The organism is Bradyrhizobium sp. (genome assembly GCF_035935975.1).
Taxonomy (GTDB): domain Bacteria; phylum Pseudomonadota; class Alphaproteobacteria; order Rhizobiales; family Xanthobacteraceae; genus Bradyrhizobium.
The window spans coordinates 53777-109853 of sequence record NZ_DASYWN010000040.1 but is presented as its reverse complement, the minus strand read 5'-3'; the positions used below and the strand labels follow the sequence as shown (position 1 = coordinate 109853).

Annotated in this window: 52 protein-coding genes and 2 pseudogenes (2 of these 54 cut by a window edge); 31 read left to right on the top strand and 23 right to left on the bottom strand. The window is 65.2% G+C overall.

The window, feature by feature from the left end; all coding sequences use genetic code 11:
- Together VGR99_RS22735 and VGR99_RS22730 are read left to right on the top strand one after the other, a co-directional pair.
- Positions 1-448 carry the 3' portion of a MipA/OmpV family protein gene (locus VGR99_RS22735; protein WP_326901526.1) on the top strand. It extends 440 nt beyond the left edge of the window, so only the last 448 of its 888 coding nucleotides appear in the window; its start codon lies off the left edge, out of view; its stop codon occupies positions 446-448.
- Between the two features lie 6 nt (positions 449-454).
- Positions 455-1189: a hypothetical protein gene (locus VGR99_RS22730; protein ID WP_326901524.1), complete on the top strand. Its 735-nt coding sequence runs from the start codon at positions 455-457 to the stop codon at positions 1187-1189.
- Between the two features lie 12 nt (positions 1190-1201).
- On the opposite strand, the gene garD is transcribed toward VGR99_RS22730, so the two are convergent.
- The 8 genes from garD to VGR99_RS22690 form a co-directional block, all read right to left on the bottom strand.
- Positions 1202-2743 (bottom strand): galactarate dehydratase, encoded by a 1542-nt coding sequence (gene garD, locus VGR99_RS22725; RefSeq protein ID WP_326901522.1) that lies wholly within the window; start codon positions 2741-2743, stop codon positions 1202-1204.
- Between the two features lie 148 nt (positions 2744-2891).
- A complete protein-coding gene (locus VGR99_RS22720; RefSeq protein ID WP_326901520.1) occupies positions 2892-4340 on the bottom strand; it encodes an aldehyde dehydrogenase family protein in 1449 nt (482 codons plus the stop codon).
- An 18-nt stretch (positions 4341-4358) separates the two neighbouring features.
- On the bottom strand, positions 4359-5702 hold the full coding sequence (gudD, locus tag VGR99_RS22715) for a glucarate dehydratase (protein WP_326901518.1): 1344 nt from the start codon (positions 5700-5702) through the stop codon (positions 4359-4361).
- Positions 5703-5733: 31 nt separating this feature from the next.
- Entirely contained in the window at positions 5734-6678 is a 945-nt protein-coding gene (gene kdgD, locus VGR99_RS22710; protein ID WP_326901515.1) for a 5-dehydro-4-deoxyglucarate dehydratase, read from the bottom strand.
- A 132-nt stretch (positions 6679-6810) separates the two neighbouring features.
- Complete coding sequence (locus VGR99_RS22705) at positions 6811-7716, bottom strand: LysR substrate-binding domain-containing protein (protein WP_326901513.1); 906 nt, start codon at positions 7714-7716, stop codon at positions 6811-6813.
- Between the two features lie 121 nt (positions 7717-7837).
- Positions 7838-9178, bottom strand: coding sequence for an MFS transporter (locus VGR99_RS22700; protein ID WP_326901512.1), 1341 nt, complete (start codon positions 9176-9178; stop codon positions 7838-7840).
- Positions 9179-9617: 439 nt separating this feature from the next.
- A complete protein-coding gene (locus VGR99_RS22695; protein ID WP_326901511.1) occupies positions 9618-11567 on the bottom strand; it encodes a hypothetical protein in 1950 nt (649 codons plus the stop codon).
- An 81-nt stretch (positions 11568-11648) separates the two neighbouring features.
- Complete coding sequence (locus tag VGR99_RS22690; RefSeq protein ID WP_326901509.1) at positions 11649-12731, bottom strand: YbhN family protein; 1083 nt, start codon at positions 12729-12731, stop codon at positions 11649-11651.
- 428 nt (positions 12732-13159) lie between these two features.
- Between VGR99_RS22690 and VGR99_RS22685 the strand changes: the two are divergent.
- The 3 genes and pseudogenes from VGR99_RS22685 to VGR99_RS22675 form a co-directional block, all read left to right on the top strand.
- Positions 13160-13381 (top strand): annotated as a pseudogene (locus VGR99_RS22685) (ferritin-like domain-containing protein); the annotation flags it as partial.
- A 128-nt stretch (positions 13382-13509) separates the two neighbouring features.
- Positions 13510-13803 (top strand): annotated as a pseudogene (locus tag VGR99_RS22680) (MFS transporter); the annotation flags it as partial.
- 104 nt (positions 13804-13907) lie between these two features.
- Positions 13908-16307: a bifunctional diguanylate cyclase/phosphodiesterase gene (locus VGR99_RS22675; protein ID WP_326901507.1), complete on the top strand. Its 2400-nt coding sequence runs from the start codon at positions 13908-13910 to the stop codon at positions 16305-16307.
- Between the two features lie 63 nt (positions 16308-16370).
- Here the strand turns inward: VGR99_RS22675 and VGR99_RS22670 are convergent, their stop codons facing one another.
- The gene (locus tag VGR99_RS22670) at positions 16371-16805 is read right to left on the bottom strand and encodes a hypothetical protein (protein ID WP_326901505.1); all 435 of its coding nucleotides are present in this window, start codon (positions 16803-16805) and stop codon (positions 16371-16373) included.
- 65 nt (positions 16806-16870) lie between these two features.
- On the opposite strand from VGR99_RS22670, the gene VGR99_RS22665 reads away from it, so the two are divergent.
- Together VGR99_RS22665 and VGR99_RS22660 are read left to right on the top strand one after the other, a co-directional pair.
- Positions 16871-17458: a hypothetical protein gene (locus VGR99_RS22665; protein ID WP_326901503.1), complete on the top strand. Its 588-nt coding sequence runs from the start codon at positions 16871-16873 to the stop codon at positions 17456-17458.
- Between the two features lie 62 nt (positions 17459-17520).
- Entirely contained in the window at positions 17521-18120 is a 600-nt protein-coding gene (locus VGR99_RS22660) for a YdcF family protein (protein WP_326901502.1), read from the top strand.
- An 11-nt stretch (positions 18121-18131) separates the two neighbouring features.
- On the opposite strand, the gene VGR99_RS22655 is transcribed toward VGR99_RS22660, so the two are convergent.
- A complete protein-coding gene (locus VGR99_RS22655) occupies positions 18132-19475 on the bottom strand; it encodes a PLP-dependent aminotransferase family protein (RefSeq protein ID WP_326901500.1) in 1344 nt (447 codons plus the stop codon).
- Between the two features lie 185 nt (positions 19476-19660).
- Between VGR99_RS22655 and VGR99_RS22650 the strand changes: the two genes are divergently transcribed.
- Entirely contained in the window at positions 19661-19897 is a 237-nt protein-coding gene (locus tag VGR99_RS22650) for a DUF1127 domain-containing protein (protein ID WP_326901499.1), read from the top strand.
- A gap of 882 nt (positions 19898-20779) precedes the next feature.
- Here the strand turns inward: VGR99_RS22650 and VGR99_RS22645 are convergent.
- On the bottom strand, positions 20780-21205 hold the full coding sequence (locus VGR99_RS22645) for a universal stress protein (protein ID WP_270161597.1): 426 nt from the start codon (positions 21203-21205) through the stop codon (positions 20780-20782).
- Positions 21206-21382: 177 nt separating this feature from the next.
- On the bottom strand, positions 21383-21919 hold the full coding sequence (locus VGR99_RS22640) for a SixA phosphatase family protein (RefSeq protein WP_326901492.1): 537 nt from the start codon (positions 21917-21919) through the stop codon (positions 21383-21385).
- Positions 21920-22115: 196 nt separating this feature from the next.
- Between VGR99_RS22640 and VGR99_RS22635 the strand changes: the two genes are divergently transcribed.
- From VGR99_RS22635 to VGR99_RS22595, 9 genes are all read left to right on the top strand, one after another.
- Positions 22116-23618, top strand: coding sequence for an FAD-binding oxidoreductase (locus VGR99_RS22635; RefSeq protein WP_326901489.1), 1503 nt, complete (start codon positions 22116-22118; stop codon positions 23616-23618).
- Positions 23619-23705: 87 nt separating this feature from the next.
- A complete protein-coding gene (gene msrB / locus VGR99_RS22630; protein ID WP_326901488.1) occupies positions 23706-24218 on the top strand; it encodes a peptide-methionine (R)-S-oxide reductase MsrB in 513 nt (170 codons plus the stop codon).
- A 176-nt stretch (positions 24219-24394) separates the two neighbouring features.
- Positions 24395-26692, top strand: coding sequence for a flagellar hook-basal body complex protein (locus VGR99_RS22625; RefSeq protein WP_326901485.1), 2298 nt, complete (start codon positions 24395-24397; stop codon positions 26690-26692).
- A gap of 36 nt (positions 26693-26728) precedes the next feature.
- Entirely contained in the window at positions 26729-28612 is a 1884-nt protein-coding gene (gene flgK / locus VGR99_RS22620; RefSeq protein ID WP_326901484.1) for a flagellar hook-associated protein FlgK, read from the top strand.
- Positions 28613-28632: 20 nt separating this feature from the next.
- A complete protein-coding gene (locus VGR99_RS22615) occupies positions 28633-30507 on the top strand; it encodes a flagellar protein (RefSeq protein ID WP_326901482.1) in 1875 nt (624 codons plus the stop codon).
- A gap of 72 nt (positions 30508-30579) precedes the next feature.
- The gene (locus VGR99_RS22610; RefSeq protein ID WP_326901480.1) at positions 30580-31365 is read left to right on the top strand and encodes a hypothetical protein; all 786 of its coding nucleotides are present in this window, start codon (positions 30580-30582) and stop codon (positions 31363-31365) included.
- Between the two features lie 10 nt (positions 31366-31375).
- A complete protein-coding gene (locus tag VGR99_RS22605; RefSeq protein ID WP_326901478.1) occupies positions 31376-32998 on the top strand; it encodes a hypothetical protein in 1623 nt (540 codons plus the stop codon).
- Between the two features lies 1 nt (position 32999).
- On the top strand, positions 33000-34253 hold the full coding sequence (locus VGR99_RS22600; protein WP_326901476.1) for a hypothetical protein: 1254 nt from the start codon (positions 33000-33002) through the stop codon (positions 34251-34253).
- On the top strand, positions 34250-35746 hold the full coding sequence (locus tag VGR99_RS22595; RefSeq protein WP_326901474.1) for an aspartate aminotransferase family protein: 1497 nt from the start codon (positions 34250-34252) through the stop codon (positions 35744-35746). Before VGR99_RS22600 ends, VGR99_RS22595 begins: the two co-directional genes overlap by 4 nt.
- A gap of 68 nt (positions 35747-35814) precedes the next feature.
- On the opposite strand, the gene flbT is transcribed toward VGR99_RS22595, so the two are convergent.
- Positions 35815-36264: a flagellar biosynthesis repressor FlbT gene (gene flbT / locus VGR99_RS22590; protein WP_326901473.1), complete on the bottom strand. Its 450-nt coding sequence runs from the start codon at positions 36262-36264 to the stop codon at positions 35815-35817.
- A 324-nt stretch (positions 36265-36588) separates the two neighbouring features.
- Here flbT and VGR99_RS22585 point away from each other — a divergent pair, with 324 nt between their 5' ends.
- The 4 genes from VGR99_RS22585 (at position 36589) to VGR99_RS22570 (ending at position 41082) form a co-directional block, all read left to right on the top strand.
- The gene (locus VGR99_RS22585; RefSeq protein WP_326901470.1) at positions 36589-38163 is read left to right on the top strand and encodes a flagellin; all 1575 of its coding nucleotides are present in this window, start codon (positions 36589-36591) and stop codon (positions 38161-38163) included.
- A 245-nt stretch (positions 38164-38408) separates the two neighbouring features.
- On the top strand, positions 38409-39986 hold the full coding sequence (locus VGR99_RS22580; RefSeq protein WP_326901467.1) for a flagellin: 1578 nt from the start codon (positions 38409-38411) through the stop codon (positions 39984-39986).
- 348 nt (positions 39987-40334) lie between these two features.
- Entirely contained in the window at positions 40335-40703 is a 369-nt protein-coding gene (gene flaF, locus VGR99_RS22575; protein WP_326901465.1) for a flagellar biosynthesis regulator FlaF, read from the top strand.
- Between the two features lie 13 nt (positions 40704-40716).
- Positions 40717-41082, top strand: coding sequence for a hypothetical protein (locus tag VGR99_RS22570; protein ID WP_326901463.1), 366 nt, complete (start codon positions 40717-40719; stop codon positions 41080-41082).
- 3 nt (positions 41083-41085) lie between these two features.
- On the opposite strand, the gene VGR99_RS22565 is transcribed toward VGR99_RS22570, so the two are convergent.
- The 4 genes from VGR99_RS22565 to VGR99_RS22550 all read right to left on the bottom strand — a co-directional run bounded on the left by VGR99_RS22565 (position 41086) and on the right by VGR99_RS22550 (position 43607).
- Positions 41086-41445 carry a hypothetical protein gene (locus VGR99_RS22565; RefSeq protein WP_326901461.1) on the bottom strand — a complete coding sequence of 120 codons (360 nt, stop codon included), beginning with the start codon at positions 41443-41445 and terminating at the stop codon, positions 41086-41088.
- 160 nt (positions 41446-41605) lie between these two features.
- Positions 41606-42103, bottom strand: a complete 498-nt coding sequence (locus VGR99_RS22560) for a hypothetical protein (protein WP_326901460.1) — start codon at positions 42101-42103, stop codon at positions 41606-41608.
- Positions 42104-42114: 11 nt separating this feature from the next.
- Positions 42115-42483 carry a flagellar assembly peptidoglycan hydrolase FlgJ gene (gene flgJ / locus VGR99_RS22555; protein ID WP_326901459.1) on the bottom strand — a complete coding sequence of 123 codons (369 nt, stop codon included), beginning with the start codon at positions 42481-42483 and terminating at the stop codon, positions 42115-42117.
- Entirely contained in the window at positions 42483-43607 is a 1125-nt protein-coding gene (locus VGR99_RS22550; protein ID WP_326901457.1) for a flagellar basal body P-ring protein FlgI, read from the bottom strand. The genes flgJ and VGR99_RS22550 overlap by 1 nt, the downstream gene beginning before the upstream one ends.
- Positions 43608-43877: 270 nt before the next feature.
- Between VGR99_RS22550 and VGR99_RS22545 the strand changes: the two genes are divergently transcribed.
- The gene (locus VGR99_RS22545) at positions 43878-44291 is read left to right on the top strand and encodes a flagellar assembly protein FliX (RefSeq protein ID WP_326901454.1); all 414 of its coding nucleotides are present in this window, start codon (positions 43878-43880) and stop codon (positions 44289-44291) included.
- Positions 44292-44486: 195 nt separating this feature from the next.
- Here the strand turns inward: VGR99_RS22545 and VGR99_RS22540 are convergent, their stop codons facing one another.
- Positions 44487-44858, bottom strand: a complete 372-nt coding sequence (locus VGR99_RS22540; protein ID WP_326901452.1) for a helix-turn-helix domain-containing protein — start codon at positions 44856-44858, stop codon at positions 44487-44489.
- A 139-nt stretch (positions 44859-44997) separates the two neighbouring features.
- Between VGR99_RS22540 and VGR99_RS22535 the strand changes: the two genes are divergently transcribed.
- Both VGR99_RS22535 and dksA read left to right on the top strand, forming a co-directional pair.
- Positions 44998-45609, top strand: a complete 612-nt coding sequence (locus tag VGR99_RS22535; RefSeq protein ID WP_326901451.1) for an NAD(P)-dependent oxidoreductase — start codon at positions 44998-45000, stop codon at positions 45607-45609.
- Positions 45610-45824: 215 nt separating this feature from the next.
- On the top strand, positions 45825-46190 hold the full coding sequence (dksA, locus tag VGR99_RS22530; protein WP_008554760.1) for an RNA polymerase-binding protein DksA: 366 nt from the start codon (positions 45825-45827) through the stop codon (positions 46188-46190).
- Positions 46191-46460: 270 nt separating this feature from the next.
- Here the strand turns inward: dksA and VGR99_RS22525 are convergent, their stop codons facing one another.
- Entirely contained in the window at positions 46461-46859 is a 399-nt protein-coding gene (locus tag VGR99_RS22525; protein ID WP_326901402.1) for a helix-turn-helix domain-containing protein, read from the bottom strand.
- Between the two features lie 94 nt (positions 46860-46953).
- Here VGR99_RS22525 and VGR99_RS22520 point away from each other — a divergent pair, with 94 nt between their 5' ends.
- Both VGR99_RS22520 and VGR99_RS22515 read left to right on the top strand, forming a co-directional pair.
- On the top strand, positions 46954-47982 hold the full coding sequence (locus VGR99_RS22520; RefSeq protein WP_326901400.1) for an aldehyde reductase: 1029 nt from the start codon (positions 46954-46956) through the stop codon (positions 47980-47982).
- Positions 47983-48065: 83 nt separating this feature from the next.
- Positions 48066-48845 (top strand): 2-keto-4-pentenoate hydratase, encoded by a 780-nt coding sequence (locus tag VGR99_RS22515; RefSeq protein WP_326901398.1) that lies wholly within the window; start codon positions 48066-48068, stop codon positions 48843-48845.
- A 226-nt stretch (positions 48846-49071) separates the two neighbouring features.
- On the opposite strand, the gene flgH is transcribed toward VGR99_RS22515, so the two are convergent.
- Genes flgH through flgF form a run of 4 tightly spaced genes read right to left on the bottom strand, consistent with a single transcriptional unit; the run spans position 49072 to position 52553 of the window.
- On the bottom strand, positions 49072-49833 hold the full coding sequence (gene flgH / locus VGR99_RS22510) for a flagellar basal body L-ring protein FlgH (RefSeq protein ID WP_326901397.1): 762 nt from the start codon (positions 49831-49833) through the stop codon (positions 49072-49074).
- A gap of 3 nt (positions 49834-49836) precedes the next feature.
- Entirely contained in the window at positions 49837-50976 is a 1140-nt protein-coding gene (gene flgA / locus VGR99_RS22505; protein ID WP_326901396.1) for a flagellar basal body P-ring formation chaperone FlgA, read from the bottom strand.
- Positions 50977-50986: 10 nt separating this feature from the next.
- Positions 50987-51775 (bottom strand): flagellar basal-body rod protein FlgG, encoded by a 789-nt coding sequence (gene flgG, locus VGR99_RS22500; protein ID WP_326901395.1) that lies wholly within the window; start codon positions 51773-51775, stop codon positions 50987-50989.
- 16 nt (positions 51776-51791) lie between these two features.
- Complete coding sequence (gene flgF, locus VGR99_RS22495) at positions 51792-52553, bottom strand: flagellar basal-body rod protein FlgF (RefSeq protein WP_326901393.1); 762 nt, start codon at positions 52551-52553, stop codon at positions 51792-51794.
- A 384-nt stretch (positions 52554-52937) separates the two neighbouring features.
- Here flgF and fliL point away from each other — a divergent pair, with 384 nt between their 5' ends.
- From fliL to VGR99_RS22470, 5 genes are all read left to right on the top strand, one after another.
- Positions 52938-53435, top strand: a complete 498-nt coding sequence (fliL, locus tag VGR99_RS22490) for a flagellar basal body-associated protein FliL (RefSeq protein ID WP_326901392.1) — start codon at positions 52938-52940, stop codon at positions 53433-53435.
- A gap of 30 nt (positions 53436-53465) precedes the next feature.
- Positions 53466-54668: a flagellar motor switch protein FliM gene (fliM, locus tag VGR99_RS22485; protein ID WP_326901390.1), complete on the top strand. Its 1203-nt coding sequence runs from the start codon at positions 53466-53468 to the stop codon at positions 54666-54668.
- The gene (locus VGR99_RS22480; RefSeq protein WP_326901389.1) at positions 54665-55111 is read left to right on the top strand and encodes a DUF6468 domain-containing protein; all 447 of its coding nucleotides are present in this window, start codon (positions 54665-54667) and stop codon (positions 55109-55111) included. Before fliM ends, VGR99_RS22480 begins: the two co-directional genes overlap by 4 nt.
- 9 nt (positions 55112-55120) lie before the next feature.
- A complete protein-coding gene (locus VGR99_RS22475; protein WP_326901387.1) occupies positions 55121-55882 on the top strand; it encodes a flagellar protein FlbB in 762 nt (253 codons plus the stop codon).
- Positions 55883-55984: 102 nt separating this feature from the next.
- Positions 55985-56077, top strand: the 5' portion of a protein-coding gene (locus VGR99_RS22470; RefSeq protein WP_326901386.1) for a tetratricopeptide repeat protein. The gene runs 3660 nt beyond the window's last position; 93 of the gene's 3753 nt are visible here — the first part of the coding sequence; its start codon is at positions 55985-55987; its stop codon lies off the right edge, out of view.

The window sequence follows — 56077 nt, the reverse complement described above, 5'->3', positions numbered from 1 at the left end:
GCTCGGCGGCTTCGTCGAATATTATCCGATCGACTGGCTGCGCCTGCGCAGCGAATTGCGTCAGGGCATGGGTGGCCACACCGGAACGGTCGCCGACGTCTCCGCCGACGTCATCGTGCCGCTGATCCAGAGGCTCACGGTTTCGGCCGGCCCGCGCTTCACGTGGAAGAGCACCAAGGCGACCGCGCCGTATTTCGGCGTCGATGCGGTGCAGGCGGCAGCATCGGGATTGCCGACATATGACGCCAAGGGCGGCGCGCATTCGGTCGGCTTCGGCAGCCAGATCTCCTATCGCATCAATCCGCAATGGGAGGTCCATGCCTATGTCGAGTACGAGAAGCTGCTCGGCGATGCCGCGGACAGTCCGCTGGTGAAGCTGCGGGGCTCGTCGAACCAGACGACGGTCGGGGTCGGCGCGTCCTATTCGTTCGACTTCAGGATTCGATAGCCCGCCATGCGCCGTATCCTCATTTCATGTCTCGTCTGCGCGATCGCTTGCGTCGGCGCTGCCGCGGCGTTCGAGACGCGCGCGAGCCGTCTGCAGGCGATCAAGACCATCGGCATCGTCTCGGCCATCGGCGAAGAGATGAGTCTGACGCAGGCCGGCCTGACCAGGCTTGGCAACACCGCGCAGAGCGCCTCGATCAGCGCATGGGGGTTGGACGAATTGATCGTCCAGCAGGCGACGAAGCTGCTCAGCGGTCGCTATCGCGTGCAGCCGGTGAGCTACAGGCGTCCCGCGTTCGCCGCGATCCGGGATTCCGCCGTTGCGCCCGTCAATCTGCTGCGCACCGATCCGTTCAAGGAACTGGTGCGCAGCGACATCGCCCCGCAGGGGCTGGACGCCTACATCGTCATCACCCGGGCGAGATCGAAGCTCGGCAACGGTCGCAACGTCGAGGGCGTCGGGCTCGCCGAATACCGGACGCTGCTTGCGGATTACGGCCTGATCCACGCGCTGTACGAAGTGCGTGTTATCGACGGCAAGTCGTTCGACGTGATCGAGAAGCGGACCGCCGCGCCGCTCGACAATACGGGGACGGTACGGCTCGACGGCCCGAGCGGGCCGGTCGGCGAGGCGTTCGACGGTCCGGCTTCAAGCGAGCGCCTCCGCGCGGCTGTTGCGGATCTCATCACGCGCAGCCTGCCTGTCACGCTGGGTGACATGCACCTGATTGAGGGGCGGTGAGGCCCGTCGGCCTCAGGTCACGGGCGCCGGGTTGAACAGCGTGAGGTCGTTGTGGATGCCCCAGCGGTCCGACCACGGCTTGGTGCGGCCGGAGGCGACGTCGAGGATCAGGCGGAACAGGTCCCAACCGCATTCCTCGATGGTCTTCTCGCCGGTGGCGATGCTGCCGGAATCGAAATCGATCAGGTCCTTCCAGCGGCGTGCGAGCTCGCTGCGGGTTGCGACCTTGATCACGGGCGCGGCGGCGAGGCCGTAGGGCGTGCCGCGGCCGGTGGTGAACACCTGCAGCGTCATGCCGGAGGCGAGCTGGAGCGTGCCGCAGATGAAGTCGGAGGCGGGCGTTGCCGCGAACAGCATGCCCTTCTGAGTGGCCTTCTCGCCGGGCGAGAGCACGCCGGTGATCGCGCTCGAGCCGGACTTCACGATCGAGCCCAATGACTTCTCGACGATGTTGGCAAGGCCGCCCTTCTTGTTGCCGGGCGTGGTGTTGGCGCTGCGGTCGGCGCCGCCGCGGGCCAGATAGGAATCGTACCAGGCCATCTCGCGCACCAGCGCGCGGCCGACGTCCTCATTGATGGCGCGGCGGGTGAGCAGCTGGATGGCGTCGCGCACCTCGGTCACTTCCGAGAACATCACGGTGGCGCCGGCGCGCACCAGGAGGTCGGCGGCGAAGCCGACGGCGGGGTTGGCGGTGACGCCGGAGAAGGCGTCGCTGCCGCCGCATTGCAGCCCGATGACGAGATCGGCGGCCGGGCAGGTCTCGCGCTTGCGGGTGTTGAGCACCTTCAGCCGCGCCTCGGCCTGGGTCATGATCGCATCGACGATCGCGCCGAAGCCGTCGAAGGCTTCGTCCTGCATGCGCACGATGGCGTCGCTGACGCCTTCCGGCACCAGTCGCTCCGGCGCGAGCTTCTCGCAGCCGAGGCCGACGACCAGAATCTCGCCGCCGAAATTCGGGTTGAGCGCGAGGTTCTGCAGGGTGCGGATCGGCACGACCGCATCGGGCGCGGTGATGGCGACGCCGCAGCCATAGGCATGGGTCAGCGGCACGACATCGTCGACGTTCGGATATTTCGGCAACAGCTCGGCACGGATGCGCTTCACCGCATATTCCATCGTGCCCTTGACGCATTGCACGGAGGAGGAGATGCCGAGGATGTTCTTGGTGCCGACCGAGCCGTCCGGATTGCGGTAGCCCTCGAAGGTGAACCCTTCGAGCGGCGGCAGCGGTGCGGGCACGGCGGTCGAGATTTCCAGCTTGTCGAGGGCAGGGGCCTCCGGCATGCGGATGCGGGCTTCGTCCACCCATTCGCCGGCCAGGATCGGCGACAGCGCGTAGCCGATCACCTCGCCATAGCGGATGATCGGCGCGTCCTGCGCGATGTCGACCAGCGCCGTCTTGTGTCCCTGCGGGACGAAGGCGCGCAGCGTCAGTCCGCTGGCGAAGCGCGAGCCGGCGGGGAGCCCGAAATCATTGACCACGATCGCGACATTGTCGCGCTCGTTGAGCTTGATGTAGCGGGGCTGTTCTTTCGCTGCGACGTCCTGGTCCATCGTGGACTCCGAAGTGTAGGGTGGGTTAGCGTAGCGTAACCCACCAAGGTCTCAATCCGCGGAAGCAGAAGAGGTGGGTTACGCCAGCGGACTGCGCTTCGCGCCGCCGCGGGCTAACCCACCCTACGATGTCTACGATATCAGCCTATCAGCCCGGGAAGGTATAGGCCGTCTTCACGGTCGTGTAGAACTCGCGTGCATAGGAGCCCTGCTCGCGGGCGCCGTAGCTCGAGCCCTTCCGGCCACCGAACGGCACGTGATAGTCGACGCCGGCGGTCGGCAGATTGACCATCACCATGCCGGACTCGCTGTTGCGCTTGTAGTGCGAGGCGTATTTCAGGCTGGTGGTGCAGATGCCGGAGGCGAGGCCGAACTCGGTGTCGTTGGAGATCGCCAGCGCCTCTTCGTAATTCTTCGCACGAATGACGGCGGCGACGGGGCCAAAAATCTCCTCACGCGCGATGCGCATGTTGTTGTTGGCCTCAGTAAACAGCGCCGGCTGGAGGTAGTGGCCGGGGTTCTCGCGCTTGAGCAGCTCGCCGCCGAAGGCGAGCTTGGCGCCCTCGTCCTGGCCGATCTTGATGTAGCGCAGGTCCTGGTCGAGCTGGCTCTGGTCGACCACCGGGCCGATATGCACGCCGGCCTTGAGCGCGTCGTCCACCGACAGGCCGTTCAGGCGCTCGGCCACCGCCGCGACGAAGCGGTCGTGGATGCCTTCGGTGACGATCAGGCGGGAGGAGGCTGTGCAGCGCTGGCCGGTCGAGAAATAGGCGCCGTTGACGGCGACCTCGACGGCGATCTTCAGGTCGGCGTCATCGAGCACGACCAGCGGGTTCTTGCCGCCCATCTCGAGCTGGAACTTCTTCATCGGGTTGGAGAGCACGCAGGCCTGCGCGATCTTGCGGCCGGTCTGCACCGAACCGGTGAAGGAGATCGCCGCGACATCCGGGTGATCGAGCAGCGTCTGGCCGACCACCGAGCCGGAGCCGACCACGAGGTTGAACACGCCGGCGGGAATGCCGGAGCGGGTGATGATCTCCGACAGCGCATGCGCCGAGCCCGGCACCAGTTCGGCCGGCTTGAACACGACGGTGTTGCCGTAGCAGAGCGCGGGCGCGATCTTCCAGGCGGGGATCGCGATCGGGAAATTCCAGGGCGTGATCATGCCGACGACGCCGACCGGCTCACGCGTCAGCTCGACGTCGAGGCCGGGACGCACCGAAGCGCCCTTCTCGCCGATCAGGCGCAGCGCTTCACCGGCGAAGAACGCAAAGATCTGGCCGGCGCGGGCGACCTCGCCGATGCCCTCGGGCAGCGTCTTGCCTTCCTCGCGGGCGAGCAGGCGGCCGAGCTCTTCCTTGCGGGCGAGGATTTCGAGCGAGATCTTGTTCAGCGCGTCATAGCGCACCTGCGGCGTCGACTGCGCCCAGGCGGGGAAGGCGGCCTTGGCGGCGGCAATCGCCTTCTCGGTCTGCGCCTTGTCGGCCTTGGCGTATTCGCCGACCAGATCGTTGGTGTTGGAGGGGTTGATGTTCTTGGTGATGCCGGAGCCGTCGACCCATTCGCCGCCGATGAAGTTCTTCAGGATCGCAGTCATTGTTTCCTCCAGAGTGTTTTAGCGAACGAGGCAGGGACGCTTGTCGTCAAACGTCCAGCCGGGGATCAGATCCTGCATGGCGGTGGCGTCATCGCGGGCGCCGAGGCCATGCTGCTTGTAGAGTTCATGCGCGGCCTCGATGGCCGCACGGTCGATCTCGATGCCGAGGCCCGGGCGATCCGGGACCGCGATCTTGCCACCCTTGATCTGGAGCGGCTCCTTGGTCAGTGCCTGGCCGTCCTGCCAGATCCAGTGGGTGTCGATCGCGGTGACCTTGCCGGGCGCGGCGGCGCCGACATGGGTGAACATGGCGAGCGAAATGTCAAAATGATTGTTGGAGTGCGAGCCCCAGGTCAGGCCGTTGTCACGGCAGGTCTGGGCAACGCGGACCGAGCCTTGCATCGTCCAGAAATGGGGGTCGGCGAGCGGAATGTCCACTGCGCCGAGGCGCAGCGCATGGGAGAGCTGCCGCCAGTCGGTGGCGATCATGTTGGTCGCGGTCGGCAGGCCCGTGGCGCGGCGGAACTCGGCCATGATCTCGCGGCCGGAGAAGCCGGCCTCGGCGCCGCAGGGGTCCTCGGCATAAGCGAGGATGCCGTGCATGTCCTTGCAGAGGCCGATGGCTTCATCGAGCGACCAGGCGCCGTTCGGGTCGAGCGTGACGCGCGCGCTCGGAAAGCGCTTTGCGATCGCGGTGACGGCCTCGATCTCCTGCTCGCCGCGGAGCACACCGCCCTTGAGCTTGAAATCGGCGAAGCCGTAATGATCGTGGGTGGCTTCCGCGAGCCGCACCACGGTCTGCGGCGTCATCGCCTCCTGATGGCGGAGGTTGAACCAGTCCGGCTTGCCGGTCTCGCCGCTGACATAGTCGAGCTTCGATTTGCGCCGGTCGCCGACGAAGAAGAGATAGCCGAGCGTCTCGACGCTCTTGCGCTGCTGCCCCTCGCCGAGCAATGCGGCGACGGGCAGATTGAGATGCTGGCCGAGCAAATCGAGCAGCGCGGATTCGATTGCGGTGACGGCGTGGATCATCACGCGCAGGTCAAAGGTCTGCTTGCCGCGGCCGCCGGCGTCACGGTCGGCGAAGGTGGTGCGGACGTCCGCGAGGATGTTGTTCATCGCGCCGACGGTCTTGCCGATCACGAGGTCGCGGGCATCCTGCAGCGTCTGCCAGATCTTTTGCCCGCCCGGCACCTCGCCGACGCCGGTGTGGCCGGCGTTGTCGGTGAGGATGACGATGTTGCGGGTGAAGAACGGCGCATGCGCGCCGCTCAGATTGAGGAGCATGCTGTCGCGGCCCGCGACCGGGATCACCTGCATCGCCGTGACGACCGGTGCGCCAGAAATCTCGGTCTGGGCCATCGCACGCTCCTCCCTGTTGTCTTGTCTTATCTTATTCTGCCGCCTGTTGTGCCGATCGTATGGCGGGCAGATTCTTCACCAGCGCGGTCAGTTCCGCAATCTCCTGCTCGGTGAGATCTGTCAGCGGCGGGCGGACCGGGCCGGAATCGCGGCCGATCACCTTCATGCCGGCCTTGATGATCGAGACCGCATAGCCCTTCTTGCGGTTGCGGATCGCGATCAGCGGCAGGATGAAATCCTTCAGCCCGGCGTGGATCGTGGCGTGGTCGCGCTTGCGCACCGCGGTGTAGAAATTGGTGGCGAATTCGGGGACGAAGTTGAACACGGCCGAGGAATAGGTCGTCACGCCCATGTCGAGATAGGGCAGCGCGAAGGTCTCGGCGGTCGGCAGGCCGCCGACATAGGTCAGGCGATCGCCGAGCTTGGTGTAGACGCGGGTCATCAGCTCGATGTCGCCAATGCCGTCCTTGTAGCCGACGAGGTTTGGGCAGCGTTCGGCAAGGCGAGCCAGCGTGTCGGGCTGCAGGATGGCGTTGTCGCGGTTGTAGACGATGACGCCGATCTTCACGGAGGCGCAGACGGCCTCGACATGGGCGGCGAGGCCTTCCTGCTCGGAATGGGTGAGGTAGGGCGGCAGCAGCAACAGGCCGTCGGCGCCGGCCTTCTCCGCGCCGATCGCGATCTCGCGGGCGATCGCGGTGCCATAGCCGGTGCCGGCGAGGACGGGCACGCGGCCCTTGGTCTCGTCGACGGCGACCTTGACGACTTGCGGAACCTCGGTCGGGGTCAGCGAGAAGAACTCGCCGGTGCCGCCGGCGGCGAACAGGCCGGCGACGTCATAGCCGCACAGCCAATCCATGTTGGCGCGGTAGGTCGCCTCGTCGAAGGAGTAGTCCGCCTTGAACGGCGTGACGGGGAAGGACAGCAGGCCCGATCCGATCTTCTGGGCCATTTCATGCGGGGTCATCTTGCTCATGGGCGCGGCTCCCTTATTGCGTGTTGTGGAGGACGCGCGGCTTGAGAGCCTGCGCGTCCATGCGCCGTTGTTTAGGCAACCGTTCGATGCGCGTCCAAGCCAAAGCCTATATCGACCGATGCGGATTGAGCATCAATCGTCCGCCACCTCCGCGGAGGACAATTCGCCGGCGATTTTGACCAGCGCCGAGAGCAGCGGATTCTCGTCGTCGCGGCGCCAGACCATGAACAGCTCGACCGGTACGCGGTTGCGCAGCTTCAGCGGCCGCAGCCGGACGTCGGAGATCTTGAGGCCCGCGGCCGCGGCCGGCACGATGGCAAGGCCGAGGCCGGCGCGGACCATGGCCAGGATCGAGTGGATCTGGCTGAGGTGCTGGACATAGCGCGGCAGCACGTCGGAGCGGGTGAATTGCGCCACCAGGAGATCGTGGAAGTAGCGGCTCTCATAGGGCGAATACATCACGAAGGGCTGGTCGTCGAAATCCTTGATGGTGATGCTCTCCGCATTCGCCAGCGGATGCTTCTTCGGGATCGCGGCGAGCAGGGGCTCGGCGACGACGCGGCGGCTGGTCAGCTCGGGGCGCGCGATCGGCGGCCGCAGCAGGCCGGCATCGATCTGGCCCGAGGTCAGCGCCTCGAACTGGTCGCCCGAGACCATTTCCTTCAGCGAGAAATCGACCTCGGGCAATTTTGCGCGGCACGCCGCGATCAACTCCGGCAGGAAGCCGTAAGCGGCGGCCGCGGTGAAGCCGATCTTGAGCGAGCCGGTCTTGCCGAGCGCGATGCGGCGGGCGACTTGGGAGGCGCTTTCCGCGAGCTTCAGGATGCGGCGGGCTTCGGGGAGGAAGCTGCGCCCCGCCGGGGTCAGACGCACCGAGCGGCTGGTGCGCTCCAGCAGCGGCGCATCGATGATGTGCTCGAGCACTTGGATCTGCCGGGACAGCGGCGGCTGGGTCATGTTGAGCCGCACGGCGGCGCGGCCGAAATGCAATTCCTCCGCAACTGTCACGAAACAGCGGAGCTGGTTGAGGTCGAACATCGATACATGCCTTAGATGAATAAGGCGTTTCCCCGGCACTTCTAGCATCGATCACTCCCAAAACAAAGACGGCGGCTGGGAAGCCGCCGTTGAGTTGCCTGGTCAGCTCCCGTGGGAGCCCTCAGGAGGAACGTTTGAGCACCACGCGCTCGATCTTTCCGACGATCACGAGATAGGCGAAGGCGGCCACCAGCGCGTTGAGGCCGACGAACACCAGCGCACCGTTGAACGAGCCGGTCGCGGCCAGGATGTAACCGATCACGATCGGGGTGGTGATCGAGGAGAGGTTGCCGAAAGTGTTGAACAGGCCGCCGGAGACGCCGCCGGCTTCCTTGGGCGAGGTGTCAGACACGACGGCCCAGCCGAGCGCGCCGATGCCCTTGCCGAAGAAGGCGAGCGCCATGAAGCCGACCACGAGCGCCTGGCCGTCGACATAGTTGCAGGCGATGATCGACATCGACAGCAGCATGCCGCCGACGATCGGGATCTTGCGCGCCATGGTCAGCGAGCCGGTCCTGCGCAGGATCGCGTCCGAGATGATGCCGCCGAGCACGCCGCCGATGAAGCCGCACAGCGCGGGCAGCGTCGCGACGAAGCCGGCTTGCAGGATCGACAGGCCGCGCTCCTTGACGAGGTACACGGGGAACCAGGTCAGGAAGAAATAGGTCAGCGTGTTGATGCAATACTGGCCGAGATAGACGCCGAGCATCATGCGATTGGAGAGCAATTGGCGGATGTGGTCCCAGCCGGAGCCGGACTCGGGCGCGCGCTCCTCTTTGGGTGCATCGAGATCGACCAGCGCGCCGCCTTCCTTGATGTAGTCGAACTCGGCGTCGTTGATGCCGGGATGCTCCTTCGGGCCGTAGATGGTCTTGATCCAGACGAGGCCCATGACGACGCCGAGCGCGCCCATCACGAAGAACACGTAGCGCCAGCCGTAATCATGGGCGATCCAGCCCATCAGCGGCGCGAAGATCACGGTGGCGAAATACTGCCCCGAATTGAAGAAGGCCGACGCGGTGCCGCGCTCATTGCCGGGAAACCAGGCCGCGACGATGCGGGCATTGGCGGGGAAGGAGGGCGCTTCCGCGACGCCGACCAGGAGGCGCAGCCCGAACAGCACGCCCACGGCAGCGCCGGCGCTGAGGAAGCCGACCCAGCCCTGCATCAGCGTGAACAGCGACCAGACGATGATGCTGAAGGCATAGACGAGGCGTGAGCCGTAGCGGTCGAGCAGCCAGCCGCCCGGCACCTGGGCCACGACATAGGACCAGCCGAAGGCCGAGAAGATCCAGCCCATGGCGACCGGATCGAGATGAAGCTCCTTGGAGAGTGCGGGACCTGCGATCGACAGCGTGGCGCGATCGGCATAATTCACGGTGGTGACCAGGAACAACATGGTCACGATGAACAGCCTGACGCGAGACCTCCTCACGTCCGTTGCGGACACCACTGCGCTCATCACGCGCCTCCTTAGAACTCGAAATGTTTCCTCACTGCGACTCCTAGAGGCGCGCGCGGCAAAGTGTCCAAGTTCAAGGCAGTATCGATTGATGCCGTTTTTGGATTGATGGAACGGGAGGTCGGGGGAACGATGCTGGTGCGGAGTGAATGTGGGAGCGATGTGATACGCGAGGTTGCGCCCCGCACACCGCTGTCATTCCCCGCGAAGGCGGGGAATCCAGTACACCGCGGCCTCTCGATTCAATCACTGCCGTCACGGCGTACTGGATCGCCCGATCAAGTCGGGCGATGACAGCGAGTGTGTGGAGAGTGCAAACCTCAAGCTCGTCATTGCGAGGAGCTCTTGCGACGAAGCAATCCAGAGTCTCTCCGCGGAAAGATTCTGGATTGCTTCGCTGCGCTCGCAATGACGGTGTGGAGAGGGCTCACTCCCGCTTCTACTGCTGCGTACCCAGCAGCGGCGCCAATAATCCGCGCGTGACACCCGGCGGCGCGGCATCGAGGCCAAGCACCGCACTCGCGGCCGGCAGCGCGGCGTCCGCCATCGCGGCATGACCTTCCGCGCTCGGATGCACGGCGCCGCCATACACGGCCGAGAGCACACCCCAGGTGGCGTCGTGGATGTCGGTCGGCTGGCTCGCCGCCGGCAAGCCTTGCGGATAGGTCATCGCAGCAAAATAGCTGTCATTGGCGTCGCGGATCCAGCGCGCGCGCGGCAGATAGGCGCGATACTCGGAGGCGCCGCGCCCGCACAGCATCGGCTGGCTCGCCGCGCTCACGATATCAGGATTGAAGCTCTGGCCGTTCTCGGCAAAGCAGCTGCGGTCGAATTCGGGATCGTTGCCGGCACGCGCGCAAAAACCGTGATCGGCGAACGCGGCCTGATGCGCATCGACGAAAGTCATGCGGTCGGCTTCGGGATCGCGGCACAACGCGCCGCGCGTGCAGGTGGCGAGCGCCTTGAGCTGCGGCAGGAATTCGGTGTCGACGAAGGTCGAGACGCGCGCGAGCCGCTGCGGGTCGGCGTTGAAGGACGGGTGAATGTCGAAGCCGCCGCGGCCGCCCCGGCAGGGCGCGCCGCCGCTGGCGAGCGCCGGATTGGCGTAGGAGACATAGACCACATGCGAGAGGTCGCCGCCGACCAGCGGCTTCAGCGCCTCGCGCAGCTTGACGAAATCCTGCGGCAGCTCGCGCTGCAGCGCATCGCGGGAATCGTCGACGCTCGCCATCACGCCGGAGCGGCGGAACAGCGCGCGCTCGGTCGCGGTCTCGACGATCACGTCGGCGACGAGGCCGGAGAAATAGACGTCGTTGGCGCCGACCGAGAGCAGCACGAGGTCGAGCGTGCGGTCGGGCTGGCGCTTCTTCGCGGCGGTGAGCGCCTCGCGCAGCTCGGCGACCTGCGCATTCACGCTGGTGTTGCAGACGCCGGTCTTGCCGGGCGGGCATTCGCGGGCACGCTGCGAGCCGAGCAGCCCGTCGCCGATGCTGGCGCCGGTGCAGGCGAGCGGCAGGAAGGTCACCGCGATGTGCGTGTAGCGCACTGCGAGCGCCAGCGCGGTGCGGGCCTGGTAGCTGTAGAGCGAGCGGTGGCAGGGCGAGTTGAACCAGAGCGCGCTGTAATGTTGCCAGTTGGCGAGCGTGTCCGGGGCCTCGCAGGCGCGGCCGCCTTTGTAGCCGGCCCGGCTCGGCCGGTAGTATTGCGCACCGGCGGTACCGAGATAGGAACGGAAGCAGAAGCCGTCGTCCGAGAGCGCCAGCGGCCGGTCCGGATTGCCTTCGCCGGAGGCGATGCTGTCGCCGAGGCCGGCCACGAAGACGTCGCGGACCTGGATCTCGGTCTGGATGCGCTGGGTCGGATCGGAGCCGGAGGAGACGTCGACGGTCGCGACCGTCTGCTTGCCGTAGCGGACGCGCAGATTGACCGGCTCGGCGCAGTCGAAGGTCGATTGCTGGGGCCCGTCGCCATCGTCGAACGACCAGGCGCAGGTGGCCCCGACCGGCACCGCGCCGGTCAGGCGCACGGTGACGGGGTGATCGATCGGGGTGATGTAGTTTTCTTTGACGTTGTCGCGGGTGCAGGGCTGGTTGACCCGGCCCTGGAGATCGATGCAGAGCCGGTTGACCATGTTGCGGGCCCAGCCGCGACCCTCGCTCTGGAGCTCCAGCGACTGCTCGGCGGCGAGGATGCTGCGGTTACGCGCGTTCTCGACATGCAACAGGAAGTCGCGCTCCTCGCGGAACAGGCGGAAGCGGTTGCGCACCTCCCAATTGATCTGCATGGCGCCGGCATCCTGCGCGGTTGCGCGCTCGGGCGGCAAGGCAATCAAAATCCCGGCAAGCAGCAGCGTGCCTGCGACAAAAGTGCGAAGAGATGATCGGATCATGGCCCGCGTGTTCAACGGCAAAGTTGAGGCGGAAATAAGAGAGGATTGCTCTCCCGCCTGCAACCTTTTGTCCGACCGTTTTTAGCGCTTGCTGGCCTGCCGCAGCGCCCGCTCGCTCTCCATCGCCGCCACCTGCTTGGGCAGGTTGCCCTGCGCGCAGGCCTCCGCCAGCCGGCGCCGTTCCTGCCAGGGCTCGACCACGTTCATCCAGAGCTCGCGCGCGCCCATGATCGAGATGGCGAGGCCGAACGGGATCACGAAATAGAGGATGCGGAACACCAGCAGGGTGGCCAGAAGCTGCTCGCGGCCGAACTCAGGCAGCGCCACCAGCATGGCGGCGTCGAACACGCCGATCGAGCCGGGGGCGTGGCTGGCGAAACCGAGCAGGGTGGCCAGGATGAAGACCACTGCGAGCGACAGGAAGTCGATCGGCGGATTGGCCGGCATCAGGAGATACATCGCCGTGGCGCAGAAGCCGAGATCGACCACGCCGATCAGGATCTGCACCAGCGTCAGCGGCGCCGACGGGAGCACCACCTTCCAGCCCTTCTGGCCGAGCTCGCGGCGCTTCTCGCCCATGCAGAGCCAGACCAGATAGGCGCCGATCGAGGCGAGGCCGCCGAGCGCGATCAGCCGGTTAATCGACGACGGCAGCTGGTCCATGTAGGAGGCGGCGTCGGGATGGATCGCCATGCCGATCGAGAGCACGAAGATGTTACCGAGCCAGAATGTCAGGCCCGACAGGAAGCAGATCTTGGCGACGTCGATCGCGTTCAGCCCGTAGTCCGAATAAATACGGAAGCGGATCGCGCCGCCGGTGAAGACCGTCGCGCCGATATTGTGGCCGATCGAATAGGACGTGAAGCTGGAGAGCGCTGCGATGCGGTAGGGCACATGCTTCTTGCCGATCGTTCGCAGTGCAAAAAAATCGTAGAAGGTCAGCGTACAGAACGCAAAGAAGACGCAGATCGCCGCCAGCCCGATGCTGCCGCGGGGAATTTCGGTCAACGCGGTCAGGATGACGCCGGTATCGATGCCCTTGAGGGTGCGAACCAGCGTGGTGATCGCGAAGGCGATGATGAAGACGCTTGCGGCAATGCCGAGCCGTCGCCAGCCGATCCATCTCTTGAAGCCGCGTTTCAACGCGGGCAGCAGTCCGTGCATTCATCCTCCCGGCGGGGGGCAAGACCGATCTGGCCAGACATTGGCCGGTCGGGCGCGATCGCGGCCCGAATGGGGCATCGATCGCTAGGCATGATGTAGCTCATTTAAGGCAAAAACAGCGGCTTGTGCAGCCCTTGACAAGGATAGGTTCTGCATCGGACCCGCTACTTTTGTCATACGCGGTTCACATCGGACGCGCGTTAAGCATATGAGTCGCCGGATCCGTCGGCATCGCGCGTTCGCATGATGACATAGTTGCAGATCCTGGCCGCGCCGGCCTTGTTCCAGCGCAAGCGGTACGGGCTTTTTCGGAACGTCGATGCCATGGGCTCGTCAGCGCCTTATCAGCAACCAAACATGGCGGAATAAGGCTGCTTTCGTGCAGGCCGGCACCGACTTGTTCCCGAAACCCGAAGAGGATCGGAACGATCGGACCGTTCATAAGAGACATCGAAACCATGAACGACCTGTTCGTGCATCAACTGCAGCCCATCCATTACGCCGAGCAGCAGCTCACCAGGGCGCTGCCGAGAATGGCAGATAAGGCCGCCGATCCGCAGCTGAAGCAGGGCTTTTTGACGCACCTCGAAGAAATCAGGCAGCACGTCAAACGGCTCGGGGAAGTGTTCAAAATAGATGGTACCGGTGTTTGCCGAGAGCAAGGTGAATCCGCGCGCTGCGAGCTGATGCGAGAATAGATGCGAAGGGCGCCGCGCGGTCATCTGCGCGGCGCTCGCTCGCTGCACATCCGTCTTTCTGTCATCGTCGAAACATGACGATCTGCGCGCAGATGATCGCGATCAGTGGCGGACTTGGGCTGCTGGTGCCGCCGCTGACCTCGACCCTGCTGGGCAGCGTCGAGAAGGCGCGCTCCGGCATCGCCGCAGGAGTCCTGAATGCGACGCGTCAGACCGGCAGCGTGCTCGGCGTTGCGTTGTTCGGCTCGCTGGTGGCGTCCGACAGTGCGTTCATGTCGGGTCTTCACCAGGCGCTAATCATATCGGCGGCGGTCCTGCTGCTCGCTGCCGGCGTGATCGGCCTTGGTGCAAAGGCACAGACACGCACAACGTGAGCAAGCGCACACATTCTCTGTTCACCATTTCCGGAGCCATCACATAGCCGGTTACCGACTGTCCATCTCTGCCCGCTCTAGTGCAGATGGAATAGGGGCCGGCAATGTATCAAGTTCTCTACTGTCTCACGGACCAGCACGACTGGCGTCTGGTCGCACTCGGCGGCGCGGTGTGTTTGCTGGCGAGCGCCGCCGCGATCAGCCTGTTTCACCGTGCCCGTGCGGCGAGCGGCGGGGCCCGCGTCTCGTGGATCGCGCTTGATGCCGTCGTCGCCGGCTGCGGCATCTGGGCAACCCATTTCATCGCGATGCAGGCCTACGGGCCCGGTGCGGGCGGCGCCTACAACATCCCGGTGACGGTGCTGTCGCTGATCTTTGCGATCGCGGTCACCTTCGTCGGGCTCAGCATCTCGGTGTCGGCGGCGCGTTCGATCCTGGTCGCGCTCGGCGGCGCGGTCGTGGGCGGCGGCGTTGCCGCCATGCATTACACCGGCATGATGGCGCTCGAGATCCCCGCACGCATCGGCTGGGCGACCGGCACCGTGACGGCTTCGATCGTCCTCGGCATCGTCTTTGGATCGCTAGCGCTGTTCGTCGCGGGGCGACGCGACAGCCTGGCGGATGCGCTCGGCGCGACGGTTCTGCTGACCGTCGCCATCGTCTCACATCATTTCACCGCCATGGGCGCCGTGGAGCTGACGCCGGATCCGGCGATCGTCATCAGCGGCCTGTCGATCCCGCCAGCGTCCTTGTCCATTCTGACCGCCAGCGCCGCAGCGGCGATCATCGCGATCGCGCTCGCGGCCGCCGTGCTCGACCGCCGCGCCAAGGGTGAGCTGGGACGTCAGCAAGTCGTGCTGGACAGCGCGCTCGAGAACATGTCGCAGGGCCTGTGCATGTTCGATGCGGACGGCAAGATCATCCTGTTCAACGACCGCTACGCGGCCATGCTCCGTCGCACCGACATCGCGCTCACCGGCCGCCTGCTGGTCGACGTGCTGAAGGAGGAGGAAAGCAAGGGCCAGTGGAGCGGCAATCCCGATGAATTCTTCGCGCGCCTCGTCGACGACGCGCGCGAGGGCCGCACCACGACCGACGTCGTCAACCGGTTCGGCCGCTCCATCCGCGTCGTCAACCAGCCGATGCAGGGCGGCGGCTGGGTCGCGACCTTCGAGGACATCACCGAATGGCTGGAGGCGCAGGCGAAGATCTCGCACATGGCGCGCCATGACGCGCTGACCGGACTGCCGAACCGCGTGCTGTTCCACGAACAGCTCGAGCAGGGACTGCGCCTGGCCGGCTCGAACGACCAGCTCGCCGTGCTCTGCCTCGATCTCGATCACTTCAAGGACATCAACGACTCGCTCGGCCATCCCGTCGGCGATGCGCTGCTCAAGGAGGTCGGCCGCAGGCTGAAGGCGACCGTCGGCGAGAACGACACCGTGGCGCGGCTCGGCGGCGACGAGTTCGCGGTGGTCCAGATCGGACGTTCGGAGGAAACCGCTTCGCGATCGCTCGCCGGCCGCCTCGTCGAGGTGATCTCGGCGCCTTACGAGATCGACGACCATCAGATCGTCATCGGCGTTTCGATCGGCATCTCGCTGTCGCCGCAGGACGGCAGCAATTCGGACGAGCTGCTGAAAAACGCGGACCTCGCGCTATACCGCGCCAAGGCGGACGGCCGCGGCACCTATCGCTTCTTCGAGACCGGCATGGATGCGCGCGCGCAGGCGCGGCGGCTGCTCGAAATGGATTTGCGCGCGGCGCTGCAGCGGAACGAATTCCAGGTCTACTACCAGCCGATCCGCGATGTCGCCAGCGACCGCGTCGTCGCCTTCGAGGCGCTGCTGCGCTGGAACCATCCGCAGCGCGGCCTGATCGCCCCGATCAACTTCATCCCGCTGGCCGAGGAGACTGGCCTCATCGTTCAGCTCGGCGAGTTCGTGCTGCAAAGCGCCTGCGCGGACGCGGTCACCTGGCCTGACGACATCGACGTCGCCGTCAATCTGTCGCCGGTGCAGTTCAAGAGTCCGAACCTGATCGCATCCGTGACCGGCGCGCTGGCCGCCTCGGGACTCAACGCGCGCCGTCTCGAGCTGGAGATCACCGAATCCGTGCTGCTCCAGAACAGCGAGGCGACGCTGACCACCCTGCACGAGCTGCGCGGCATGGGCGTGCGGATCTCGCTCGACGATTTCGGCACCGGCTATTCGTCGCTGAGCTATCTGCGCAGCTTCCCGTTCGACAAGATCAAGATCGACCGCTCGTTCGTCTCGGAGCTGGCGACGCGCGAGGATTCCATGGCGATCATCCGCGCCGTGACCGGCCTTGGCCGCAGCCTCGGCATCGTCACCACCGCGGAGGGCGTCGAGAACGACGCGCAGCTCGAGCTGCTGCGGCGCGAGGGCTGCACCCAGGCGCAGGGCTATCTGTTCAGCAAGCCGCGCCCGGCTTCCGACGTGGCATTGATGCTGGAACGGCCGCGCCTGCGCGCGTCGGCCTGAAGCGCTATTTTTTTTGAGCATGATCTTTTCGGAAAACCGCTTCACACTTTTCCGGATCATGCTCTAGCCGCGGCGCAGCGCGAAATGCGCGCCGCAGAACGCCATCACGGCGCCGAGGCATAGCGCGGCGAGGGCCGCCAGCACGCCGGAGATGGTCGGGACCGCGCTCGGCGCCGAGGCGGCCTGGCCTGCGCCTGCAAGCAGCAGCACGCCGACCGCGATCAGGAACTGCCGCATGCGGTGCGGGATCTGGCCGTCGACTGCGCTCTGCATCAGGGTCGCGGTGAAATAGCCGCCGGAGAAGCCGACCGTCGCGATCAGCCACCAGGCGATCGCCGCGCCGGCGGGCATGAACTCATGCGTGTCGGAGCGCCACAGCCCGCCGAGATCGAGCCCGTAGCGCGCGCCCAGCATGTGCACCGCGAGCGCGAGCAGCACGCCGGAGATCACGGCGGCACCGAGAATCAGGCGGCGCGGAAAAAAGGTCGTCTCAGCCATGCCTCGCTTGTAGGATGGGCGAGGGCGATCGCGCAAGCGGATCGCGGACGGGATTGATTGGGACAATGCAGGTTTCGGACGTGCAGGCCGCCGCGGGCACGAGCTACGCCTACAGGGCATCGCTGATCGGCTCGGCGCATCGCTTCGAGCTGACGGACGAGGGCCTCTCCTGGCACATCGCCGGCCGCTCGGGCCTGTGGCGCTATGACGAGATCAGCGCGATCCGCCTGTCGTTCCGCCCGGTGTCGATGCAGCAGCACCGCTTTCGCGCCGATGTCAGCCACAGCGGCGGCGGCCGTATCAGGATCCTGTCGACGAGCTGGCAGACCGCCGCCCTGATGGCGCCGCAGGACAACGGTTTTCGCGATTTCATGGTCGCATTGCATGCGCGGATGGCGAAAGCAGGCAGCCGCGCCGAGTTGACGGCGGGCCTCGGCCGCAAAACCTATGCGGCGGTGCTGGCGTTCCTGGCGGTGCTGACGGTGGCGATGACCGGCCTTTTGATCCGCGCGCTGGTGAGCGGCGAATTCGCCGGCGCGCTGTTCATCCTCGGCTTCGCCGCGCTGTTCGCCTGGCAGGTCGGCGGCTTCGTGCGGCGCAATCAGCCGCAGAGCTACAGCTTCGATCATGTGCCGAAGGCTTTGTTGCCCTAGTTGCAATCGGGCGCAATCAAACGTGACTTCGCGCACCGGCGCCTGTGCCGCATCGTGCGGCCATGTCCACCATGCATCACGCCACGCGGCCGCTTACGGCGGATGAGATCGCCGAGATCAACCGCACCCATCTGATCGATACGCCGCTCCGGCCGGCCGACCTGCTGTTCATGTTCGGCACCCGCGAGGATGTCGGCTTGCGCGCCGACACCGCCGCGCGGCTTTGGCGCGAGGGGCTGTTCCGCTGGTCGATTGTCAGCGGCGGTGTCACGCCGGGCTCGGAGCAATCCGAGTGCACCATCATCAAGGCCGCGATGGCCGAAGCGGGCATTCCCGCGGACAAAATCCTCGAGGAGCATCGCGCGATGAACACCGGCGAGAACGTGATCTTCTCGCTGCCGGTCATCGACGCGGCGCTCGGACTGCACAATATCCGCAGCGTGATCTGCCTCGGCAACACCTGGACCGCACGGCGTTATCCGATGACGCTGCATCGCCACTGGCCCGCAGTGACGAAGCTGCTGCTCACCGTCGACAGCTTTGCGACGCCGCGCGCGCTCTGGCACACCGATGCCGAATTTCGCCGCCGTGTCCTGCACGAATGGGACAAGATCGAGCCGTACAAGGCGAGAGGCTTTATCGCCGAATGGCCGGAGCATTGACGGGCGAGGGGCTACTCCGTCGAGTCGAAATCCTCTTCCTTGGTGCCGAGTAGAGAGACGAGCGTGCGCAGGCCGGAATCGAGCTGCTCGAAGGTGGGCGGGGCGAGGGCGAGGCGCACCGCATTCGGGGCGTGACCATGCGCGATGGCAAAGGTCGAGGACGGCGTCAGTGCGATGCCGCGCCGCGCGGCGGCGGCCACGAAGGTCTGGGAGCGCCAGTGCGGCGGCAGCGTCAGCCAGAGATGATAGGAGCGCGGATCGGCGGCGTGCTGGTAGCCGGTGAGCAGCCTTGCCGCGGTCTGCTGGCGGCGCGATGCGTCGATGCGTTTCAGCCGCGTCAGCTCGGCGACGGTGCCGTCGGCCATCAGCCGCTGCCCGGCGGCGAGCGCGTGGCCGGAGGCGATCCAGCCGCCGGTGCGCACCGCGCCCATCACGCTCTCGCGCAGGTGAGGAGGCGCGACGAGGATGCCGAGCGCAAGCCCAGGCGCGACTTTCTTCGAGAGGCTGTCGAGCACGATGCAGCGGTCGGGCCCGAGGGCTGCCAGCGGCGTGTCGTCGGCGAGGAAGCCGTAGACGGTGTCCTCGATGATGGTGAGATCGAGCTTCTCGGCAACGCGCATGATGTCGGCGCGCCGCGTCGCGTTCATGGTGACGCCGAGCGGATTCTGGATGATGGGCTGGAGATACAGCGCCGACAGATGCGCTTCGCGATGCGCCTTCTGGATCGCGTCGGGGCGCGCGCCGAATTCGTCCATCGGAATCGGCACCAGCGTCACGCCGAGACGCGCCGCGATGCTCTTGACGTAGGGATAGGTCAGCGCCTCGACGCCGCAGCGGCCGCCGGTGGGCACCAGAGCCGCGATCGCGGCTGCGAGCGATTGCTTGCCGTTGGCGGTGAAGACGATCTGCTCGGCCTGCGGCGCAAAATCCTTGCGCGCGAGATAGGCGGCGGCCGCATTGCGCGCGCTTTTGGTGCCGGTGCTGGTCGAGACGCGCAGCGCGGATTCGAGGGCGTCGACGCGCTCGAGGCCCGCGAGGCTCTTGGCGATCATTGCCCATTGCTGCGGCAATAACGGATAATTGACCTCGAAATCGATGCGCGCATCGCGCGGCTCGCTCAGCGCCTCGACCTCGCGCCTGATGTCGCCGGAGATGAAGGTGCCGCGGCCGACCTCGCCGACCACGAGGCCGCGACGAAGCAACTCCGTATAAACCCGGCTCGCAGTCGAGACGGCAATGCCACGGTCGTATGCAAAATTGCGCTGCGGGGGCAGCCTGTCGCCGGGCCTTAACGTGCCGTTAGAAATATCTGCGGCAATGGCATCGGCAAGCTTCACGTACTCGAACTTGGACATTATTGCACCGAGAGCAATGTTTTACTTGCTCCGAGAAGTGTACTGGAGCATTTAAGTTCCATCAAGTTCCGCGATTGAGCCGGGGAAAGCGAGAGCAATCCGACGGCAAATGAGGTGCAGGCGCCGGGTGCGTCCGCGCCAACGGCACCTGCTTCGCCGCGCGGAACACACGCCGGAGAAGAACAATGACCACGATCTCACAAACTGCCGGGCGGAGTTTACGCCCCACCTCCTCGAGCGGATTTTTTGCCACGCTCGTCAACGCCGCCTACGCCCTGTTCGACCGCCTGGAGCGCCGCTCCGCCATCAAGACGCTGAACGAGCTCGACGACCGCGCCCTGCGCGACATCGGCATCAACCGCAGCCAGATCGAGGACGCGGTGTACGGCCAGTTCAAGGCCGAGCTGACGCGGTATCTGTAAGCGACTTCGCTCTTGTCCCGGACGCGCTGCAGCGTTCTTACGCTGCTGCGCTGAGCCGGGACCCAGGAAGCCACATGACTCGCTGACGCATGGGCCCCGGCTGTGCAGCGCACCGTCGAAGAGACGCTGCGCTGCGTCCGGGGCACGAGAGCGGAGTTTTCGTACACACCTGCCTCCGCATCGTCATTGCAAGCGCAGCGAAGCAGTGACGGAGTGTGGTTCGCACCGTTGCTCCTTTGGCGCTCATCTTCATTGCAGCTCGTAGGATGGGTAGAGCGCAGCGAAACCCATCGACGCTTTCTCCGCGCTGAAACATAATGGGTTTCGCTGCGCTCTACCCATCCTACGGCTCCAGGCATACCTTCGCATCCTCGCGGCTTATGTCGTGCGCTCCGGGGAGCGATGCACTATTGCCCCCGTCGCCTTGCCGATGACTGATGCGCGGGCTCGGTTGGGCCGCACGCATCACCGCAAGACTTGACGCACAGACCCCGGGCGTCAGGACCACACGATTTTGCCGTACGCGAACCGCACCTGTCGTTGGCGCGAGGTCTTCGCTCACGGTTGCCCGCCCTGCGAAACTTTTCGCGCCGGATGTGATCCGCGTCCACCGCCGCCCGGCCCGCGTGTCGTGACGATCGCGATGCGCCCCTCTTCCTTGGGCCGGAGTGGACGCACTATCCGCCAATTCCGAATTTCGGTAAAGTGGAATATTTTTGGCGCGGCTTATTGACCGGCGGCTTGGGTGTTTTGCCCGACGGGCAACGCAAGGTCTGGTAGCCCGGATGAGCGAAGCGACATCCGGGATTTGCGGCCTGAGCGGCCCCGGGTATCGCTTCGCTCACCCGGGCTACGAACTACGAACGGAGTCCATTGCGGCGCTCAGTGCCTGACCACCAGCACCGAGCATTTGGCGTAGCGCACGACGTGCCCGGCGTTGGAGCCGAGGAAATAGGTGCGCATCGCCGGCCGGTGTGAGGTCATCACGATCAGATCGGCCTTCATGTGCACGGCTTCCTCGAGGATCTCGTGATAGATGCCGCCCTGACGGACCACGCTGGAGATGCGTCCGGCCTCGATGCCGGATTCGCGCGCGACGATGGCGAGGGCCTCCTCGGAGGTCTGGCGCTGCTGTTCGTCGAAATCGGCCGGGACGTACTCGGCCAGCATCACCGGTGTCATCGGCAGCACGTTGAGCAGCCGTACCGACCCGCTCCAGGTCTGCGACAGTGTTGCCGCGGTCGCGATCGCCGGCTTGGCGAGATCGGTGTCGGCGAGGTCGATGGGCACGAGGATCGACTTGAACATCTGCGCCTCCAGTCTTCCAGCCAGGAAGTCTAGAGCGATTTCCGTTCCGATGGAAACGGCACGGAGCTCCAGCTTCTTGTTTGGACGCGTTTTCTTGACGCGAACCGGTATCCACTTCGCTCGAAAACGCTCGTGTGGCCAAGCTGGATCAACCGGTCGAGACGGCGCCCGCGCGTCTCAATCCGATCGAAGCAGCTTGGGGCTGACGAACAGCACCAGCTTGCCGCGGCGGTAGGCCACGTCCCTCCAATCCTTGACGTCAAAGTCGAAGATCGCAAGCCCCGCCGTGGGAAGGTTGTGGGCGAGCGCCTTGGCGCCGGCGGGATCGCCGCTGCCCATCAGCATCAGGGCGATCTCGTGCATGCCGGGATTATGCCCCACCAGCAGCAACCGCTTCGGGTTGGCAGGGATCGTTGCCGTGCGAATGGACTCCAGGATCTGCGCGGGGTCGGCGCCGTAGAGTTCGGGCAGCACCTCGACCTGGGGCGCCGTGACGCGGTCCTTCATCGTCTGCCAGGCGATGTCCCAGGTCTGCCGGGCCCGGACGGCATGCGACACCAAGACGGCGTCGGGGGCGGGGGGATGGGAGGCGATCCAGTCGCCCATCTGGGCGGCGTCCTTGTGGCCGCGGTCGTCGAGCCGGCGGTCCTGGTCACGGCCGCTCGGCGCGTCGGTCTCGGTCTTGGCGTGACGCAGCAGCATCAAACGGCGCATGGCATTCTCGAATCGTTCCACGTCCAGAATAATCTACAGGCGGGCGTTGAGGACAAGGTGACAGGCGCCCGAAGGGGTCCTTTAAAGCGCGACGAGATCGGGGCAAAGCGTCAGAGCGCGCTAAATTGTTGTTTTGAGCATGATCTGTTCGGAAAACCGCTGCACACTTTTCCGGATCATGCTCTAAGAAAACGACATGAGCGAGACTTTCACAAGCGTGCCCCAGGAAGAAGCCGGCTTTCGCGAGCGTATACGGTTGTCATTCGATCTCGACGCCGACATCTGCGTGATCGGGGCAGGGCTTGCCGGGCTCTCCATCGCGCTGGAGGCGGCCCGGCTCGGGGCCAGCGTTGCGGTGCTCGAGGGCCGCCATATCGGCTGGAATGCCTCCGGCAACCAGCTCGGCACCGTGATGCCGGGCTTTGCACTGCCGCTCGCCGACCTGATCGAACGCATCGGTTTCGAGGACGCGCGCGAATTGTGGGCGCTGTCGAAGGAGGGCGCCGAGTTCGTCCGCGCCAACGCCACCGAAGAGAACATGCCGGGGATCGGCCCGAGCGACGGCGTGCTGGAGGTCTCCAACGTCGATGCCGGCGACCGGCTGATCAGCCGGCTGCAGATGCTGAACGAGGATTTCGACACCGAGGTCGAGGGCTGGCAGGTCGATCGAGTCCGCCAGATGCTCAAGACCGATCATTACTTCCACGGCGTCTACTATCCCAAAGCGCTCCAGGTCGACGGCCGCAAATATGTGCATGGCCTCGCGGCACTGGCGCGGCGTGCCGGCGCCCGCATCTTCGAGGACACGCCGGTCGTCAGCATCGATCATTCCGGCATCCGCAAGCGTATCGTCACGCCGTCGGCGCGGCTGCGTGCGACCCACATCGTGCTCGCCGGCAACATCCATCTCGGCGCGCCCTTGCGGCGGCTGTCGGAGACGCTGCTGCCGGTCTGGCGCTATGCCGGTATCACCGCGCCGCTCGGCGAGCGCCTGCACGAGATCATCGCCTTCAAGGGATCGGTGATGGATTCCGACGGCGTCGACCATTTCCGCATCGTCGACGGCGACCGTCTGATGTGGGAGAGCCCGGAGACCACCTGGGCCGCGCGGCCGCAGCGTTTTGCCGGCGGCGTCAAGCGGCGCATCCGGTCGATCTTCCCCGCGCTCGGCGATGTCGAGGTCGCCGACATGTTCGGCGGCGCCACCGGGCAGACCGTGCACGGCATGCCGCAGATCGGCCAGTTGCGCAAAGGCCTGTGGGTAGCGAGCGGGTTCGGCCGCCAGGGCATGAACACATCGGCCATGGCCGGGCAGCTCATCGCGCGCAGCATTTTGTGGGGCGACGACCGCTGGAAGCTGTTCTCGCCGTTCGAGCTGGTCTGGGCGGGCGGGGCAACGGGGCGCGTCGCGGGCCAGATGGTGGGACTATGGGGCAGGGCGACTTCCGCCGCCGCGGGCACGCTTGCCCGCTACCGCGAGCGGGCCCGGGTCAAGGACCGGGAACGCGAGGCCCGTCTCGCCGAAGCCAACCGGGCCGCCGGCACCGGTCCGCGCCGTCCGCTGCCCGGCGCCGTGCGGCCGCGGCCAACCCCCGCACCGGAACCTGTCTCCCAAGACGCCGTCGCCCACGGTTCTGTCGCTCAAGGCCCGGATCGGACCCCGGAACCGGCCGGGCAGGACGACCGCGTCCCGCAATAACCTCGCGAAAAATTCCGCCCGGAAGTGTAACGTCGGCCGTTAGAGCCCGTATCTCAGGGCGTGGACTCCCCGCGCACGGAGAATGAGATGTTTGACCGCCGCATCCTGTTGACGACTGTCGCCGGCCTGTTCGGCCTTTCGGCCTTCCGCTGGCTGAGAGGGACACCTGCCGAGGCTGGCGAGAAGGCCGCGGAAAATTTCGAGATCCAGAAGACGGAGGCCGAGTGGCGCGCCCAGCTCACGCCGCAGCAATATGAGATCCTGCGCAATCACGGCACCGAGCGGCCGGGCTCCAGCCCGCTGCTCAAGGAGCACCGCAAGGGCGTGTTCGCCTGCGCCGGCTGCGACCTGCCGCTGTTCGCGTCCGACACGAAGTTCGAGAGCGGCACGGGTTGGCCGAGCTTCTACCAGCCGATCGAGGGCAATGTCGGCAAGACCGAGGACCGCACCTACGGCATGCTGCGCACCGAGGTGCATTGCCGGCGCTGCGGCGGCCATCTCGGCCACGTCTTCGACGACGGTCCGAAGCCGACCGGACTGCGCTACTGCATCGACGGGTTCGGGCTGGTTTTCCACCCGGCGGCCGCATCGGCAACGTAAAGAAACGCCCGGCAATTGTTGCCCGCTCGGCAATTGTGCCCCGGTCATTCGGCCGGGGCGTTCCTATTTAAGTCATTGATTTCATGAGAATACCCGCATTGGCATAGCCTTTGCGACTGTCTCCCCGACTGCGGCCATGTCTTGGCGCCGCCGAGATCGGATTTGGAGACAAAGTTATGGGTATCTTCGATGCAATGAATACCTCGGTGGGTGGCCTGCAGGCGCAGTCCTACGCGTTGCAGAACATTTCCGGCAACATCGCGAACTCCTCCACCACCGGTTACAAGGGCATCGGCACCAGCTTCGTCGACCTCATTCCCGACGCCTCGGTCCCGAGCAAGCAGGTCGCGGGCGGCGTGACGGCCAACGCCAAGGCCACCATCACCACACAGGGCACGATCTCGGGCTCCAGCGTCGCCACCAACATGGCGATCACCGGCGACGGCTTCTTCTCGATCCAGAAGGCGACCGGCGTCGTCGACAACGTGCCGGTGTTCAGCGGCGTCACCTATTACACCCGCCGCGGCGACTTCCAGCTCAATGCCAACGGCAACCTGGTCAACGGCGCCGGCTACTATCTGATGGGCACTACGGTCGATCCCAAGACCGGCAATCCGACCGGCAGTGTGTCGTCCGTCCTGAAATTCCAGAACAACTTCATCCCGGCCCAGGCGACCACCTCGATCCAGTACGCCGCGAACCTGCCGTCCCAGCCGAACACGGCGGCGAGTTCGACCGCATCGAGCGGCACGCTGCTGGCAGCGGGCGGTCTGAACCCGTCCGACTTCACAGCCAACCCGCTGCCGGTCGGCACGCCGGCCGCGCCCTACACCAATGCAAAGGTCTCCGGCTCGGCGGCCACCGGCAATGTTCGCTCGGCCTATACTTCCACGACAGGGACGGGCTCCGTTGCCTTGCAGGACAGCGCATCGGCGGCTGCTGGCACGGGGACCGCGCTCGATTCTGCAACGACACCCCATCTCGCCACGAGCATCCTCAACGCGCTCGCGAACGGTACGACCGGTACGACCCTGACCATCACGGGGGTCGGCGGCGTCGCGCATACGATCACCTTCGATCCCAACGTCACCACCCTCACGACGGCCGGCGGCAACACCACGATCGGATTGGCTCCGGGTGCCGCCAATACCAATAAGGTGTCTGATATCCTGAATGCGATCGCGACCGCGGCCGGCATCCCCAGCACCAGTGTGACTCTGAGCGCTACCGGCAATATCCAGATCGCGAGCGGCACCTCCGCTGACATTCAGGTTACGAGCAGTGCGGCGGCCACCGCGCTCGGTCTCAGCACCGTGACGCGCGGCGGCAATGTGCTGTCCTCGCCTGCCATCTCGGGCTCCACGGTCCTGAGCGGCACCGCGACAGCGGGTGGTGCTCAGGTGCTCTCGTCCGGCTTTTCGGCAGGCGACACGATCACCGTTAACGGTCAGACGCTGACCTTTGTGGCCTCGGGCGCGTTGTCGACCGATAACACCAAGATCAACATCACCGACAACATTACGATGCTGCTCCAGAAGATCGATGCTCTTGCCGGGGCGTCGGGATCGTCGGTCAGCAGCAGCGGCGTGATCACGCTGAACACCGGCACCTCCTCCAACCTGCAGGTGTCGAGCTCCAACAGCGCGGCGTTCGCCGCGCTCGGCTTCACCTCGACCGTCACCAAGAATCGCGACGGTGGCGGCACCGCCGGCACCGGCGGCGTGATCGGCAACGACATCGCGACCTTCACCAAGGAATCGATCAGCGGCGGTGCGGTGACCGCCTACAACGCCGCCGGCACGCCCGTGAATCTGCAGCTGCGCTGGGCCAAGACCGATAGCGCTTCGCTGGGCTCAGGCCATGCCGATACCTGGAACCTGTTCTACCAGACTGACCCGAACGCGACCGGAACGACGGTCGGCTGGGTCAACACCGGACAGGCCTTCACCTTCGGCTCCGACGGCTCGCTGACCTCGCCGAGCGGCTCGGGCATCACCATCAACAACGTCTCCGTCAGTGGCCAGTCGCTCGGCTCGGTCGCCTTCAACATCTCCTCGGGCGGATTGACCCAATACGCCAGCACCAGCGGCGCGGTGACGATCAACACCATCACCCAGAACGGTTACGCCGCCGGTCAGCTCCGCTCCGTCGCCGTCAACAACAGTGGTCTCGTGGTCGGCACCTTCTCCAACGGCCAGAACCTCGACCTCGCCCAGGTCTCGTTGTCGCACTTCAACGGCACCAACTACCTGAAGGCCCTCGACGGCGGCGCTTACGCTGCGACCGAGCAGTCGGGAAATGCCATCGACGGCGCTTCGGGCAGCATCAGCGGCTCGTCGCTGGAAGGCTCCAACACCGACATCGCCGACGAGTTCACCAAGCTGATCGTGACCCAGCAGGCCTATTCGGCCAACACCAAGGTGATCACGACGGCGAACTCGATGGTGCAGGACCTTCTGAACGTGTTGCGCTGATCGGCGCGTGACGTAACCAAAGGCGGGTAAGTCCACATGGGTTTGAGTTCAGCCCTTGCCAGTGCGATGAGCGGTCTGCGTGCCAACCAGGCCGCGCTCTCGATCGTCTCCTCCAACGTCGCCAACTCGCAGACGCCGGGTTACGTCGTCCAGACGCCGAACCAGATCGAGGTCACCACCGGCGACTTCGGCTCGACGGCGATGACGACCGGCGTCAGCCGGGAGATCGACACCTATGTGCTGAACCAGCTGCGCACCGAGACCGGCGGCAGCGGCTACGCCGACCAGATGGCCAACATCCTGAAGCAGCTTCAGAATGTCTATGGCACGCCCGGCAACAGCGGCACGCTCGAAACCGCGCTGAACAATTTCACCTCCGCGCTGCAGGCGCTGTCGACCAGCTCCGGCGCGTCGTCGGCGCAGACCGTTGCCCTCGGCGCGGCGCAGGCACTGGCGCAGCAGCTCAACGTGACCACCAAGGGCATCCAGTCGCTACGCTCCAACGTCGAGCAGGATCTCGGCAGCTCGGCGCAGCAGGCCAACGCGGCGATGCAGAAGATCGCCGACATCAACACCAAGCTTCAGGGCCTGTCGGCCAACGATCCCTCGGCTGCGACGCTGATGGACCAGCGCGACCAGGCCATCAACACGCTGTCGAAATATGTCGACGTCCGCGTCACCACCGACGGTTCGAACCAGGCCAACATCTACACCACCACCGGCATCCAGCTGGTCGGCGCCGGGCTCGCCTCGCAGTTCACTTTTGCCTCCGCCGGCGCGCTGTCGGCGACCTCGCTCTACAACACCGACCCGGCCAAGTCCGGCGTCGGCGCGCTCAACATCAAGCTGCCGAACGGCTCGCAGCTCGACGTCGTCGCCAACAACGTGGTCTCGTCCGGCCAGATCGCGGCCGACCTGAAGCTGCGCGACCAGACGCTGGTGCAGGCGCAAAATCAGATCGACCAGCTCGCCGCCACGATGTCGAGCGCGCTGTCGGACAAGACCACGGCCGGCAGCATGGTCTCCGGTCCGCCGGCCGGCTTCGATCTCGACCTTGCCGGTGCGCAACCGGGCAACACGGTCAACATCACCTACACCGACACGGCGACCAACACCCAGCGCCAGATCACGCTCGTCAACGTGACCGATCCCGCCGCGCTGCCGCTGCAGAACGCCACCAACGCCAATCCGATGCGGGTCGGCGTCAACTTCTCCGGCGGGATGAGCGCGATCGCCTCTGCGCTCAACACCGCGCTGTCGGGCTCGCATCTGTCGTTCTCCGCCGCACCGGCACCGGCGACCGCCACGACGCTGCGGGTGACCGACGACAACAGCGGCCTCGCCAAGGTCAATTCGGCGTCCACCACCAAGACGATCTCGTCGCTGGCCTCGGGCAACCCGCAACTTGCGGTGTTCACCGACGGCGGGCAGGCGCTCTATACCGGCGCGATCACGGCGTCGGGCTCGCAGATGACCGGCCTTGCCGGGCGCATCGCCGTGAACACGCAGCTCGCCAGCGATCCGACCCGGCTGTCGGTCTACAACACCTCGCCGGTGACGCCCGCGGGCGACACCACGCGTTCGGACTTTCTCTACTCGCAGCTCACGACCTCGGTGTTCTCCTACTCGCCGACGACCGGCCTCGGCTCGTCGAGCCAGCCCTTCACCGGCAGCGTCTCGAACTATCTGCAGCAGTTCCTGAGCGTCCAGGCCAATGCCTCGACCCAGGCGACCCAGCTCCAGCAGGGCCAGAGCGTCGTGGTCTCGACGCTGCAGGCCAAGTTCAACTCGACCTCCGGCGTCAACCTGGACTCGGAGATGTCGAACCTGATCCAGCTCCAGAATGCCTATGCCGCCAACGCGCACGTGATGTCGGTGGTGCAGAGCATGATGAACACGTTGATCCAGGCTCAAGTGTAACCAGTACAGGGCTCTGAAACATGTCGATCAGCAGCATCAACTATTCCTCGTCGATCCTCGGCGCGCAGATCCGCAACATCAATCAGCAACTCACCGACCTGTCGACGCAGCTCTCGACCGGAAAGCTGTCGCAGAACTATTCCGGCATGGGCGCCAACGAGGGCTTTGCGATCGCCTCGCGCTCGCAGCTCTCCAACATCGCCGCCTATACCGACACGATCACCAACGTGAACGTCAACATCAACCTCGCCAATACCGCGCTGCAGTCGCTGACGACGATCCGCAACACGGTGCAGACCGGTTCGGCCAGCACCGCGCAGGACCTGAACGTCAACGGCCAGACGGTCGCGCAGAATACCGCCGCCGCGCAGTTCGGCTCGATGGTCGGCGTGCTCAACACGCAGTCGGGCAACCGCTATCTGTTCTCGGGAACGGCGGTCAACACGCAGTCGGTCGCGGACGCCGGCGACATCATCAACGGCACCACGACGCAGGCCGGCTTCAAGACCGTGATGGCGGAGCGCCAGGCGGCCGATCTCGGCGCCAACGGCATGGGACGGCTGGTGCAGACGCAGCCGACGCCGAGCTCGGTGAAGGTGTCGGAAGACGTCGCCGGCTCGCCGTTCGGGCTCAAGATCAAGGCGGTGTCCTCGACGCTGACGGGTGCGACCGTCACCGGCCCGAGCGGCTCGCCGGTGTCGTTCTCGGTCGATCTCAACGGCGTCAATCCGAGCAACGGCGACAAGCTGAGCGTCCAGTTCACGCTGCCCGACGGTACGACCGAGCAGATCGACCTGACCGCGTCGAGCGCCACGCCGACGCCGCTCGGCAGCTTCGCGATCGATACGACCACTCCGGGCAACACCGCGACTAATCTCAACACGGCGCTGAACACCGCGATCACGAAACTCGCCAACACCTCGCTGGTGGCGGCCTCCGCCGTCACGGCCGGCGACAATTTCTTCAACACCGCGAGCTCTGCGATCGGCACGCCGGTCAACAACCAGGCCGCGCCGCCGGCGCCGGTCACCGGCGCGACGGCGCTGTCGGGCGCGACCCCGTCGAACTCGATCTCGCCGGGCTTCGTGGCCGGCGACACCATCTCCGTCAACGGCACCACGCTCACCTTCGTCAACTCGGGCGCGACCGGCAACCAGCTCAATGTCGGCGACAGCATCCAGACGCTGATGAGCAAGATCGACGCGATCACGGGGACGTCGAAGCCGTCGACGGTGCATGGCGGATCGATCACCATCAACACCGACGATGCGGCGAGCCTCAACATCACGACGTCGAACACGGGTGCGATGAATGCGCTCGGGTTCGGCTCGACCCCGGTGACCGCGACCCAGCCGCCGCTGCGCGTCGGCTCCTCGCCGGCGAGCTCGGCGACGACGCTGGTCAACGGCTCGGCGACCACAGTGAAATGGTACACCGGCAATGACGGGCCGGGCTCGGCGCGCTCCACCGCGATGGCGCGGGTCGACGATTCCGTCACCGTGCAATATGGCGCGCAGGCCAACGAGGATGCGATCCGCCGCCAGGTGCAGGCGATCGCGGTGTTCGGGACGTTCTCGACCTCGCCGACCGGGCAGTATTCCGGCGGGCAGGTCTCGGCGCTGAGCCTGCGGGTGACGCAGGCGCTGACGCAGCAGCCCGGCCAGCAGCGCCTCGAGGACATCCAGACTGACATCGCCATGGCCCAGAACACGATGAAGGACGCGACCACGCGCCAGACCCAGGCCAAGGCGCAGCTCCAGAGCATCGTCGACCAGGCGGAATCGGCATCGCCCGACCAGGTCGCCAGCGAGATCCTGTCGCTCCAGAACGCGCTCCAGGCCTCCTACCAGGTTACCTCGAACCTCGCGCAGCTCTCGCTCGTCAAGTTCCTGTAAGGAAACGTTAAGGCGCCGTTAACCATGCCTCTTTACCTCTTGGTGAGGTTTTAAGCGGGGGCTGAGCCGTCGATGTCGGACAAGATGCAGCTGGTGGTGGCCACGCCGTGCTTCGGCGGGCAGGTGTCGAGCATTTATGCGAGCTCGATCTTCGCGCTCCAGCGCGCCGTGCATGGCATGTCCAATCTCGAGCTCAAGGTGCTGCTGCGCGACGGCGACGCGCTGATCACGCGGGCGCGGGCCAATCTCGCCGCGATGTTCCTGGACGATCCCGAGGCGACGCATTTCCTGTTCATCGATGCCGACATCGGCTTCAAGCCCGAGCAGGTGTTCCGCCTGATCGAGTGCGGGGCGGACGTCGTCGCCGGCTGCTATCCGATCAAGCGGGTCAACTGGGACAAGGCGAAGCGGGCGATCGAGGCCGGCCGGGCCGATGTGCCCGCGGCCTCGCTCGACTACGTGCTGGAGATCGCGGACCCCGACCGCATCGTGGTGGTCAACGGCTTCACCCGCGTGCGCTACGCCGGCACCGGCTTCCTGATGATCCGCCGCCACGTGCTGGAGGCGATGTGCCGGCATCCTGATTACGCCAACCTGCAATTCTTCCGCGAGCATTCGCACGACACGCTGGCATCGAGCCCGAACCGGTTCGCGCTGTTCGAATGCATGATCGATCCGGCGACAGGGACCTATCTCTCCGAGGATTTCGCCTTCTGCAAGCGCTGGACCGATATCGGCGGCGAGATCTGGGCCGATATCCAGAGCTCGCTCGATCATGTCGGCCCGTCCGTGTTCCACGGCGACATCGCCTCGCAATTCGCGCCGGCGCCCGCGGCGACTGCGGCCGACGCGGCGTGAGCCTTTCGGGATGAGCACCGGCGCATCCCCTCTGCCAATCCTGGAGCGCGCATCCGACGGAGGCTCGCGCTACCGTCTGCGCGATCTCTTCACACCGCTGGATACGCTGCTGATCTCGGGCGGAGACCCGCGGCTGGCGCTGGATCCGCAGAACCGCGTCAACGCCTATGGCTGCGCGGCCTCGCCGGAACCCGGGATCTGGAATTTCGCCTCTTCGACCGCGTCCACGATCTCGCAAGGCGCCTACGACCGCGCGGCGCTGGCGCGCGAAGAGCTGATGCACAAATGCCTGTTCGACGAGGTCGAGATCGCCTTCGATGCGCGCTGCGAGGCCATGCGCGACGAGTTGCGCGGCTATCTCCAGCTCTCGCCGCGCGTCGACGTGGTGTTCTCGCCGTCCGGCACCGATTCCCAGCTTCACGCCCTGTTTCTGGCGGGCGCGGTGCTCGGCGCGCCGCCCGTCTCGATCGTCGTCGGCACGGACCAGACCGGCAGCGGCACGGTCCATACCGCGCGCGGGCACCATTTCAGTACGATGACGGCGAGCGGCCTTGCGGTGCGCAAGGACAGTGCGGTGGCGGGGCTTGCCGGCGACAGTATCGCGGTGCCGCTGCTCGATACGGCGCCCGGCATTGCGATGCGCTCCGATGCGGATGCCGCAGTAATGCGTGCAGTCGAGATCAGCCTCGCGCAAGGCCGGTGCGTTCTCCTCCACATCATGGATTCGTCAAAGCTCGGCTGGTGCGCGCCGAGCGCTGCCTGTCTCGATGAGATCGCGCGGCGCTGGCCGCGCAAGGTTCAGGTGGTCGTCGATGCCTGCCAGGCGCGGCTCGGCCGCCGCAGGCTGCGTTCCTATCTCGATCGCGGTTACATGGTGCTGATGACGGGCTCCAAATTCTTCGGCGGGCCCGCCTTCAGCGGTGCGCTGCTGGTGCCGAAGGGCCTGTCGCGGTCGATCGACCGGATCGGCGGGGTCGCGCCGGGCATCTTCGGCTACGCCGGCCGGTGCGACTGGCCGATGGCCTGGACGGCGTTGCGCTCGCGCTTCGAGCGGCGGCCGAATTTCGGTCAATGGCTGCGCTGGGAGGCGGCGCTTGCGGAGATCGGCAACTATTATGCCGTGCCCGGCGCGTTTCGCGCCAAGGCGCTGACCGAGCTTTCCGCCGGCATCGACAGCATGATCGCCTTGTCGCCGTCGCTTCGCGCCGTTCCGAATACGTCAGCTACGAGTGGCGCGGACGAAGAGGAATTCGCGGCCGCTACGATTTTTCCATTCACGCTGCTCCGCGACGGCAAGCCGGTCTCGATCGCCGAGACCGCCGCCGTTCATCGCGCGCTGGCACGCGACATGAACGAGGAGATCGGCGGCAGCGCGGCGGATCGCCAAATTGCCGCGCAACGCTGTCTCGTCGGCCAGCCGGTCCGGCTGGAGCGGCAGGACGAGGCGCCGCAAGCCGTGCTGCGGCTGTGTGTCGGCGCCCGGCTCGTCACCGAAGCCTGGTCGGCGGATGCCGCACAGGCGCAACGTAATGTGCAGCGCATCCTCGATCGCATCGCCCATGTCGTGGCGAAGATCGAGCTGCTGCTTGACCGTGCCACGGCTGCGCCGGGGAAGTTTGTGCTCGAGGGCTGATATGCTGAATCCTGTTTCCGTGACGAACGGCGCCATCGCGCCGAACTATTCCGACCGCATCGGTTTTGCGCAATTGACGCGCCGGGCCTTCCAGGGCGGCGATCTGCATCCGTTGCGCGAGCGTCTCTTGGCACGGATCGAGGAAGGGACGGCGGAGGCGGGCGAGGGCCTGGATCTGTCGCTGGTTGCCCAGCTTCTCGGCGAGAAGGAAGCCGGCCTCGTGATCCAGACCGAGGTGCTCGCCTTCCACCAATTGTTTCGCTCGCCTTGCGCCGTTCCGAAGCCGCGCCTGCGCGTGCTGGCGCTCGCGGCCGATATCGACATGGGCGGCAACACGCCGATCGAATTCCTGCTCGAAGACTCCGATATCGAGCTGTTGACGCTTTATGTAGTCAAGGGCATCGGCCTGCCGGAGACCTTGCCGGATCATGACGTCGCCATCGTGGTCGCCTCCGATTCCGAGGAATGCCGCGAGACGCTCGCTGTCATCGAAGCGGCCGCGCCGAGTTGGCCGCGGCCGCTGCTCAATCGCCCCGAACTGATCGGCAATCTCGATCGCGACAAGCTCTATCGGTTGCTGGCTGATATTCCCGGTCTCGATATTCCCGTGACAGCCAACGCGACGCGTGCGCAATTGACGGCTCTCGCGGAGGGGCAGATCACTTGCGCAGAGATTACGGGCGAATTGCACTTTCCAATGATCGTACGGCCGCGCGGCACGCATGCCGGCGTCGGCCTTGCGAAGATCGACGATGCTGCCGCGCTCGCGGCTTATCTTGTCGAACGGCAGGAGCAGGACTTCTTCGTCGCGCGTTTCGTCAACTATGCGAGCCCCGACGGGCTGTTTCGCAAGATGCGGCTCACCATGGTCGACGGCAAGCCTTACGCCTGCCACATGGCGATCGCCGATCGTTGGGATATCTGGTATCTCAACGCCTACATGGCGTTCAGCGAGGAGAAGCGCGCTGAAGAAGCCATCTTCATGCAAGACTTCGATCACGCTTTCGCGGCGCGCCACAAGACTGCGCTCGACGAGATGAGCCGGCGCGTCGGCCTCGACTATTTCATCGTCGATTGTGCCGAGAACCAGGACGGCGAGCTGCTGGTGTTCGAAGCCGACAACACCGCCGTCGTGCATAACATGGATCCGCCGTCGGTGTTTCCCTACAAGCCGCCGCAGATGCGCAAGATCTTTGCCGCGTTCACCGCGATGCTGTCGCGGCACGCTGAGGCCGCCGAGGGGCGTGCGGCATGAACGAGATCATCCGCAACACGCAGCCTGCGGTCACGAATACCTCGCTCGATCCGCAGGACTGGAACGCGTTCCGCGCGCTCGCCCATCGCATGCTGGACGAGACCATCGACGGCATCGCCAACGTTCGTTCGCGTCCGGTGTGGCAGCCGATCCCCGATGAGGTCCGTGCGGCCATCAAGTCCGACGTGCCGCGCGAGGCCAGCGATCTCGGCGATGTCTATCGCGAGTTCGCCGAGCATGTCGCGCCCTATGCGACCGGCAATGTCCATCCCGGCTTCATGGGCTGGGTGCATGGCGGCGGCACCGCGGTCGGCATGATCGCGGAGATGCTCGCGGCTGGCCTCAACGCCAATCTCGGCGGACGCGACCACATGCCGATCGAGGTCGAACGCCAGATCGTCGACTGGATGCGCCGTCTCTTCGCCTTCCCGGAGAATGCGAGCGGCATCTTCGTCACGGGCACGTCGATGGCCAATCTGATGGCGGTGCTGGTGGCGCGCACGACTGCGCTCGGCAAGCCGGCGCGGCAATACGGCATCGGCAATGACGGCGCGCTGCTCACCGCCTACACGTCGCGGGCCGCGCATGGCTGCGTCTCGCGGGCCATGGACATCGCCGGGCTCGGCACCGATGCGCTGCGCAAGATCGATGTCGACGCCGATCATCGCATCGACGTCGCCGCGCTGCGTGCGCAGATCGCGGTCGATCGCGAGGTCGGGTTCAAGCCGTTCCTCGTCGTCGCCTCCGCCGGCACAGTCGATGTCGGTGCGATCGACGATCTCAAGGCCATTGCCGCGCTGTGCCGCGAGGAAGGAATCTGGTTTCACGTCGACGGCGCTTTCGGTGCGCTCGCGATCCTCTCGCCCGAGCTCGCACCGCTGCTCGGCGGTATCGAGCTTGCGGATTCCATTGCGCTCGATTTCCACAAATGGGGACAGGTGCCCTACGATGCCGGCTTCCTGCTGGTGCGTGACGGCGAGCAACATCGGCAGGCCTTTGCGCAGCCGGCAGCCTATCTCAGCCGTGAGGCGAGGGGGCTTGCGGCGGGCGCGGTCTGGCCCTGCGATCTCGGTCCCGACCTGTCGCGCGGCTTTCGCGCGCTGAAGACCTGGTTCACGCTGAAGACGTTCGGCACCGATCGCCTGGGCGCCGTGATCGCGCGAAGCTGTGCGCTGGCAAAATATCTGGAGGCACGCGTTCTGGCCGAGCCGCGGCTGGAATTGCTGGCGCCGGTCAACCTCAATATCGTCTGCTTCCGTTACCGCACGACTGATGCGGTCAATCGCGAGATCGTTGCCGACATCCAGGAATCCGGCATCGCGGCGCCATCGAGCACCACGCTCGACGGCAAATTCGCGATCCGTGCCGCTATCGTCAATCATCGCACCGGCGAGACTGATATCGACGCGCTGGTCGCGGCCGTGCTGGAGTTCGGCGACAAGCGAAGCGGCGGCGTGATCGACGTCGAGGCGCCTCCGCTCGCGGCGCGGTGACATCAACCCCCTAAAGCAAAACGCCCCGGACCTGGTCCGGGGCGTTTTGATTTCAGATGTCGGAAAGCTCAGGCGGCGGAGCTGACGTCGCCCTTGACCTCATCCTTGGCCTCGCCCTTGGGATGGGTGGCCTCGAACTGCTCACGCAGCTTGTCTTCATAGGCGATCAGCTTGCGGGCGTCTTTGAGGGCCCGGTAGAGATCGCCGCTCATGATGTTGTTGTTGATGCTCTCGATGATCGGCCATGCGCTCGGCACGGCGGTAACGATGTCGCGCACCAGGTTGAAATAGGTGCCGTGCTGGCTCTGCGGGTCCGGCGAGATGTACATCAGCTGGACCGCCAGATAGACGAGCTTGGCGGGCGTGTCGGCGGTTTCCGGCGTGAGGATGTCGCGCTCGCGCAGGATCGGCACGTTGTCGCCGTCGATCAGAAGGCGGGCGCGCTGGTCGGTGTTGGTTATCACGCAGTTGCCGACGATGATGCGTTCGTGCGGTCTCAGCTCGACCTTGAGGGCCATGCCTGTTCTCCATCAACTCTTTTGTAACGAGCGTCGCGCGCGCCCACCCGATGACGGCAGTCGGCTCTGATTTGGGAGTGATCCTTGCCGAATGTGGTTAACGGCTCGTAAACGTCGGCCGGGATGGCAAAAAACGAATAATATTCAAAGGCTTACAGGCGAGCTAATTTACCCCTGAAAGCCGCCGAGAAGCCAATTCGGGCGCGACGCGGACAAACCGGCGATTTCATTTCACAGATTGTTAGCGGCTTGGACGCAACCGTCCGCGGGTCGTTTGATCAATCTTGGTCAAATAGGACGCGTAGCTACCAGAAAGGTAACAGTATGTCCGGTATCGTTCTCTCCGCCTCGGTTCGTCAGAACCTTCTCTCCCTCCAGTCCACCGCCGACCTCCTCGCCACCACCCAATCGCATCTGTCGACCGGCAGGAAGGTGAACTCGGCCCTGGACAACCCCACCAACTTCTTCACCGCCCAGGGTCTCGACAACCGCGCCGGCGACATCAACAACCTGCTCGATGGTATCGGCAATGGCGTGCAGATCCTGCAGGCTGCCAACACCGGCATCACCTCCCTGCAGAAGTTGGTCGACTCCGCGAAGTCCATCGCCAACCAGGCGCTGCAGCAGCCGTCGGGTTACTCGTCGAAGTCGACCTTCACCTCGGCCGCGATCGCGGGCGCGACCGCCACGAACCTGCTGGGGACGCCGGATACCGCCGCGACGCTGACGGGCACCGCCACCGGCACTCTTGCCGCGTCCTCGGCCCTGACGACCGCGGCTGGCGGTAGCTTTGCTTCTGGCGACACGCTCATCGTGAACGGCACGACGATCAAGATCACGGCTGCCGGCGCTGGTACTGCCGCCTCTACCACGGCTGCGGACGGCACCATCAGTCTGAACACCACCGCGACCACCGCGGCGACCACCGACGACCTGACCGCTGCGATCAAGACCGCTCTCGGCGGCGGCAGCGCGGCGGCGGCCATCGCTGGCAATCAGCTGACGCTCACGGCTGGCAACACCAGCGACAGCATCACGCTTGGCGGTACGGCGCTGGCCAAGGTCGGCCTCACCGCCGGCACCACGGCGCCGACGTCGACCTTCAGCGGCCAGACGCTGACGATCGGCGCGATCGACGGCAGCGCTGCCCAGACCATCACGATCGGCACCGGTGCCAACCAGGTCAACACGCTCGACGCGCTCAACACCAAGCTCGCCTCGAGCAACCTGACCGCTACGCTGAGCTCGACTGGCCAGCTGACGCTCACCACGACGAACGATGAAGCCTCGCAGGACCTGACCAGCAGCATCATCGGCGGCACCGCCATCGGGTCCGGCAAGCTGTTCGGCGCGGGGGCCTTCGCTGCCGCGGTGAAAGACACCAACTCGCAGAACGCCCGCGCCAGCCTGATCGCTCAGTACAACAACGTGATCGATCAGATCAAAACCACCGCGCAGGACTCGTCTTTCAACGGCGTCAACCTGCTGAACGGCGACACGCTGAAGCTGACGTTCAACGAAACCGGCAAGTCGACGCTGAGCATCACCGGCGTCACCTTCGATCCGGCCGGCCTCGGCCTTGCGAAGCTGACATCTGGCACCGACTTCGTGGACAACGCGACTGTCAACAAGGTTCTGACCACGCTCAACGCGTCCAGCAGCACGCTGCGTTCGGAAGCGTCGACGCTCGGCTCGAACCTCTCGGTCGTGCAGATCCGTCAGGACTTCAACAAGAACCTGATCAACGTCCTGCAGACCGGTTCCTCCAACCTGACGCTGGCCGACACCAACGAGGAAGCGGCCAACAGCCAGGCGCTGTCGACCCGCCAGTCGATCGCGGTCTCGGCGCTGTCGCTGGCCAACCAGTCGCAGCAGAGCGTGCTGCAGCTTCTGCGCTGATACGCGACGAAAATCGCCACTCAAGGCATCGCGGCGGGGCTTCGGCCCCGCCGTTTCTTTTTGCCGTGCGGCCGGGCTCGCGCAGGGGGCCGGCACCGTGGCGGATTAACGCATTGTTAACCTTGCGGCTTAAGCTGCCATTAACCTTAATTTAAAGGACACCCCCTAAAACTGGACAAAAGTAGATTCCCCGATCGGCGAGCCCCGATTCGTACAGCGTCGTGCTTCAAGAGGAAGATCCGCCAATGTCCAACATCGTTCTCTCGGCATCAGTTCGCCAGAACCTGTTGTCACTGCAGTCGACAGCCGACCTGCTCGCCACCACGCAGCAGCGCCTTGCGAGCGGCAAGAAGGTCAATACGGCACTGGACAACCCGACCAACTTCTTCACCGCCCAGGGGCTCGACAATCGCGCCGGCGACATCAGCAATCTCCTCGACGGCATCAACAACGGCGTGCAGGTGCTGCAGGCGGCCAATACCGGCATCACCTCGCTGCAGAAGCTGGTCGACAGCGCCAAGTCGATTGCCAGCCAGGTGCTGCAAAGCCCGACGGGCTATTCTCCCAAGTCCAACGTGACGTCGGCCGCGATCACCGGTGCAACCGCCAACAACCTGCTGGGCAGCGCATACACCAACGCCACGGTCACGGGCGCTACCGTCACCGACAGCGGCGCCGCAAACATTACGCCGACGACCCAGCTGCTCAACCTCAACACCGCTGTCGTCAACGGCTCGGTCCTGACCGTCGACGGCCACACGATCACCTTCTCGAATGCGCAGACCACCTCGACCACCGACTCGTTCGGCAACGTCACGATCGGCATCGGCACCGGCAGCACCCTTACGGTGCAGACCGTGCTGAGCGCGATCGACGGTATCACCGGAGCCGCGACGCCCTCGACCGTCAACGGTACCGGCCAGCTCGTGCTCAGCACGGGTACGAACCAGGACCTTGCGATCTCCGGCTCGGGCAACGTGCTCACTGCGCTCGGCCTCACCGCCGGCACCACCGCCCGCGTCCCGCCCCCGCTCAGCGGCAAGACGTTGACGATCGGCGCTACCGGTAGCGGCACCCTCACCAGCATCACCTTCGGCGCCGGCACCGGGCAGGTCTCCACGCTCAATCAGCTCAATGCGGCGCTGGCGCCGAACAATCTGCAAGCAACGATCGACCCGACGGGTCACATCAATATCGTGACCTCCAACGATGCGGCTTCCCTGACGATGGGCGCAATCGGTGGCACGGCTGCGGCGAGCGGTCAGCCCTTCTATGGTCTGATCCCGCAACCGCCCGTCGCGGACGCGAATTCGCAGTCCACACGCGCCAATCTCGTCGCGCAGTACAACAACGTGCTCGCGCAGATCAACACCACCGCGCAAGACGCCTCGTTCAACGGCGTGAACCTGCTGAACGGCGATACGCTCAAGCTCGTGTTCAACGAAACGGGACGTTCGACGCTGACCATTCAAGGCGTGACTCTCAACGACGCCGGCCTCAGCCTTGCGCCCTTGAACCAGGGCGTTGATTTCCTGGACTCGAATTCGGCGAACACCATTCTGACTTCGCTCAACGCGGCCAGCACCACTCTGCGCTCCGAGGCGTCGACGCTTGGTTCGAACCTCTCGATCGTGCAGATCCGCCAGGACTTCAGCAAGAACCTGATCAACGTGCTGCAGACCGGCTCCTCGAACCTGACGCTTGCGGACACCAACGAGGAGGCGGCCAACAGTCAGGCGCTCTCGACGCGCCAGTCGATCGCAGTCTCCGCGTTGTCGCTCGCCAACCAGTCGCAGCAGAGTGTTCTGCAGCTGCTTCGTTAAGCGCGACGCTGACGGCCGCAACGAATGGAAGTTCGGCGAGGCCAATGCCTCGCCGCTCTTTTGAGTGAGATCGCTAACGCTCGATTAGCCGAAGTCAGCGCATGACGCGACGCAGGCGTTTACAGTGCGCGCTTGTTTGAGCATGATCTCCGCGCAAACGCGTTCCGCGTTTGTCGCGAGGGAAAACCGCTTCAGACGTTTCCGGATCATGCTCCAGACTCCGCGGCCCGTAATTGTTCGGAGACCGTCCGCACTCTCACGTAAGCAAATCTTAAGCGGCGCTGCCTAGGGTCTGGAAAATAAATCCTTAAGCCCGTGGGATGGGCGAGGAAACCTCCAGGGTGATCAATGTCGAGTTCTGCTGCTTCGGCCTATGCGCGTGTAGCCGCGACCACTGCATCTCCTCGTGACATCGAGGCGCAGACCCTGCTCAAGGCCGCCAACAAGCTGCAGGATGCGATCAACAGTGACAATCCCTTCAGCGAGGAGACTCGGCAGGCGCTGATGTTCAACCGCAAGCTCTGGACGATCTTCCTGAGCGAGGCCATGCGCGAGACCAACCCGCAGCCGCTCGATGTCCGGCAGAAGATCGCCAACATCAGCGTGTTCGTGCTGAGCCAGACCGCCGCGCTGCAGATGAGCCCGCAGTTCGACCATTTCCGTCCGCTGATCGAGATCAACCGGAACATTGCCGCCGGTCTGTCCGGGCGGTCGTGAGAGGAGCCTTGCCGTGGCCGACCTTATGAGCATCCTGTCGAGCTCGTATAAATCGGCCGGCATGTCGGTTCCGAGCAAGACGAAATACGTGGCGGTCGACCCGGAGTTGTACCAGGGCACCTGGACCGGAAAATATCCGGACGGCAAGACGTTCTCGCTCGCCGTCAGCAACGTCGACGGCTTTCGCGCCCAGGTCCACTATGAAAGCGCCGGCACGTCGCAGTACCAGCAGGTCCTGATCAAGGACTCGTCGTTCCGTTTCGGCAATACCAAGTTCTTGCTGACCGGTAACGGCAAGGCGCAGATCAAGAATGTCGTCACCGATCCCGCGACCGGCTCGACCTATCTCGACAGCGCCGTCGCCACGCGCGACACCTGATCGTCAGGCGCTGAGGTCCGTGTTGAGCGGACGCGAGGGCTGGGACTTCAGATCCTCTGCATGGAAATAGGCTCGCCGGCGCAGCATGGCTTCGTCGGGGAACTGGTTGACCACGGCGTCGGTCTTGTCGTTGACCACCTGAAAGACGAAGGACGCCGCCGCCTGGTCGAACACGACCTGTCGCGAGATGTTCTCGTTGTTCTGCGGATCATTGCGGAGGGGAGCGCTGGTGTCGCTCGCGGCGACCGTCTGGCTCACCGGCAAATCAGTTTGCACGGCCTCGTTCGCCGCCGAATTCGACGTCGTGACAATCTGCACGGGGGCCGGTATCCCCACCGGCCTGATGCTGAAATCTGTACTCATGGCAGCCTCCTGGTTGCCTCACGTGAGTCAAATCCCAACCCCTCTCAATGCGCAACCATGGAACACCAGGTTTGAAGACCCGGTAAGCAAACGTGCCTAATCGCGCAACGACATCGCCGCGCGATTTTTCGTAAAATTGAAAGCTTGTTCTTGCGTGCGCTCAGAGCGAGCGGCTGACCGCGAGCGGCGTGATGTGGCGCGGGCCCGGCGTGGCGCGGCGGCCGGCAGCCGTGTAGGTGTTCGGCACGTTGCGCTTCTGGATCTCGGCGTTGACGCCGCGCACGACGCTCTCCGAGACCGCGTGTGCGGTTGCGAGCACGGTGAGATTGACCTGGAGCATCGCGCGGAATGCATCGTGGTGCCGATGCAGTGTCGACAGCAGCTCGGGCGCGGATTTCGCCAGCTGAGGCTGGTTCGCCTTCAACTCGCTGACGGCGAGGACATAGTTGCGCGACAGCTCCTGCTTCTTGCTCTCGAGAGTCATGGCTTCGCGGACCTTGCCGGCGCGAACCAGCTCGGTCTCGCGCTCGATCAGCGCGAGCAGGGCGTTCATCGCGTCCATCAGCTGCTCGGCGACCTTGCGCGCCTCGGCATTGCCGGGCGCGGTGTTCGCACGCTGCGCCTGCATCGGCTGACGTGAGGCATTGAACTGGTTCATCTCGTTTGACCTTATGCCGTGCGGATGGTTGTCGCCTGCTGCATGATGAGGGTGCGGTAGACTTCGGTGGCGACACCGACGCCGCCGGCCTTGGCGAAGTTCTTGGAATATTGTTCGGTGAGCATCGAGCGCCACACGCCGGTGCCCGGCGTGTCGCCGAACGGGCCTTCGCCCTTCAGGCCGGACGTCATTTGCGAGAACATGCTGTTGAGGAACATCGCCTCGAAATCGGTGGCGGTCTTCTGCGCCTTGGACTGTTGCTGCGGCGAGACCTTTTGCAGCGCCGCGGCGAGCTCGAAATCGGGGCGGCCGTTGCGGCTCTCCACCGAGAAGGCCGAGGAGGCGGCGGTGCGCGGGGTGTTGATGGCGCTGGCCTGCATTACATCACCTCGATGTCGGCTTCGATCGCGCCGGCGGCCTTGATCGCCTGGAGGATGCTGATCATGTCGCGGGGGCCGATGCCGAGGCCGTTGAGGCCGTCGACGAGCTGCTGGAGCGAGACGCCGTCCTTGACGAGGGCCAGCTTCTTGCCGTCCTCGGTGACGCTGACGCTGCTGCGCGGCGCGACCACGGTGCGGCCGCGCGACAGCGGATTGGGCTGGCTCACCTGCGGGCTCTCGGAGATCGTGACGGTGAGGTTGCCTTGGGCGACGGCGACGGTGGCGACGCGCACGTCGCGCCCCATCACGATGATGCCGCTGCGCTCGTCGATGATGATCTTGGCGGCCAGGTCAGGATCGACCTGGAGCTGCTCGATCTCGGTGAGGAAGGCGACGACGTTGCCCTTGAACTCCGGCGGGACCGACAACTGAACCGTCGAGGGATCGATCGGCTCGGCGGTCTTGACGCCGAGATAGTCGTTGACCGCCGCCGCGATGCGCTTGGCGGTGGTGAAGTCGGCGTTGCGCAGCGCCAGGCGCACGTTCGGCAGGCGATTGAGCGCGAATTCGATCTCGCGCTCGATGATGGCGCCGTTGGCGATGCGGCCCACGGTCGGCACGCCGCGCACGATCTTGGCGGCCTCGCCCTCGGCCTGGAAGCCGGAGATCGCGAGCGAACCCTGCGCCACCGCATAGACGTTGCCGTCGGCGCCGAGCAGGGGGGTGACGAGCAGGGTGCCGCCCTGGAGGTTCTTGGCATCGCCGAGCGCGGACACGGTGACGTCCATGCGCGTGCCCTGGGTGGCGAAGGCCGGCAGATTGCCGGTCACCATCACGGCGGCGACGTTGCCGGTGCGGATAGTGGCGCCGCGGATGTTGACGCCCATGCGCTCGAGCATCGCCTGCAGCGACTGTTTGGTGAAGGGGATGTTGTTGAGGGTGTCGCCGGTGCCGTTGAGGCCGACGACGAGGCCGTAGCCGATGAGCTGGTTCTGTCGAACGCCCTCGATATTGGCGAGGTCCTTGATGCGCGAGGTCGCGCTTGCAGGCGCGACCGAGAGCACCAGCGCTGACAGCGCGGCGCAGGCCACCCCAACAATCCCCACCCAACGAACGCCTGGCATCCCCAACTCCCCGAGGCTCCTCAAATCTCGGACCAACCCCGACACTCCCATGCCGAGCTGGTCCGGCGCTTTCCTTGCGAGCGCTGTGCCAACCCGGGGCAAGGGAGGTAGGTCGCTGAATAGGTTGACTAAATCTGTTTCGACCGGTGTCAGCGGGCGTTGTCCCTGGGGAGCGAAACTGCCGCCTGGCGGCAGATTTTGCCGGGCCGTTTACGCCTCGTTAACCATAAAGCGGCGAATGTGGCGCATCGATCACCCGGATTGCTTCCGATGCGCATCTACGGACCGAACGGCACCACGCTTGGAGCGCCGGCCAGCCAGGCCAGGCGGACGAGCTCCGGCACCTTCGTGTTGCCCGACACCTCGTCGGCGCAGGAGACGCGGAGCGCCGCGGCGCCGAAAGCGGCAACCAACATCGATGGCCTGCTCGCGCTGCAAGGCATCGAGGAAGACCCGGTCGAGCGCCGCAAGCGCTCGGTCGCCCGCGGCAAGACCGCGCTCGACGTGCTCGACGATCTCAAGATGGGACTCTTGTCCGGCAATCTCGACAAGTCGACCGTGTTGCGGCTGCGCGATGCGGCGGCGAATTTGAAATCGTCCTCGGGTGATCCGGGCCTGGACTCGGTACTGTCCGAGATCGAGCTGCGCGTCGAGGTCGAGCTGGCGAAGGCCGGGCAGGCTTAGTCGTTATCCGTCACCCCCGCGCAATGGCGAAGCCATTGTCGCTGGAGGCGCCGGAGCGTAGCGGAAGCATCTCGGCCGTACATCCTTCGAGGCTCCCGGCGCGATGCTTTGCATCGCACCACTCGCACCTCCAGCGACGAGCGCTAGGCGCTCCCGCGGGGATGACGGAGCTCCTCATAAGCGCTTCGCACCTGCTTACGCCGCTTCCTCCTTCAACTGCGCGTCGTAACGGCGCTGGGCGGCGAGCACGTCTTTCAAATTCTGCTCGGCCCAATCGCGCAGCGGATCGACGGCGGCCGCCAGCGTCACGCCGAGCTGCGTGATCGAATACTCGACGGTGACAGGCACGGTCGCGATGGCGCGGCGCTTGATCAGGCCGTCGCGTTCGAGCGATTTGAGAACCTGGCTCAGCATCTTCTGCGAAATGCCTTCAATCGTCCGTCGCAACTGATTGAAGCGCATGGGCTCTTCGCGCAGCAGCAAGAGGATCAGCACCGCCCATTTATCGCCGACCCGATCGAGGATCTGGCGGGTGGGGCAGTTCGCTGCATAGACATCGGGTTTCATCGTCGGGCCCTCAGAATCCGTTCCGGTCGCGCGCCGGTTACTCTTGCGTTATCAAGTAAGCACAAAGTGCTCTCTTAACACCAGCATCCTTTGCGATATCTAGTCACCGTTAGTTACTATAGAAGCAAAGGAGCCTTCCATGAAAATCGCAGTTGCCGGCGCCTCGGGCCGGGCCGGGTCGGAGATCACCAAGGAACTGTCCCGCCGCGGCCATAGCGTCACAGCCATCGCCCGGAACCCCGAGAAGATCGCGGCCCTGCCTGATGTCACCCCGGTCAAGGGCGACGTGCTCGACCAGGCCGGCCTGACCCGGCTGTGGGCCGGGCACGACGTCGCCGTGAGCTCCGTCCATTTCCTGGCCAGCGACCCGCACAAGCTGATCGGCGCGGCCAAGGATTCGAAGGTCGGGCGCTATCTGGTCGTCGGCGGCGCCGGCAGCCTGGAGGTCGCTCCCGGCGTCAAACTGGTCACAACCCCTGGTTTTCCGGCCCAATACAAGGCTGAGGCGGAGGCGGGCGGGGTGTTCCTCGACCTCTTGCGGCAGGAGAAGGACCTGAACTGGACCTTCATCTCGCCGTCGGCGCTGTTTGTTGAGGACGCCCGGACGGGCAAGTTCCGGCTCGGGACGGACCAGCTTCTCGCAGATGCGAACGGCAAGAGCTGGATCAGCTTCGCCGACTACGCCATTGCACTGGCCGATGAGATCGAGCGGCCGGCCCATCAGAAGCAGCGTTTCACGGTCGGATACTAGGCCTTCGGCCGCCCCCGGGCCCTCCAGGATAAACCTTCCTGTGCAAGGGCTTGGGGGCGCTAACCTCGGATTGAGGGAAATATTGTCTGTCACAGGACGTAGCTATATAAGGCCCCGCTCAACGGACCCCGTTCCGTTAGCGAGTCGTTGCTTAGACAGATGGGCCGCCCTTGGAAAAGTTGAAAAACTACCGACCGACCGAAAAAGAGCCTTTCATGAACGACCGGCAGAAGGAGTACTTCCGTTTGAAGCTCCTCGCCTGGAAGGATGAGATCCTCAAAGAGTCCAAGCTCACCCTGCAAGCCTTGCAGGAGGAGAACGTGAACCACCCCGATCTCGCCGATCGGGCATCGTCCGAAACCGACCGCGCCATCGAACTCCGCGCCCGCGACCGCCAGCGCAAGTTGATCGCCAAGATCGACGCCGCGCTCCAGCGTATCGAGGACAACACCTACGGGTATTGCGAGGACACCGGCGAGCCGATCTCTTTGAAGCGGCTCGAAGCCCGGCCCATCGCCACGCTCTCGGTGGAAGCGCAGGAGCGCCACGAGAAACGCGAGAAGGTCTACCGCGACGAATAGAGCCCGGGCCGCAGCGATGCGGCTCTTTGTTTTTGGACGCAAGGCGCCGTTTCGCGCCGCGGCCAGCATTTTGCCCGTCGCTTGCCGCCGCGCGAGCAGGATGGCGAAAAGTGAATCGCGATCAATGGGCTAGACTCGATTCCTCCAAGCTCACGTGAGTTCGGATGAGAATCGGCCTTCACTTCATGTGCGGGAGATTTTGCGAGTCGCATCAACGAGATCGACTCGGATGCTGAGCGGCCGATCCAGCTGCATCAAGCATCGCTGCAATCAGGCCTCATGCGACACCGCGAGGCGCGCGTCCCCATAAAGCCTCGACCAGCTCAATATTTCCTTAAATGCCGGCAGCAGCCCGTAAGCCGCATCGGTCAGCTCGTACTCAACCTGCAACGGCTTCTCCGCCAGGACTGTGCGCGACACCAGGCCGTCCTGTTCGAGCTCGCGCAGTTGCGTGGTCAGCATGTGCTGGGTGACGCCGCCGATCGAGCGCCGCAATGCGCCGAAGCGGACCGCGCCGTTCATCAGCGCGAACAGGATCTCCAGTTTCCACTTGCCGCCGAGCGCGTGGATGGCGCGCTTGAAGTCGGAGAGCAGGGCAGGGTCCGGGCGGCAATCGCAGTCGCCGTCGCAAACGCTGGTCAGGTTTTCCATACCGGTCTCGACATCCATTCTACTTGTTCCCCCTGGAGATAGTGACCAGATGCGGCCTTGAGCAGGGTGGCGGAACCAATTCGTGGGCCTGCGCAACGAGGGGAATTTGGCAATGAGCACCGTTCTGGTCACCGGCGGGTCCGGCTTTGTCGGCATCCATGTGATCCTGCAACTCCTGGCCGCCGGACATCAGGTACGGACGACGGTGCGCCGGCCGGACCGGCAGGCCGATGTGCTCGCGATGCTGCGTGAGGGCGGGGCGGTAGCGCCAGAGAGCCTGTCCTTCTTTACCGCCGATCTCACTGCCGACGACGGCTGGCGCGAGTCGGTCACGGGTTGCGACTACGTGCTGCATGTCGCCTCGCCGCTCTCGACCAGTGTTCCCAAGGACGAGAACGAGATGATCATTCCGGCCCGCGACGGCACGCTGCGGGTGCTGCGCGCCGCGCGCGAGGCCGGCGTCAAACGGGTCGTCATCACCTCCTCGCTGGGCGCGATCGGCTATGGCCATCCGCCGCGCGAAAAGCCGTTCGACGAGACCGAGTGGACCAATCTCACAGGCTCCGACGCGCAGCCCTACATCAAGTCCAAGACGCTGGCCGAGCGGGCGGCCTGGGATTTCATCGCCCAGGAGGGCGGCGGGCTCGAATTGTCGGTGATCAATCCGGCCGGCGTTTTCGGTCCGGTGCTGGGCCCGGACTTCTCCGGCTCGATCGAGATCGTCAAATCGCTGCTCGACGGCGCCATGCCGGCGGTGCCGCGGGTCTATTTCGGCGTGGTCGACGTCCGCGACGTCGCCGATCTGCATTTGCGGGCGATGACGGCGCCCGAGGCAAAGGGCGAGCGCTTCATCGCGGTCTCCGGCGAGACCATGTCGATCCTCGACATCGGCAAGGTGCTGCGACGGGAACTGGGACCGCGGGCGCGCCGGGTTCCGCGGTTCCAGGCGCCCGACTGGCTGGTGCGGCTGGCCGCGAGCCGGATTCCCCTGCTGCAGGCCGTGGTGCCGATGCTCGGAAGGGTGCGGCATTCCACCAGCGCCAAGGCGAGGTCGGTGCTCGGCTGGCAGCCCCGGTCCAATGACGAAGCGCTGCTTGCCACGGCCGAGAGCCTGATCCGGCTCGGCCTGGTCAAGGCTTGAGGGCAGAGCCGCCCGCGCTTGTCAGGCCCGGGCGGGGATGCTCAAGTGCCACTCTCAAGTGCGTAGCGTGGGAGTCGGCGCCGATGGATAAAATTCTCGAAGCCGCAAAGGCGATCGCGTTGGCGCGCCGCAACCATGCGCCGCTCGCGGCGCTTGAGGTTCCGCCGGATGACGAGGCCGAAGGCTACCAGGTCCAGCGGGCGCTGCACGATCTCTTGCTGAAGAATGTCGGGCCGCTGGTCGGCTACAAGATCGGCTGCACCAGCCAGGTGATGCAGGACTATATCGGAATCCCGCACCCCTGCGGCGGCGGCGTGTTCCAGAAGGGCGTGCATGACAGCGGCGTCAAGCTCGCGGCTTCCAATTATGTCCGTGTCGGCGTCGAGTGCGAGATCGCGGTGCGGCTGAAGCGCAACCTCGCCGCCGGCGAGGCGCCGTTCACGGCCGAATGGGTCGGCGAGGCCGTCGACGTCTATCATCCCGCCATCGAGATCGTCGACGACCGCTATGTGAAGTGGGAGACGATGGGCGCGCCGACGCTGATCGCCGACGATTTCTTCGCCGCCGGCTGCGTGCTGGGCGAGGCGGTGCCTCGCTCGTCCGTGCCGGACCTGAGAGCGATCAAGGGCCGCGCCATCGTCAACGGCGAGGAAGTCAGCCACGGCACCGGCGCCGACGTGCTCGGCCATCCCCACAACGCACTCGCCTGGCTCGCCAACCACCTCGCCGCCGAAGGCAAGGGCTTGCACGCGGGACAGCTCGTGCTCACCGGGAGCCTCGTCAAGACACTGTGGCTGAAAGCCGGCGACAAGGTGCGGATGGAGCTGGACGGGCTGGGCGTGGTGGAGGCGGAGTTTACGTGAACTCTCTCCACGCCGTCATTGCGAGGAGCGCTTCGCGACGAAGCAATCCAGAATCTTTCCGCGGAGGCAGTCTGGATTGCTTCGCTGCGCTCGCAATGACGGAGTGTGAGGCGGCACCTTCGCCAAAACACATGCGGCCCTCGCCAGGGGAGCTAGCGAGGGCCGCGTAGTACACCGTCGTTCGCGCCTAGGTTCGCGAACACGATGTGGGAGCTCTTGAAGAAGGTTAGAAGGGCAGCAGCACGTCCATGACTTGCTGGCCGTAGCGCGGCTGCTGCACGTCCATGATCTGGCCGCGGCCGCCGTAGGCGATACGGGCCTGCGCGATCTTGGTGGAATCGATGGTGTTGTCGCTCTGGATGTCTTCGGGGCGGACGATGCCGGCGACGATGAGCTCGCGGATCTCGTAGTTGACGCGGATCTCCTGCTTGCCCTCGACCACGAGGTTGCCATTTGGCAGCACCTGGGTGACGACCGCGGCGACGTTGGTCTGCAACGCTTCCGTGCGATTGACCGAGCCCTTGCCGTCGCTGGAGGCGGTGGAGTCGGCGGTGAGGATGCGGCCGGGCAGGATCTTGTTGGCCTGGGTAATGGTCTTGGAGCCGATGAAATCGGTGATCCCTGAGTCTTCCGAGTTGGTGCGGCTGCGCTGGGTCTCGTTGGAGAGGTTGGCCTTGTCGGTGATGTTCACCGTCACGGTGAGGAGGTCGCCGATCTGGTGGGCGCGCTGGTCCTTGAAGAAGGCGCGGCTGCCGTTACGCCACAGCGAGTTCGGATTGTAGGAGGCGACTTCCGGCTTCGGCATCGGCAGTTGCACCGGCTTGTAGCCGGGCTGCGTCGTCGGATTGTCGATCGCGGACAATTTCGGTTGCTCGCCGATCTGCGACAGGCGGTCGATCGAGGAGCAGCCGCCCAGCGCGCAAGAGGCGAGCAGCAGGGCAGGGATCGCAATGCGACGAAGACGGGAAGCCGAACTGAACAAGGACATGACTTACTCTGACTTGGCTGGAGCTTGCGAGACGCGAGTTTGCGGGATCTGGGCTTGCGCGACTTGAGCGGGTGACGCCGGGGCCTGGACCAGGCTCCGGACGATGGCTGCGGTGTCGACGGGGGCGGGCGCTTCGTCGCGCTTGAGCGAGGAGGTCTGCTCGACCGCGGGTGCCATCGGTGCGGACTGGCTCGCGCCCTGCACGGTGATCTGGCCGCGGCCGGTGACGACGCCGGTCAGCGTGCGCTTGGATTGCAGATTGAGCACGCTGACGGTGTCGCCTTCGGCGCCGCTCTCGATCGCCTTGCCGCGCGTGGTGAGATAGAGGCCCGGCACCTGGTAGATGATGGTGACGCTCTGGTCGCGCTGCACGAAGTCGGGCTTGACGATGTCGGCGACGCGGATTGGCATGCCCGCCCGCATCGGCCGGCGCAACTGCATGCCGACGGTGCGGTCGCGCGAGGCGGCTTCGCCGGTGACCTCGGCCTTCGGCCGGCGCTCCACGGAGACGTCCGAGGATTTCAGCGTCTCGGTGCGGTCGATGTCGCGCGTCAGCACGGCGACTTCCACCGTCTCGATCGCGGTGCCGGTGAAGCGCAGCTTGGTCGGCGCCGGGTTGCTGTCGTTGCTGATCTCGAAGGCGATGTCGAAACGGCCGCTGCGCGCGTCGTAGCGGGTCGCGACCGGCTGCAGTCCGCCGGTGTTGGAGGCATCCAGCCGCATGTCAGAGGCGCCGCGGTCGAAGGTGACGGTGATGTTGGCGGCATCGCCGAGGCCGAAGCGGCGCTCGAGCGCGGAGGCCACGGCGTTCTCGAGGTCCTTGTTGGCGAAGGTGCGGGCAAGCCGGGTGACCACGACTTCCTTGATGTCGCCGGTCATCACGCCGATCACCTGCTTGGCACGCAGCACGCCGAGGACCTGCGCGACCGGCAGCGCGCCGGTGGTGCCGAGATCGGGCGAGCGGTAGACCGGGATCAGCGCGGCCGAGCCGGCATTGTCGACGAGATCGCCGACCCGAACCACGTCCGAGGTCACGGTGACGTTGGCGCGCAGCGTCGGCGTCGCAATGGCGTCGTCGGCGGCCTGTGCCGGAAGGGCCAGCAGCAGCAGCGCGGAGATCGTGGCGAGTGCGGTGCGGATCATCGTCATCACCTCAGCGGAACAGCGCCGTGGTCGATTGCATCATCTGGTCGGCGGCGCTGATGACCTTGGCGTTCATCTCGTAGGCGCGCTGGGCGGCGATCAGGTCGCTCATCTCCGAGACGACGTCGACATTGGCCTGCTCGAGGCTGCCCTGCGTGATCTTGCCGTAGCCTTCGGAGTTCGCGGTGCCGTCCTGCGGCGCGCCGGACGAGGGGGTTTCGGTGAACAGATTGCTGCCGACCGGCTGCAGGCCGGCCTTGTTGATGAAGCGGGTCACGCCGATCTGGCCGATGATCGAGGAGGTCGACGAGCCCGGCAGCGTCACCGAGACCTGGCCCTGCTCGCTCACCGAGATGCCCGACGCGTTTTGCGGGATGGTGATGGTCGGCTGCACCGGGTTGCCCTGGGCGGTGACGACGCGGCCCTGGTTGTCCATCTGGAAGGTGCCGTCGCGGGTGTACTGGTAGGTGCCGTCGGGCATCAGGATCTTGAAGAAGCCTTCGCCCGAGATCGCGAGGTCGAGGTCGTTGCCGGTCTGCGACAGCGTGCCCTGGGTCATGCTGCGCGGCGTGCCGACGGTCTTGACGCCGCCGCCGATGTCGACGCCGACGGGCAGGATGGTGCCCTGGTCCGAGGCCTGCGCGCCGACGCGGCGCACATGCTCGTAGATCAGGTCCTGGAACGAAGCGGTCTGCTTCTTGAAGCCGGTGGTGCGGAGGTTGGCGATGTTGTTGGAGATCACCTGAACGTTGAGTTCCTGTGCCGCCATTCCGGTCGCTGCGGTGTGAAGCGCCTGCATGTCAGTTCTCTCCCAATCAGGCCGGAACGTCGGCGAGCTTCTCGATCGCCGATTTGTGGAGGTCGCTCTGCTGCTGCAGCAGATTGGCGATGGCGGTGTAGCTGCGCATGACTTCGACCATGCGGCTCATCTCGCCGACCGAATTCACGTTCGACTTCTCGATGTAGCCCTGGCGCACGCTCGACTTGGTGTCGGCCTGCGCCGCCGCGGAACCGACGTCGTAGAGGTTGGCGCCGAGCTTGGTCAGCTTGGCCGGATCGTCGAACGCGGCCATGCGGATCTTGCCGCGGATCGAGTCGGTCCGGGCCGTGCCCTCGAGCACCGTGATGGTGCCGTCGGGGGCGACGTTGATGTCGTGGTCGGTCGGCTGGAAGGTGATCGGGCCGCCGGTGCCGAGCACGAGGTTGCCGTCGGAGGTGACGAGCTGGCCGGTGCTGTTGAGCGAGAACTTGCCGTCGCGGGTGTAGCGCTCGCCGCCATTGGCCTGCACCGCGAAGAACGCGTTGCCGTCGATCGCCATGTCGAGCGGGTTGTTGGTCGGCTCCATCGGCCCCTGGCCGACGTCCCGATAGGTGCCGCGGTCCTGCACATAGGAGACCCGGCGGTCGGAGGCGACGAAATTGTCCTCGCGCGCGTTCGAGTTGAGGAACTCCTCGAACAGCGAATGGTCGGCCTTGAAGCCGTTGGTGTTGGCATTGGCGACGTTGTTGGCGATGACATCCATCTGCCGTTCCAACGTCATCTGCCGTGACAAGCCGATCAGAAGCGCGTTCTGCATCGGAAATCTCCCCTGAGTGGGATCTGCCATTTCGCTCTCCCAAGCGCCTTGGCGGACCCCGTGAACGAGACTGTCAGGTTCTCCCAAACCGTCCGGTCTCGGCCCTCTCTCAGCGAAAGCCGTGCCAACTGTGAAAGGTATGTATTTTCAATGGCTTGTTGATTTTTCGAGGGCGCTGGAGGGCGGCAGAAAGGTTCTGTTAGCCATGTTTGCCCGGCAGAATTTTCCTAGCGGAAGGCCGATCGAAAGGAACCGTTAACCATTATTACCGTAGCGTTTGCGTGTAAGAGGAGCGCATTGCGCTGGGGCATTTGTATCGCGTCACTGTCTGCCAGGAGGCTTCGCTCTTTCGACCCTTTACAAGATGAGCGAGCCCGGACGATCATGGCAGATGAAGCGGAAGGCGGCGCAGCCGCCGAAGGCGCGGAAGCCGCTGCCCCCAAGAGCAAGTTCAAGCTGATCCTGATCGTTGTCGCCGCGCTGGTCCTGCTCGGCGGCGGGGCCGCGACCTGGTTCCTGTTCTTCCGCCACGGCGACGACGAGCATCATGCCGAGGTCGCGCCCCCGCCGAAGCCGCCGGCCTTCGTCGACGTGCCCGACATGATGGTCAACCTCGCGGGCGCGCCCGGCGAGCGCGTGCAATATCTGAAGCTCAAGATCGTTCTGGAGTTGAAGGAAGAGAAGCAGATCGAGGCGATCAAGCCGGCGATGCCGCGCGTCACCGACATCTTCCAGACCTATGTGCGCGAGCTGCGCTCCTCCGACCTCAACGGCTCCGCCGGCATCTTCCGCCTCAAGGAAGAGCTGACCAAGCGCGTCAACGCCGCGGTCGCCCCGATCCAGGTCAGCGCGGTGCTGTTCAAGGAAGTCGTGATCCAGTGACGATGCTGCGGAAGGGGACGGGCTAGCGTCATGGCCGGCAACGAGCAAATGGACCAGGATGCGATTGCCGCCCAATGGGAGGCGTCGCTCGATTCGGAGGATCCCGCGGAGGCCGCAAAGGCCGCCGCCGAGAACGAATTGTCGGAGACCATGGCCCTGCAATGGGCGGCCATGGTCGAGGACGGCAGCCGCGATCTCGGCGCCGGCAAGAACTCCGGCGAGCGGGTGCTCTCGCAGGAGGAGATCGACAACCTCCTCGGCTTCACGGTCGGCGACGTCACGATCGACGACCACAGCGGCATTCGCGCGATCATCGATTCGGCGATGGTCTCCTACGAGCGTCTGCCGATGCTCGAAATCGTCTTCGACCGCCTGGTGCGGCTCTTGACGACCTCCTTGCGCAATTTCACCTCCGATAACGTCGAAGTCTCGCTCGACCGCATCACCTCGGTGCGCTTCGGCGACTACATGAACTCGATCCCGCTGCCGGCCGTGCTCTCGGTGTTCAAGGCCGAGGAGTGGGACAATTTCGGCATGGCGACGGTCGATTCCAGCCTGATCTATTCGATGATCGACGTGCTGCTCGGCGGCCGCCGCGGCACCAGCCAGCTCCGCATCGAGGGCCGGCCCTACACCACGATCGAGACCGAGCTGGTCAAGCGGCTGGTCGAGGTGGTGCTGGCCGACGCCGAGCAGGCGTTCCGGCCGCTGTCGCCGGTGACCTTCACGATCGACCGGCTCGAGACCAATCCGCGTTTCGCCGCGATCACCCGTCCCGCCAACGCCGCCATCCTGGTCCGCCTGCGCATCGACATGGAGGACCGCGGCGGCAATATCGAGCTGCTGCTGCCTTACGCGACCATCGAGCCGATCCGGGGCGTGCTGCTCCAGATGTTCATGGGCGAAAAGTTCGGCCGCGACCCGATCTGGGAGGGCCATTTCGCCACCGAGATCGTGCAGGCCGAGATCTCCGTCGATGCCGTGCTCTACGAGGCCGACATCCCGCTCAAGCAGCTGATGCGGCTGAAGGTCGGCGACACGCTGCCGCTGGACATGCGCGCGGATGCCAACGTCACCGTGCGCTGCGGCGACGTCACGATCACCGAAGGACGCATGGGCCGGGTCGGAGAACGCGTTGCTATCAGGGTGACGAAACCCTTGCGCAAGCCAAGTACGACACTTGCGATGTTCGAGAAGGTGGACGAGCAGAACAAGATGATGGAGGCCCCATGAACCACTCCCTTGGAATGGCAATCGAAACGCTGGTGGCTATCCTGTTGATGCTCACCATCGTCTACTGTGTCATGCTGAACAAGCGACTCACCCGGCTGAAGGCGGACGAGCATTCGCTGAAGGCGGTCATCGGCGAGCTGATCACCGCGACCGAGATCGCCGAGCGCGCGATCGGGGGGCTGAAGCTTGCCGTGCGCGACGTCAACGAGAACCTCGGCAGCCAGCTCGCTGCGGCGACCCAGATGTCGGACCAGCTCTACAAGCAGCTCGGCGAGGCCGACAACGTGGTGCGGCGCCTGTCCAAGATCGCGATCGCTGCGCGCCCCGTTACCAGTCCGGAAACGGTCGCCGCGCCCGCAGCCAAGCCTTCGTCGGCCAAGGCGGTGGCGGCTGCGGCCGAAGCCTTCTCCGAGCGCCGGCGGTCCAACGGCATTGCCGCATAAAGCCATGGTATGAAATCCTTTCGTAACATCCGCGTCATTCCGGTTGTTCTGGTCGCCGTCGCAGGTCTTGCCACGCTCAAGGTGGCTGGCCTCGTGATCAATGGCGGCTATGTGTTCGACTACCAGCCGAACCAGGTGAAGAAATCCTGGGCGCAGGAAAACCTGAACTTCCCGACCGGCCGCGAAGATCCTGACATCACCGGCTCGACCCATGGTGCGCCGAAGGAGGCGCCGAAGCCCGCAGCTCCCGAGACCAAGCCCGAGGGCACCGTGGTCAAGGTGGAGGAGGCCCAGCCGCAGGTCTCGGCCTCGGAACGCGCGATCCTCGAGCGCCTGCAGGCGCGCCGCCAGGAGATCGAGTCCCGCCAGCGCGAGATCGACATCCGCGAGAGCCTGCTCAAATCGGCCGAGAAGCGCATCGAGAACAAGGTCGAGGAGATGAAGGCGGTGGAATCCCGCATCTCCGCGACCCAGGCCGAGCAGAAGGCCGCCGAGGCCCAGCGCATGAAGGGCCTCGTGACCATGTATGAGGGCATGAAGCCGAAGGACGCCGCGCGGGTGTTCGACCGGCTCGAGATGGGCGTGCTGATCGAGATCGCCTCGGCGATCGCACCGCGCAAGATGTCGGACATCCTCGGCCTGATGTCGCCGGAGGCCGCCGAGCGGCTGACGGTCGAGATGGCCCGCCGGGCCAACGGCGGCGGCGATCAATCGGCCTCGGCCGGCGACCTCCCCAAGATCGACGGCAAGCCGACCCAAAAGCCGAATTGAGGGCTCATACTTAAGAAGTCCTTAATTGGCAAAACCTACATTCGAGGGCATCGGCCGGCATCAGTGCCGGCGTAGACCGTCGAACCGGAAGATATGCCGCCAATGGCGCAGAAGGCTGCCGCTGGATTTGTGTCGCGAGCCCGCGCCTTGGCGCGGGGGCTGTCGCGTCATGTCCGGACAGTCGCCCTGCTGGCG

Bases quoted from the DNA above. Each gene is read 5' to 3' on its own strand.
- VGR99_RS22675 (WP_326901507.1), top strand. From the start codon at position 13,908: ATGTATCAAGTTCTCTACTGTCTCACGGACCAGCACGACTGGCGTCTG.
- VGR99_RS22550 (WP_326901457.1), bottom strand. From the start codon at position 43,607: ATGCCAGGCGTTCGTTGGGTGGGGATTGTTGGGGTGGCCTGCGCCGCG.
- gudD (WP_326901518.1), bottom strand. From the start codon at position 5,702: ATGGCCCAGACCGAGATTTCTGGCGCACCGGTCGTCACGGCGATGCAG.
- flgG (WP_326901395.1), bottom strand. From the start codon at position 51,775: ATGCAGGCGCTTCACACCGCAGCGACCGGAATGGCGGCACAGGAACTC.
- VGR99_RS22655 (WP_326901500.1), bottom strand. From the start codon at position 19,475: ATGTCCAAGTTCGAGTACGTGAAGCTTGCCGATGCCATTGCCGCAGAT.
- VGR99_RS22545 (WP_326901454.1), top strand. From the start codon at position 43,878: ATGCGCATCTACGGACCGAACGGCACCACGCTTGGAGCGCCGGCCAGC.
- flgA (WP_326901396.1), bottom strand. From the start codon at position 50,976: ATGATCCGCACCGCACTCGCCACGATCTCCGCGCTGCTGCTGCTGGCC.
- VGR99_RS22665 (WP_326901503.1), top strand. From the start codon at position 16,871: ATGCAGGTTTCGGACGTGCAGGCCGCCGCGGGCACGAGCTACGCCTAC.
- VGR99_RS22520 (WP_326901400.1), top strand. From the start codon at position 46,954: ATGAGCACCGTTCTGGTCACCGGCGGGTCCGGCTTTGTCGGCATCCAT.
- VGR99_RS22525 (WP_326901402.1), bottom strand. From the start codon at position 46,859: ATGGATGTCGAGACCGGTATGGAAAACCTGACCAGCGTTTGCGACGGC.
- flaF (WP_326901465.1), top strand. From the start codon at position 40,335: ATGTCGAGTTCTGCTGCTTCGGCCTATGCGCGTGTAGCCGCGACCACT.
- kdgD (WP_326901515.1), bottom strand. From the start codon at position 6,678: ATGAGCAAGATGACCCCGCATGAAATGGCCCAGAAGATCGGATCGGGC.
- flbT (WP_326901473.1), bottom strand. From the start codon at position 36,264: ATGGCCCTCAAGGTCGAGCTGAGACCGCACGAACGCATCATCGTCGGC.
- dksA (WP_008554760.1), top strand. From the start codon at position 45,825: ATGAACGACCGGCAGAAGGAGTACTTCCGTTTGAAGCTCCTCGCCTGG.
- VGR99_RS22475 (WP_326901387.1), top strand. From the start codon at position 55,121: ATGAAATCCTTTCGTAACATCCGCGTCATTCCGGTTGTTCTGGTCGCC.
- VGR99_RS22605 (WP_326901478.1), top strand. From the start codon at position 31,376: ATGAGCACCGGCGCATCCCCTCTGCCAATCCTGGAGCGCGCATCCGAC.
- VGR99_RS22515 (WP_326901398.1), top strand. From the start codon at position 48,066: ATGGATAAAATTCTCGAAGCCGCAAAGGCGATCGCGTTGGCGCGCCGC.
- VGR99_RS22540 (WP_326901452.1), bottom strand. From the start codon at position 44,858: ATGAAACCCGATGTCTATGCAGCGAACTGCCCCACCCGCCAGATCCTC.
- VGR99_RS22600 (WP_326901476.1), top strand. From the start codon at position 33,000: ATGCTGAATCCTGTTTCCGTGACGAACGGCGCCATCGCGCCGAACTAT.
- VGR99_RS22660 (WP_326901502.1), top strand. From the start codon at position 17,521: ATGTCCACCATGCATCACGCCACGCGGCCGCTTACGGCGGATGAGATC.
- VGR99_RS22615 (WP_326901482.1), top strand. From the start codon at position 28,633: ATGTCGATCAGCAGCATCAACTATTCCTCGTCGATCCTCGGCGCGCAG.
- VGR99_RS22695 (WP_326901511.1), bottom strand. From the start codon at position 11,567: ATGATCCGATCATCTCTTCGCACTTTTGTCGCAGGCACGCTGCTGCTT.
- VGR99_RS22730 (WP_326901524.1), top strand. From the start codon at position 455: ATGCGCCGTATCCTCATTTCATGTCTCGTCTGCGCGATCGCTTGCGTC.
- VGR99_RS22650 (WP_326901499.1), top strand. From the start codon at position 19,661: ATGACCACGATCTCACAAACTGCCGGGCGGAGTTTACGCCCCACCTCC.
- VGR99_RS22640 (WP_326901492.1), bottom strand. From the start codon at position 21,919: ATGCGCCGTTTGATGCTGCTGCGTCACGCCAAGACCGAGACCGACGCG.
- VGR99_RS22635 (WP_326901489.1), top strand. From the start codon at position 22,116: ATGAGCGAGACTTTCACAAGCGTGCCCCAGGAAGAAGCCGGCTTTCGC.
- fliM (WP_326901390.1), top strand. From the start codon at position 53,466: ATGGCCGGCAACGAGCAAATGGACCAGGATGCGATTGCCGCCCAATGG.
- VGR99_RS22705 (WP_326901513.1), bottom strand. From the start codon at position 7,716: ATGTTCGACCTCAACCAGCTCCGCTGTTTCGTGACAGTTGCGGAGGAA.
- flgF (WP_326901393.1), bottom strand. From the start codon at position 52,553: ATGCAGAACGCGCTTCTGATCGGCTTGTCACGGCAGATGACGTTGGAA.
- VGR99_RS22645 (WP_270161597.1), bottom strand. From the start codon at position 21,205: ATGTTCAAGTCGATCCTCGTGCCCATCGACCTCGCCGACACCGATCTC.
- VGR99_RS22535 (WP_326901451.1), top strand. From the start codon at position 44,998: ATGAAAATCGCAGTTGCCGGCGCCTCGGGCCGGGCCGGGTCGGAGATC.
- msrB (WP_326901488.1), top strand. From the start codon at position 23,706: ATGTTTGACCGCCGCATCCTGTTGACGACTGTCGCCGGCCTGTTCGGC.
- flgJ (WP_326901459.1), bottom strand. From the start codon at position 42,483: ATGCAGGCCAGCGCCATCAACACCCCGCGCACCGCCGCCTCCTCGGCC.
- flgK (WP_326901484.1), top strand. From the start codon at position 26,729: ATGGGTTTGAGTTCAGCCCTTGCCAGTGCGATGAGCGGTCTGCGTGCC.
- VGR99_RS22720 (WP_326901520.1), bottom strand. From the start codon at position 4,340: ATGACTGCGATCCTGAAGAACTTCATCGGCGGCGAATGGGTCGACGGC.
- garD (WP_326901522.1), bottom strand. From the start codon at position 2,743: ATGGACCAGGACGTCGCAGCGAAAGAACAGCCCCGCTACATCAAGCTC.
- VGR99_RS22480 (WP_326901389.1), top strand. From the start codon at position 54,665: ATGAACCACTCCCTTGGAATGGCAATCGAAACGCTGGTGGCTATCCTG.
- VGR99_RS22625 (WP_326901485.1), top strand. From the start codon at position 24,395: ATGGGTATCTTCGATGCAATGAATACCTCGGTGGGTGGCCTGCAGGCG.
- VGR99_RS22700 (WP_326901512.1), bottom strand. From the start codon at position 9,178: ATGAGCGCAGTGGTGTCCGCAACGGACGTGAGGAGGTCTCGCGTCAGG.
- VGR99_RS22595 (WP_326901474.1), top strand. From the start codon at position 34,250: ATGAACGAGATCATCCGCAACACGCAGCCTGCGGTCACGAATACCTCG.
- VGR99_RS22585 (WP_326901470.1), top strand. From the start codon at position 36,589: ATGTCCGGTATCGTTCTCTCCGCCTCGGTTCGTCAGAACCTTCTCTCC.
- VGR99_RS22565 (WP_326901461.1), bottom strand. From the start codon at position 41,445: ATGAGTACAGATTTCAGCATCAGGCCGGTGGGGATACCGGCCCCCGTG.
- VGR99_RS22690 (WP_326901509.1), bottom strand. From the start codon at position 12,731: ATGCACGGACTGCTGCCCGCGTTGAAACGCGGCTTCAAGAGATGGATC.
- fliL (WP_326901392.1), top strand. From the start codon at position 52,938: ATGGCAGATGAAGCGGAAGGCGGCGCAGCCGCCGAAGGCGCGGAAGCC.
- VGR99_RS22560 (WP_326901460.1), bottom strand. From the start codon at position 42,103: ATGAACCAGTTCAATGCCTCACGTCAGCCGATGCAGGCGCAGCGTGCG.
- VGR99_RS22670 (WP_326901505.1), bottom strand. From the start codon at position 16,805: ATGGCTGAGACGACCTTTTTTCCGCGCCGCCTGATTCTCGGTGCCGCC.
- flgH (WP_326901397.1), bottom strand. From the start codon at position 49,833: ATGTCCTTGTTCAGTTCGGCTTCCCGTCTTCGTCGCATTGCGATCCCT.
- VGR99_RS22610 (WP_326901480.1), top strand. From the start codon at position 30,580: ATGTCGGACAAGATGCAGCTGGTGGTGGCCACGCCGTGCTTCGGCGGG.
- VGR99_RS22580 (WP_326901467.1), top strand. From the start codon at position 38,409: ATGTCCAACATCGTTCTCTCGGCATCAGTTCGCCAGAACCTGTTGTCA.